This window comes from Mariniflexile sp. TRM1-10, assembly GCF_003425985.1.
In the GTDB taxonomy this organism is placed as follows: Bacteria; Bacteroidota; Bacteroidia; order Flavobacteriales; family Flavobacteriaceae; genus Mariniflexile.
The window spans coordinates 3688087-3745757 of sequence record NZ_CP022985.1 but is presented as its reverse complement, the minus strand read 5'-3'; the positions used below and the strand labels follow the sequence as shown (position 1 = coordinate 3745757).

Below are 57671 nucleotides of genomic sequence, written 5' to 3'. Positions count from 1 at the left end.
TCATGTTCTTCCCAGCAATGAATTTCACCTTCTATGGCCATGAAATCTAAAAGGGTGCCTTTTTCAAAGCTAGGAACGATGTAATGCAAATCGCCATTAGGTAATAAAATGGCACCTACCATACGTTCGCTAGCATGCCAATGTGTTCCTGTAAAGTAAAGTAAATTTGTTCCCGCATTTAAATACATAGCTTGGGCATTTTGCAGTTTCATAAGTTCGCATGCCTTTTGTATTCTGCTTTTGTATTCTGCTTCTTGAATAGGTTTTATTACATGTGCGACTGGTTTTATAGCATTTAATTCTGCTTCTATGGTTGAACCTCCTATTCCGAATTTACTCATATTTTTAAAATTTTATATTTATTTGAAACGCTCTGGGGCAAGCGGACCTAGATTTATTGAAGGTTTTTTGCCATCAACTAACTCTGCAACAAGCTGTCCTGTAATGGCGCCTAAGCTCCAACCCATCATAGCGTGCCCTGCTGCTATGGTTAGGTTGGTGTATTTACTTGTTTTGCCAATAAAAGGCAACCCATCTGGAGATACTGGTCTTAATCCAGAAGTCGCTTTTGCCTTCTCTTCGTTATTAATTTCAATATCTTTATAAAATGTTTTTACGGCATTTGCCAAAGCTTCAACGCGTTCTTTTCTAACGATGGTGTTATTCCCGGAAAACTCCATAGTTCCAGCAAATCGGGTAAAATTATCCATGGGTGTTATGGCAGTTTTAGCTTCAATCAATATCGTTGGTATGGTAATACCCGTTGGTCTGTGTACATCCATACTATAACCTTTTCCTGCTTGAATGGGAATGTTTAGCTTTAATTTTGATACCAATGCTGATGTCCAACTTCCAATAGCTAAAACAAATTCATCTGCTATAAAATTAATGTTTTCGGATTTTACAGCCACTATTTTATCATTTTTTATGGTAAAATCTTCAACTATTTGATTGGTATGAAACTTGACGCCATTATTTTCTAACCATGTTTTCATGGTAAGCATAAAATGATTCGGCGTCATATGCGAATCACATTTATAGTGAATAGCTCCAATGACATGATCTGAAAGCACCGGTTGGATTTTGTGTAATTCTTCTTTATTTAAACATGTTACATCTAAACCTTCTTTAATAGCTCGTTCTGCAATTTCATGCTCTTCTGCCTCATTTTTAGATGAGCTATACGCCATGAGAATTCCTTTTTTTTCGTAATGAAAATTAAAATCCAAAGATGCTAACATGCCCTCAAATAGATGCTGACTTTTTAAATTTAATTCCTTTAAAATAGGAATGGATTTTTCAACATTATTTTTAGTAGCTGATTTTTTAAAATATAATGCCCATTTAAAAAAATCAAAATCCAAACGTGGTTTTATATAAAAGGGGCTCGAGCTATTTAACATCCACTTTAAACCTTGGGTAATAATACCTGGTGCTGCTAGCGGAATAAAATGACTGGGTGTTAAATAACCCGCATTAATAAATGAAGCGCCAGCAGTTATATCGCTTTGATCTATAACGGTTACAGAGTGTCCTTCCTTAACTAAATAATAAGCACTACATAAACCTGAAATGCCACCACCAACTATAACTACTTTTTTCATGTGTCTTTTTTTGTTTATGAGGTTATGGGTTTAACTGTTATTATGACTATTTACTGAAGTTGTAAAGTTGCAAAGTTTCAAAGTTGCAAAGCTGCAAAGTTACAAAGCTTCAGAGTTGCAGAGCTTCAGAGTTTCTGAGTTTCAAAGTTGCAAAGCTACTAAGCTGCAAAGTCCATAACTCTTAACTCATAACTCTTAACTCTTGTGTCTTGTGTCTTGCATCTTACTTCTCTTTTAACTTTACAACCTTCTAACCTCATAACCTTTTAACCTCATAACCTTTTAACTTTATAACTTCTTAACTTTTTTATATTAAACAACTTGAAACCCGTATGCATAAGGATCGTCGTCGTCAATAATAATAGTATTGTAACCAGTCACTTGAGCCCAACCTTGAATACTTGGAATTATGGCATTTTTACCATCTAAAGTTGTTTCTGCTTCAACTTTACCAATGAATTTACTGCCTATAAAACTTTCATGAATAAAAGGTTCACCCAGTTTTAGTTTCCCTTGGGCATGTAATTGTGCCATTCTTGCAGAAGTTCCTGTTCCGCAAGGTGAACGGTCTATAGCTTTTTCACCATAAAACACGGCATTTCTTCCAGACGACGTTGGGTCTATAGAATCTCCTGTCCATAGCATATGGCTTACATCCCGAATGGTATCATTTTCTGGATGAATAAACATATCAGGGTATTTTTCGTTTATACGTGTTCTTACTATTTGCGAATATTGTACAATTTTGCCTGCTGTAAAATCCTGTATGCCACTGAAGTTTTTTTGTGGATCTACAATAGCATAGTAATTGCCTCCATAAGAGACATCAAAATATATTTCTCCAAGTTCTGGGCACTCAACTGATAATTTTTCGGCAGCTAAATAGGATTTTACGTTTACTAATTTAACCCAATCTACTTTTTTACCTGTTTGTTGGTATTCAATTTCTACCAATCCTGCAGGGGCTTCCATTTTTATTTTACCAGGTATTTTTGGTGAAATTAGACCTTCTTCAATAGCAATTGTAATAGTCCCTATGGTTCCATGCCCACACATAGGCAAACACCCCGATGTTTCTATGAATAGAATTGCAAAATCATTTTCAGGATGATGTGGTGGATATAAAATACTGCCACTCATCATGTCATGCCCACGCGGTTCGAACATCAATCCTTTACGAATCCAATCGAATTCTTTAAGGAAATGTTGGCGTTTTTCACTCATGGTATTTCCAATAAGGTTGGGACCACCACCAGCAATAACACGCACGGGATTTCCGCACGTGTGAGCATCTACACAAAAAAAAGTTTTTCTTGCCATGGGCTGTTTTGTGAGTTTATGAGTTTATGGGGTTATGGGTTTATTTGTTTATGAGTTTAACTGTTATTATGACTATTTACTAAAGTTTTAAAGTTGTAAAGTTTCAGAGTTACAGAGTTTCAAAGCTTCTAAGTTGCAGAGCTTCAAAGTTTCTGAATTTCTGAGTTTCTGAGCCTCTTATATTCTGTGTTTCAGAGTTTCTAAGTCCTTGCTTCTCTTGTCTATTGTCTATTGCCTCTTGTTTCTCTTTTTAACCTTTTAACTTTCTAACTTTATAACTTTATAACTTTATAACTATATAACTTTTTAACTATATAACTTTTTAACTTTTTAACGATTCAGGGAGTAATTCCTTAGGGAACGACTGATAACTTATTGGCCTAACCCATCTGTTTATGGCATGTGTTCCTACCGATGTGTACTTGGGGTTTGATGATGCAGGGTAAGGGCCTCCATGATGCATAGAAGGACAAACTTCTACACCTGTTGGCACACCATTAAAAATAACACGACCAACACGATTTGCTAAAGCATCGGCTATAGCTTCTAAATTAGAAATGTCACTTTCTTCCGCTATTATTGTTCCTGTTAATTGGCCTTCCAAAGCTTCAATTATTTCAATCAATTGTGCTTCATCCTTACTTTTTACAACTAAAGAAAACGGACCAAAAACTTCTTGGTGGATTTTAGGGTTTGCTAGAAAGTCTGCTCCCGAAACCGTCACAATTTGTGAGGCAGCAAAATTATCCTTTAATTCACCTCCAATTTTAGCCACAGTTTCTACGCCTTCTTGATTAGTTACACTAGCGCCATTTTTATCAAATCCTACCTTAATGTTAGGATGCAACATGCATTGGGCTTCAATAGCAATTGTTTTTTTAGCTAAATCTTCAACAAAAGCATCGGTTTTATGACTTGCAATGGTTAATAATAACCCCGGATTGGTACAAAATTGCCCCGTTCCTAAAGTAATGGAACCTGCATACCTACTAGCAATGGCTTCACCGCGGGTTTCAATAGCTTTTGGTGTAATAACCACGGGGTTTACACTACCCATTTCGGCATAAACAGGAATGGGTTCTTCGCGTTTTGAAGCCGCATCCATAATGGCCCTACCTGCTCCAAAGCTTCCCGTAAAGCCAACTGCTTTAATTTTCGGGTGGTTAATCAATGCTGAACCGACCACTGGCCCACGACCAAAAAGATGTGAAAACACACCATTTGGCATGCCTGTTTTTTCGGCAGCTTTAATAATGGCTGTAGCTACTAATTCAGATGTACCAGAATGCATTTCATGTGCTTTTACAATAACAGGACATCCTGCTGCTAAGGCACTAGCGGTATCACCACCAGCGGTAGAAAAAGCAAAGGGGAAATTACTTGCTCCAAATACTACCACGGGTCCTATGGGAATCACCGTTTTTCTTAAATCTTCTTTAGGTAACGGCGTTCTATCGGGTATGGCAGCGTCAAACGTATTAGCTTTCCAATCTTCGTTTGAGATCAAGTCGGCAAACGATTTTAATTGCATGATGGTTCTTCCTCGTTCACCTATGGCTCGTCCTTCAGGTAAGCCAGATTCTGTTGTATAGGCATCGATTAACTCTTGGTCCAAGGCTAAAATTTCATCTGCAATGGCATTTAGAAATTCAGCTCTTTGTTTTCCAGATGCTTTTCTAAATGTTTTAAAAGCCTGCGTAGCTAGTTGAACAGCTTCCTCAATTTCTTCTGGAAGTGCTTCAACAAAGGCTACTGAATTTTCAATATTTAGCATGGGATTTATAGTTTTGTGACTAATACTCCCTTTTGCACTGGGTTTGTTTCCAATATAATTTTTGCCTGTAATCATTTTTATTTTAAGTTTTTGTAATCTGGTAATATAGGTCTGTTTTTCATAGCTGTTTCAATTATATTTAAAACACGCGCTCTCTCCGCACCTTGTAAAGGTAATCTGGGTGCTCTTACGTTTTCAGTTCCTATGCCAGTAGCAACTTCTGCTAATTTAATATTTTGTACTAATTGTGGACTAATATCTAATTCCAATAATGGCATAAACCAACTATAGATCTCCATGGCCTCTTTAATTTTCCCCACCTTAACAAGTTCGTAAATAGCAACTGTTTCTGCGGGATACGCGCATACCAATCCTGCAACCCATCCATCGGCACCAATGACTAAACTTTCCAAACCAAGTGTATCAACTCCTGTAAAAATTTTATAGCGATTACCGAATTTATTTTTTAAACGAATGACATTGGTAATGTCTCTAGTTGATTCTTTTATTGCTTGAATGTTTTCACAAACCGCCATGTCTTCAAACATATCCAAAGTTACTTCAATTTTATAATCTATGGGATTATTGTAAATCATAATAGGCAACGACGTACTATTTGCTATGGCTTTAAAATAGGTTACAGTTTCAAAATCTGTTGCTTTATAACGCATAGGAGGCAAAATCATGAGGCCTTGGGCGCCAACAGATTCAGCATGTCTAGCAACAGCAATGGCATCTGCAGTACTTTGCTCAGCTATATTAATAATTACTGGAATTTTACCGTCTGTAATTAATAATGTCTCTTTAATTAAAATCTCCTTTTCATTTTGTGTAAGTGTACTTGCTTCACCCAGAGTACCTCCAAGAATAATTCCATGTACACCTGATTCCATTTGAGCTTTAATGTTTTTTTCAAACATAAAAAGGTCTAATTTATCGTCACTCGTAAACTTAGTGGTGACTGCTGGCATAACGCCTTCCCATTTTATCATTGTATATATAAATTTAGAAATGCAAATTTAAACCTTGCTATAACAAAATTTATTACAATTATTAGCCTATTGTAATACTATATTACCCTACAAATAGGTTTGTTTTTGTTTTTTTAGTAATATTAGCAAAAAAACTAGTCATGTCGTTATGAAACATCCATGCTAAAAACGCTTTTTACAGACAGGAACATGATTATGGATGTAACATCTGACGGAAGAGTTATTGAATTATGAGTTATGAGTTTTGAATTATGGGTTAAGAGTCTAACCAAGGGTTAAGATTAAAATAACAAAAAGAACCCTTAGAACTAGTATGAATTCCCCTTTCGGGGGTTAGGGGGCTAAATATAAACAGATGAAAGTACTTCCATTTAAAATTCCGAAGCCTGAAAATGAGGCATTAGTTTATCAAGAAGAACACTTAAGTGTACTATATGATCAGTTTCACCAACATAGTGAAATACAAATTAGTTATGTTGAACAAGGTGCAGGCACATTACTAGTTGGAGATACTATTAGTGATTTTATGCCGAACGATATTTTAGTGTTAGGTGGCTATGTACCCCATGTGTTTAGAAGCGATATTAATTTCTCTGAAATAACAGACGTATATACTTTATTTTTTGATAAAAATTCATTTGGCAAAGACTTTTTTGGACTCGCTGACTTTGAAAGCTTTCATGATTTCTTTAATCAGTCCGATTATGGCATAAGGGTTTTATCAAGAAAAAAGAAACTTATTAAGCAGTTTCATAAGTTAAAATATCAAAACAAAGTACAACGTATAGCTACACTTATAAAAATCATAGACCATATCATTAAGGCTGAAAAAATAGCACTTTCCTCATTTGTTTATAAAAAGAAATATACAGATGACGAGGGAAAGCGTATGAATGATGTGTTTAATTATGCCATGGAAAATTACTCCGAACCTATAACCTTAGAAGAGATTTCGGAAATAGCAAATATGAGTAAAAATGCTTTTTGCCGCTATTTTAAAAAACGTACAAACAAAACGTTTTTTCAGTTTTTAATAGAAATAAGAATTGAAAATGCCTGTAAACTCATTCATAATTACCCAGATTATTCTATTTCGTATATTTCAGAACAATGTGGTTTTCAAAATACGGCAAATTTCAACAGAAAATTTAAAGAGATTAAAGGTGTTACTCCATCGCATTATAGACTGGAAAGATTTTAAATAAAGTGAATTTTAATGTCAGTTTGATTTCGACTTTCCTCAAGACAAACTAAAGTCTAAAACCTTATTAATTAAATTGTCAAGGCTTTTCGACTACGCTAGCAATGATGTTTTTTAAAATTAGAGCTTCGACAAGTCTGTCTGACAAACTAAACGTCATTTTATATTGCTTTTTGATGATTATCGTTTATTCAATAGCTGTATTTGTAAACTTGACTTTATATGGAAAGTTCTGATCATTAGTTGAAACATCATCCCAAATGTGGTTTACATGTTCTGTAGGCGCTCCAGTTACAATTAGCCATAATGTTTTTATACTTGCTGGTATTATTATAGAAGCTACTCCTTCTTTAGTTTTTTCCATAGCGCCATACACGGGTGTGTTATCATCTTTTACAGCCACAAAACCATAACGCCATCCTTCTACATTAGCATAGCCCCCATCTAACCCTACAAAATCTACAGAAACAGTTGTTCCTACTACAGGAACACTCAGTTCTATGGCATTATAACCATAAGGTTGTGGACTTTGATTACTGGAAATTTGATAATACCCGTCAGCAATAGGTTCTAAAGTTGTTGCATGTTTATAATTTATATAGTCTGATGCAGATAAGTTTTTTATATAATCTCTGTTATAAATACCTAAGGGGTAATCCCAAGTCATATTTTTAGAAGCATATACAAAAACTTCATCATTAAATTTTTCTTGGGATATTTCGGTGATTCTTTTGTAGGCTTGAATGGGATGCTCTGGTGTTAATGCTCCTCTCCAAAGTTTTCCTAAAAAATCCGCTCCGTGTTTTTCTTTCCAATATTCCTGTAAATACATGGATTGATATCTAATATCTTCATGCGAAAAGTTTTTATGGATATTATCCAATAAATAAGGTAGTTCGCCTACATAATCTTCATTATTTTGTTGCCAAGACATGAATTGTGCACATTGCTCCCAAAATGATCCGACATATGGTTGATCTCTAAATCCATAATTTCCATCACAATGCACTTGGTATTGAAAAGAGTGTCCAAACTCGTGAGCTATAACTGCTCCCCCTTTTGTAGTTGCAGGACTAATCCATAAGGCTCCTATAATATTATCATAACCTGCTCCTGTGGCCAACCATTCTTCTTGATAAAATAATTGTATTATCATTCTATAATTATCTGTTTTGGAATTTCCTTTTACTACAAACTTCATGACATCACGATAATATACATAAAATTCCTCCGCCATTTTTAATAGATTATTGATATCAACACGAAGGTTGAGTCTTGAAGTCTTACTTGGATATTGACCAAATCCTTTCTCCCAAAAAACAATAACATTGTCAGACGAGGCACTTCTTTGATAACTCCATTTACTATCATTAGAATCGAAATCGTTGTCCTTTAACTCTATTGGTGTATAAACAGCTTTACCGTCAGTTGGTTTTTTTGCAAAAATATAGTCAAAATCATCCGGAGGCGTTATTCCTGTATCTGTTGGGTTTTCCGGGGTCTCTGGATTTTCTTCAATTTGTTCTTCTTGTGAAGGCCCATTGGAAGAACACGCTAACAATAAAAATAAACATAGTGCGAAAACAGTTTTTAATAACACTCGATTTTTCATGGCTGTATTTTTTATATTTACTTTAAGACAAGTTTGAACACGAATTGAACACCTTACGTTCTAAGTGTAGATATCTAGTTTAATTATAAATAAAACCAAAGAAGAAAAAATAGTCTTCTTTGGTTTTCCAAGAAAAACAAACTAATTCAAACTTAACATCATAAACTATCTAGTTTTTAATCTATATATTCAACTAAAACATATTGTACTTTATGAGATAAAGGTATCATCTTAAGATTTTAAGAACGATGTATTATTATCAAAAAACTATATTATATTATCCTGTTTTAATTGACATTGTGTTTTCTTCGCTATTTAATCCTCAATTTTTTAGCTAATTGTGAAAAGTTTAAACGGCTTCAATATTTTTGAACATTGTTATTTGCTGTCATTTAGTCTATGGTTCTGGGGTTTGGTGAATCGGTCAACCCTAATCAGGGAGATTCAAATCGTGAATCGTGAAAGGTGATTCGGAAATGGTATCTTGTCATCGTTTTAGAAACAGCTATCTAATCGTCTAGAAATCTAACCTTCTAACAATCTGACTTCGGTGCTATATTCTTTAGTCTATATTCTATTATCTTTTCGGACACTAATTATTTTTGAACAACCATCTTATAGGTTTTGTTATTTATTTTCAGAATATAAATTCCAGTAGTTAGTGATCTAGGAAGTTTCAAAATTGTTTTTCGGTTGGTTCTTAAGTAATTGCTAACCAACAATTTTATGTACCTGCCATTCATATCAAAAAGGTTGAAAGTGTCTGTATGGTTTGTATTTGTTACAGTTAATTCCTCACTAAACACCTTTATAGGATTCGGAAAAACAGAATGCTTTTGATTGATAGAATCAGTATTTTCATTAAAATAATCGACAGCATGATAAAATGCATTTTGACCAATTGTTTTCCCAATTACCCTTCCTGGAATATCATCTGCAGGTGGATGTATTCCGCCCCATATTCTAGAAAGGCTACATTGATCTGATGCATCACGGTAAGTCGCCCATTGTAATGTTACGTCTACCGAAGGCCCTTTTTCGAAAACCAAAAATTCATTCCTTTTTGCTTTAAACTCTCCTATGCCTCCAGGAAAATATTCGTCTCCTGTTAGCAGGGTCATCACCTCAGCGGCTGCCCTAGAGAACGTAGAATGTCCTGAAATATAACCCGCAAAAGGTGGGGTAACGAAAGAAGGGCGTTGATAGGGCCACCAGTTTTTTGCTAAAATCCAACCTACTCCAGATTCGTCTGTATTGGCATCTTGAATATAGTCATGTCCTTTCCATGCATACACTTTAATTTCACCTACATTTTCGTTGGAATTTCCAGCTAAAGGATCCCCTGTTTCTACTGTTTCAATAAATCCCTCTTTTAAAGGAATACCTGCTACATGATAATTAGATTTTGAAGGGTCTGAACTTTGACCTTTTTCTGCCATAAATCGAATGGCCGAAATAGGTCTTATATAATCATACCACCCTTTAATACTCCATGCAGCAATCGCACAATCGTGCATGGCGCCTCCTAAAACAAAATAGGATTTAACGTCCCATTCCAAATTATTTAAGGATGCTCCGGTACCGTTAAATTTTTTACTGAATAGTTCATGGTCACTAACATAATTCAATATAGTAAACCAATGTCCTGGTGGTGTTTCTGAATCTGGACCATCTGCCCAAAATTCGGCTAGAACTCTCGTATAATCACCTCTTGGTACTATTTGTTCTGTATATGCAGCATTTGTACGAGGATTAATATGGTGTCCTTTACTAATATCCCCTCCGTTTTCTAAATTATAAAAATCTTTATAGCTATCTACAGAATTTGGGAATAGATCAAAATCTATATTTCCAATAGACTTTGGGGATATATCCCACATAATAGTGTCATAAGGACTGAGATGTGAACTCCAAACAGACACTAAAGAAAAACTCCATTTATATGCATCGCTTGAAGGGGTGTTTTTTTCTAAATTGAGTTGAGGCGGTAATCCAGGATCGTCGTAAACAATATAATCATGTCCTGCCCTACTATAAACCGTTCTTTCGGAACTCTGTAAATTAAAAGGTTTTACACGACCCCACTCTGGGCCTAAAAAATTTGGTGTAGAACCTTCTATTAAATTTCCGCTTTGGTCTATAAACGTATTGAAACTTAAGGGCTGCCATCTGTTGGGGTACAACAAAGCATTTTCGTTTATATCTGGATTATTAAGTAGTATTGGTGGATTAACAGGTTCGTAATAACTATTTTTATATTGGTTCATTTCATTTGAACCATCTGTATACCCATAATCTATAATGGTTTTTGCTATATAATTCCCTAAAGCCATGGGGTCTCCAGATTTGTAATCTATTGATGTATAAGCGGTATCGTATCCTAACTCTAACATTAAACCATCAAAATACGCCATGGTTTCCTCAAGATTTGGTGAGTGTTGAAACCTATGCTTTAAAAGTCTATATACTGCGTAACTAATTGTTTTATCTCTTGCTGTCTCTATTGATTCTGTTGTCTCAAACCCTTCAAAATCATTTGTAAATTCATGAACAGTATTTCCTAAAAGATATGGCTTTGCATTATCATCATATATTGACCATGCATCATACATAGCTATACTTGTGTGAAAAAGATTTCTAGCGTGTACTGTTGGTCTTGCATAGTCTTTTCTTATGGCTTCTAGCAAAGCTTCATTCCATAATCTGGCAACAGATTTTTTATGTATAGTTGGTATGGGATCTGATGAATTTCTAATTAAAACATTGAGGCTCACACTTTGGCTAGAGCAATAATCATTTTTTTCAATAATACTTACGGTGCCTGCTGCATCCGTACCCCACTTTATTTTTATAGTGTTCGTGTTTTCTCCTTCTATGATGGTACCTCCTACAACACGCCATATAATGGTATTTCCAGATTGTGGTGGGTAAGAATAAGATTCTGTGCTAGATTGCAGTACGTGACTACTTCCATAGATAGTAGATTGAGTATTTAAATAAATACAGCCATCAGAATTTATCGTTGCATTTGGATTGTAGTTGCAGGAGTCAGGATCCATACAACCATACATTTTTATACTTGGTTCAACATTGGAAATTTCATAAAATGAATTTTCTTTAAAGTGAAACGTTTTGTCCATAGGAAGGTTGTTGTATGTTTCAACCAAACCAGAGGGCCATGTTATCTTTAGCGCTTCAATTTTTGTAGCGTTTGCTAAACCAAAATGAACTGGAACTGAGTTTTGAGATAAAAACCCTTTACCTGTAAAATATCTAATAAGGGTATTTTTATCTGTTTTTACTTGAATTTTTGTTCCAATGGCATCTCTATTTGAGATCGTACCTTCTAAAGAAATTTTAAGCCAATGTAAATTTTCATTTTTATTAGTAAAGTCGGTGGTTTTATTCTCATAAAAATAGGAAGGTCTATCACTATTTGTTACAAATACATCTAAGTCGCCATCATTATCAAAGTCAAAAACCCCTGCTCCAACACTTATGGTCAGGTCTCCTAAGTTTGAGGCTTCAGATTTATTAATGAATTTAGAACCTCCATTGGCATGTAAATTTTGAAAATAGATGTTTTTTTCTGCACCATTACTTTTATAATTAAAACCATTAACAACAAAGAGATCTTCGTCTGCGTCTAAATCAAAATCTGCAAAAACAGCATCCCATGCCCATTCGGTATATTTTACACCTTGAACAGTTGATGTTTCGTTGTAATAGGTGTTTTTGCCATTATTTTCAAAAAGAACATTTTTATCAATATTGGTTATGTATAAATCAAAATAACCATCAAGATTGTAATCACCTAAGGCAAGTCCCATGGCATTTTGATTAAAATGTAGTCCATATGATTCTGTTTCTTCCGTAAAACCTTTGCCATTTTGATTTATAAACAAATCACATGTTTGTCCTGGGACATCATTTGCTACATACAAATCTTGCCAGCCATCATTGTTAAAATCAAATGGCAAACTCATGAATGAATGTTTATTTCCTGTATCTGCAAATAACTCTATTTTGTTTGTGAAAGTTCCGTTACCATTGTTTACATAAAAACTATTTGAATTGCATCCCGCCCAGTCGGAGACATATAGATCTAATAATCCATCTTTATTATAGTCAAACCAAGTGGCGTCTGTGTAAACACATTCACTGGTTTCAAGTATTCCTGCTTGTTTTGTAACATCTTCAAAAGTGCCGTCACCTTTGTTATGAAAAAGGTATAGCTTGTATATATTAGTCAGAAACAAGTCAGGGAATCCATCATTGTCATAATCGCCCCAAAAAGCTCCAAATTTTGCTCCCTTTAGAGCTTCCTCTGGTGTAATACCTGGGTCTGTAACAGGAAAAAAGTCTTTTAATAATCCTGCACTTTCGGTAATATCTAAAAAGGTACCATCATTGTTGTTTTTATATAATCTACTATGACTTTTATCTACACCGTTTTCATCTTTAAGAGCCGCAACAACGAAAAGGTCTGGATAGCCATCTTTGTTGTAATCGGCAATAGCTACACCGTTATTTTCTTCTAATTTATTTAGATTAGCAAACGTTTCAATTCTACTAAAACTCTGTGCCTTTAAATGATTGTTTAAAGAGAACAAAAAACAAAATAATATGAATGCAATATATTTTTTCATTGATGCGAAAATTATTTGAAGCGTAGAATTATTAAAAAATCCATAGTTATAAAAATCCCCGATATAGCCATTAAATTTGGTTTGTATCGGGGACATTTAGTTTTCAATATAAAATTGAATTTTTAATTATGATAAACTTCAACGTCTCCATTCGTTTACACCATCCCTAATTCTATTTCGCCAAACCATTTCAGTTGAAACATTCGTTGTGTATTCTTCTAAAGCGTAATTTACTGTATAGTTTAAAATGAGGGTTCCTGTAGCCGGATCGTAAGTATTAGTACCATTTTCTGTTATACTAGCAATAGCCGCTGCTTCATACCCTACAGGCGCAGGAACTCCCCAAACTTTCCATTCCAAAATACCTGATGCATCCACCGCTTTAAAATTGATTCTAACTTTACTTGTTCTAATAGCATCAAAAGACGTCACATTATATTGATCTAAACTTGTCCCTGGAGCTGGATTATCTGAAGTATACGTTCCATCTAATATGGCATAATTTGCTTCGGATATAGGTGTGCCGTTAACAACATTATTATTATATAGAATTTTCCATGCTCCAGATTCAGAATCAAAATACTGAAGATAGGTATTGTATGGTTTTGAAACGCCACCATCATTAGGATTACTATCTGCAAACCAATAAACATCCGATTGAGTAATAAAATACTCCCCATCAAAAGTGTATTCAACATAATCCCAAGTATCGAATAAAGGCCAGTTACCGAAGGCCAATCCGCTAGCACCTCTATCATTTGATGAGGTAGGATCTCCGCCATCGTTTACACCATCAACGTTTTCCCAAGGGGATACATTTGGAGCGTTTGGAGTGGCATCCAACGCAATATTTTTTGGTGAATTGTCTGCATTTAAGTTTGGACTGTATTCCAGTGATACCGTATTATCTGGATTCACATGTAATTTCATTTTATAATCTGCGCCTATTAAATTCATAGAACCATTCATTTCAAGAGAATCTAAAAATATAGAGGTTCCACTAATTACATTGTTAATAGTACCACTATTTAAAGTTTCTCCATTTGGAGCAACGGTTTGAAAAGTCCCTTTTTGATTATAAAAACCCTCATACTTATTAATGTACTTTAAAACAAGTATTTGCGTATTTTGAGTACTCAAAATGCTATCTTCTGAAGTTTCAATTAATTTAAAAGGTATGGCATAATTCATTTTTGTTGTTAGTGGATCATTCAAAAATTTAATGGAATCTAAAACAATCGATATTTTACCAACAGTTTCTCCAGATGGAATTACAAATCTGCTTGAATTACTCAACGTATAATAATCTGAAGGAAGCATGGTATAATCAGTTCCTACAAGAAGGCTTGGATCCAATTCATAATCCGCCCATCTTTCTTTTGAATTATCTAAGATACCAGCTAAATAAATACCAGCATCAAGTTTAAGTCCTTCGCCTTTAACAACCGTTCTCCAAAGAACTCCCGGTTGATTAGAGCCACCATCTGCACTTGAAAAAGCTACCGAAGAAAACTCATTATCCAGTCTAAATTCGTCATAGCAGCTTGTTAAAACGCTAATGAATACTAAAAATATTAATACTTTTTTCATATGTTTATTTTTATTGTTTTAAGAATTACCATCCCGCATTTTGTTTAAGATTACTCATTATCAATGTTTGTGAGTAAGGCAGTGGTGCGTACCTCATATAATCTTGATAGGTATGGTTTTCTACATTAAAATAGTTATAGGTATCACCATTTACCAAGTCACGAGTAATCTGAACACCTTCTATAGTATGATTTAGTGCTTTATTCCATCTGCGGATATCCCAAAACCTGAAGCCTTCAAAACACAATTCGATACGTCTGTTATTTTGAATAAATTCCCTAAATGTTTCTGTACCAGCACTTGCTTGGTCTAGCATGTATTGATCATCATATTCAGGAGTAACCGTGTTTGAATCTATGCCTGCACGCATTCTTACTCTTGCCATAACATCTGCGGCAGAGTAACCTAATGCATTACCATCTGGACCATAAGCTTCGTTAGCTGCTTCGGCAAAATTAAGATACAGCTCAGTTTTACCAAGGTAAACATAAAATTTGATATCAGCAGTCGCGTTACTTGGATCTAATTTCACGTTTTTACTTAACAATTTTTTCATGTAATATCCCGTTCTCGTACCTTGCTGACTTAAACCACCTGGAGCATCTGCCCCCCCAATGTATGTTTTTATAGTAGTACCATTATATACATCACCATTAAAGAAAATAAATCTATAAAAGCGTTCATCGCGATTTAAATAGGGATCTTCTGGATCATATAAAGAACTTGATTCTACAGGATACCCGTCAGCTGCGGGAAATATACTCACTAAATTTTGAGATGGATTACAAGACCCACTGCCATATAAAGAAGGCGGATAGTATGTGCTTTCTAAACCAGTTCCTTGGTATGTTGGCTGTATCCAGATATTATCAAAACTCGTGGCATCGTTAAAGTTATTATAAGGCGCCAAATCTGTTAATCCACCAGAAGCATCAATAGCTTCAGCAGCAGCGGTTGCAGCGCGTTCCCATAATGCTTGGGTGGACGGACCATAAGCTGGACTTGCCGCATTTAAATACACTCTAGCTTTCAATGCCATGGCTGCCAGACCAGAAGCTCTTCCTCTATTACTTAAACCAGTAAAAACATCGGAACCGCCATTGTATTTTAATGGAAGCACCGCAATTGCAGCATCACAATCTTGTACAATTTGAGCAACACATTCCTCATAGGTGTTTCTTGGAAGATCTAAATCATCTCCTTGCTCCAAAACGGTTGTTACAATAGGGAATCCAAGGACTTCAGATCCGCCAGCTTCAGGTTTACCGGCATAGTTTTTTAATAATTCAGCTTGGTACCAAGCTCTTAAAAAATAGGCCTCTCCCATTCTGTTAGATTTCAATGTAGAGTCTCTAACTTTATCGGATACACTATAAATTAAATCTGCACCATTTTCGATGTATAAATTAAGGTATTTAATCTTATCATAAGTATAGGCCCAATTTCCTATAGGGCTGCTTTCTACATTCCAGCTTCCTAATGCCAGTGAATTAGTTCCTGGCTGTGATGGTACGGCATTGTCTGTATAATAATCCATGGTAACAGGATATACCGTATTCAAACCATCATAGGCATTTGCTAGAATACCTTCGCCATAGGTTGAGTGGCTCCAAAGATCTTCTGTTGTTTGATCCTGTATTGGAAGGGGATCAATTTGACAAGAGGTCAAGAAGATACCGAAAATTAAATAATAATATATTTTATGTTTCATATGTAAATATTATTCGTTTATTCGTTTATTCGTTTATTTGTTTATTCTGAATTCAGAATTCAGAATATGGTATCGCTTTATTTTCATTGGTGTTTATCTCACAAATTTTATTTTCATCGGTGATCAATGATTATCAATTGGGTTTCCAAATCATGGCGATTTCATAATCTTGTTGTTATTGATTAAAATTTGCATGACACCCCTAACGTAAAGGTTCTGTATATTGGAAAACTATTTACACCTGCGCTTAAATTCTCTGGATCTAAGTTGTATTTTGATAGTTTAGAGAAAGACGCTATGTTTTTACCTCTAACAAAGAATTTTAAATTAGGCAACATAAAGTTAGTATCTGCAGCCTTTGGCATGGTGTAACTAAGTTCTATATTCTTTATACTAAAGTAAGCCGCACTCTCTAACCAAAATGTTGAATTTTGGTAGTTGTTTTGAGATTGTGTGGTTAATCTTGGTATGTCGTTAGTAACAGGGTATCTGTTTAACATGACTTCTGAATAATTAGATCGTGGATTAGCTCCATTAAAATATCTTGTATTTAAAGATCTCACACCATCTGCGATACCTTGCCCAACAATATAAAGACCAAAACCTTTATATTTTAAATTTAGGTTAGCGGCATAATAGATTCGTGGTGCATGGTCTCCTGTAATGTGGATATCTTTTTCATCGACCACACCATCTTCATTATAATCTTGATATCTAATATCGCCTGGCTGCACATCGCCCCAACTTTGAGTAACACCTCTGGAGGTTATTTCACTTTCAGATTGGTATAAACCCTCAGAAACGTAGGCTCTAATTAAATCGGTATCTGTACCTGCTAATTTTCTATAATCATCAAGAGCTGCTGGTTCATCAACGTCTACATATTTAGATCTATTATACATCATATTTCCACCAAAACTATAGTTTAAGTCGCCAATATTATTTTTGTATTGTAGGTAACCTTCAAGACCCCATTGCTTTGTTTCACCATAATTCGTTAAGGGCAGGAAGCCTCCTGAGCCAAAAAGCGATGGTGTTAAAGAACTTCTCTGTGAAATCTGGTCATAATTTCTACGCATGTAGTAGTTAGCCTCGAACGATACGGTTTTATTTAGTAATTCTCCTTGTAAGCCTATATTTAAATTGCTCATTTTAGGAAGTTCATAGTTTGTGCTACCCTCTTGTTGAATGTTATAAATATTAACGACACTACCTCTTGAACCTTCAATACCAGACTGCCACGCACCAACATTTTGCCAAAGGGTTGTGCCCAGATAATATGGGTTATAGGTTGCTGAATCACCAAAAGAATCAGCAAAGAATGTGCTGAAGTTTTCGTTACCAACCATGCCATAAGAGCCATAAAGTTTTAAATAGTCCACAACCGTGCTATTTTTTAAGAAAGATTCGTTACTAGCAACCCAAGCAGCTCCTATTGTTGGATAAACATGGTATCTATCTCCATCAGGTAGTTTCATGCTTCCAGAATATGCTAAGTCAAGTTGTAATACATAGGTATCATCATACGCATAGTTTGCCCTGTAACTAAAATCTTGTTTTTTCACTGGTTGGTAATTTGCAAATCCGCGTGTTTCAACAAGGGCACTGTAATAGGATGCATTCATTGTTAATGCGTGTTTACCAAAAACCCTATCATAATTAAAACTCAAAAGGGCTGTAGTACTTCTAGTAAAATTATCATTAAGAGCACTTAGATTGGGAACAATGACTTCTTCTTGAGTTCTCTCTAACTCGTTGTTAGGTAATAATCTGTAAAGCTCAGCTGTACCTCCTTTACCATTACGAACGTTGCTATAAATATCGAAAGCTGCAGTTCCAGTAAACGTAAGCCCTTGTAGGAGCGATTCTAAATCTAGCAATAAAGTCGCTGTATTTTGTGAATTAAGATTAGCACCTTCTGCATAACCACTGGATAACATGCTATTTTCAATATTTGTAGGGAAATCGTTGCTTACAATATATTTTCCATCATAAGAAATGGCATGCGCATTAGAAGGTGTATTTGAAATGTAATTAAATAAATTAAAATTACCATTGGAACCTGGATAATCCAGTTCCTGATAGGTTCCAGATAAATTAACGTTAAACTGAATTTTATCCGTTAATTTAATATTGACACCACCTCTAACTTTAAAACGGTTTGATGCTGTTTCATCACCAATTTTTTCTAAACCTTTGGTTTGAACATAATCCAAAAGTGAAAAATAGTTAACCTTGTCGTCACCACCGCTAAAATTAAGATTAGCTCTTCTAAAGGTTGCAGATTTTTTAACATAATTATTATAATAATCTACATTAGGATAATATAATGGGTTTGAGCCATTTTGATAGGCCGCAAGTGCAGAAGAAGCATATAGCGGTGATAAACCATCATTTACTAATGCTTCGTTATATAAAGTAGCATAATTATAAGCATCTAAATATTCAGGTTGGGCTGTAGGTGAACTAAAGCCACTCTCTGTTGTTATAGATATATCTCTTTTATACTTTTTACCCGTTTTGGTAGTGATCCAAATTACTGGATTAATACCAGATAGCCCTAAAGCTGCCCTTCCAGCCAAGTCTTTAATAACTTGAACTGTTTCTACTTCATAAACCGTTAGATCTGATGGGTCTCTTAATATGCCATCAATATAAAAAGAGACGCCTTGATTTCGTAATGTAGCAAAAACGGATTCTCCTGTAGGATTATTGCCATAGGTGTTAATTTCTAAACCTGGAATTCTTCCAGATAATGTTTCTAGAAAGGTGCCTGCTGGGTAAGAGGCTAGCTCATCTCCCGTAACTGTAAAGGTTGAAGAAACACTTCTATTATTAGAAAACGTCTGGTAAGGTAATTTTACCATGCCTTTTTCCATATACCCAGAATTAATTAATATAATATTTGGATCTTCAAGTTTACCATCTATTATTTCACTTACGTTCAAAAAATAACCTTTCTCATCAATAATAAGTTGATCTTTTTCTGAAGAAACTTCTAATGAAAAAACACCATCCTTATTTGTGATACTTTTGTCTTTTGCTTCAAATGATTTTACTAGTACATTTGAAATAGGTAGCCCATCACTGTTCACAACCTTACCCGTAACAAGGGATAGCATAGTATCTTCTTGCGCTTGTAAAGATGTGGAACCGAATATCCCGATGGCTGCAAAAAACATCAACATATTTACGATTTTTCTATACATAATTGTTTTATTTTTTCGTGTTAATAATAATTTTACCATCCTGGGTTTTGTTTAAACGCTTCAAACATGAGAGCATCGCTTAAAGGAATAGGCCATTTGTAATGTTTTTGATCGAATGTTCTTGTAAAATAAGGTTCAGTAGCTCTTTCGATGGTATAGCCAGTAGGGGCAGCAGGATCTTCTGTGAAATTATCTGCAAAATATTGTTTGTATTCCATTTTGCTGGCATCTCCCCATCTAGAAAGATCAAAAAAGCGTTTTCCTTCTAAATAAAGTTCTACAGCTCTTTCATTTTTAATACGATTTCTGAAGGTCTCTTTGCTTGCTAGGTACATAGCATTTATTGGAGGCATTTTAACACGAGCTCTTACCACGTTAACCGCTTCAACGGCACTAATGGAAGCTCCCGGTAAGGTGTAGCTTGGTCCTCCAATCTCATTTGCAGCCTCGGCGTATTGTAAAAGAATATCTGCTAATCTAAAATAAATAACATGTGTAAATGGAGGCGCTGCTCCAGACCACTGGTCTACATTTTTACCCCAAAATTTTCTAGCCATATAACCTAAATGTGCATCACCTGGTTGACTGTTTCTTTCAGATCCTCCTTGGTATAATTCTAGATATTTACCAGATTGACTTGTCCATCGCTCTCCATTAAATAAAATAGAATGATAAAATCTAGGGTCCCGATTTACAAAAGGATTTTGAGGGTCGAAGCTAGGGTCGTCTTTTATAGATAACCCATTTAAAGTTTCAAATCTATCTACAAAGTTAGCAGACGGCGTAAATCCTTGGGTGACATTCTTGCCTTGAATACTAGTTGTTGTTAATACGGCATATGCATTGTTGGCACCATTCATTACAGCATAGTTTTCCCAAATAATCTCATCGTGATAGGGTTGGTACATAAAAATACTATCAAAACTAGCCGCATATTCAATGGTTTCAATACCTCCCGACGGTATTTTGTACGTTACTTTATCGTTTCCTTTAGATTGTATTAATTTATATCTATTATTACCAAATGGTCCCAATTTAGATAATAAGTCCCATGATGCTTCTGCTGCAAGTTCCCATTTAGCAACATCGTTTGTTGGGTTATTACTTGGGCTCGCACTAAATAAAAGTGCAGAGGCTTTAACAGCCAATGCAGCTCCTTTTTCTGGTCGACCTAGATTTTGTATATCCCATCTTTCAGGCAGCAATACGGCAGCAGAATCGCAGTCTGCAGCAATTTTTAATGCTGTCTCATGGTAAGAAAGGCGAGGCAGTTCAAAATTATCTGATGCATTGAAAGATTTTGTAATATATGGCATGCCACCTTGACGTTTGAGCATTTCGTAGTAATACCACGCTCTCATAAAATGGGCCTGACCTTTTAACTCATCTAATTCTGCCTGTGTGGCACCTTCTAATCGGGGAAGGTATTCAAGTGCTTTGTTCGCTATACGTATACTTGACCAAGCATTCCATACACCATAAAACTGTAGTGCTTGACCTGTATCATAAGATCTTAACCAATCGCCACTTTGTGCAATAGGCATGGTTTCCCAATTAATTGAATTCACATAGCCTTCATCGCTTAGTGCTGCTATATAGCTATAATCTCCAGCACTTAGATAGTTTAGTAAATGTCTATACATACCATCTTCATACTGTCTAAACTTAAAGTAGTCTTGCAGCAAGTCCTCTTCCGGGATTCCAGAAGATTCCTGAACTTTATCAAGGTATTCTTCACAACCAGTAAGACTCATTAATGCAGAAAAACCTATTATAATTGATAAATAATTTATTGCTCTTTTCATGTTTCTGATTTTTTTATTAGAATTTTGCACGAAGTTCTAAGGTGTATCTTTTCATTTGAGGATATGCGCCAAAATCAACTCCAAAATTTGACCCTTCTGGATCACCACCCCATTTACGTTTTCTCCAAGTCCATAGATTTGTTCCTATGACACCCAATTCTAAACTTTTAATGCCTGTTGCTTTTTTTATACTTTCAGATTGAATAGCATAACGAAGGTTAACACTTCTTAAGCGTATATACTGCCCTTCAACCATTGAAAAGTCGCTAATTTGATAATTGTATTGCTTACTAGCCTCAGCATGGACGGCTGGGAACTCAGGATTCGTGTTTGTAGGCGTCCAATGGTTTGCATGAGCGGTATAAGCATTATCCTTATTTTCTGTAAACGGATATAAGTAGAATAATCCGCCTTGTCTCATAGGCGTTTGCACACTGCTAATACCATAGAAATTTAACTCTACTGACAAATTTTTATAACCACCACCTAATGTACCGTTCCAAGTTACATTTGGAATTGAAGGACTTTCTGCAACCACACGATCTTGACCATCTACAGTACCATCACCGTTAAAATCAAGAAACTTAAAATCTCCAACAATTGGATTGCCTCCTCCTACTGTAGGATATAAAAACAAGTCATCGAAACTTTGATAAAAACCTTGTGTCACTATTCCTGTAGCCGGTGTATAAGATCCCATTCTTCTAGCAATATCTACCGGTTTTCCTTCAGCTTTTAAGTTAAAGGGGATATTGTCCGATTCATCGTAATAAACCATTCTGTTTTCTGATGCAGATACATTACCGGTAAATATGATGTAAGAACCATCTTTAAACGCTTTGTTAATACCCAATTCAATTTCAAAACCATGACTTTTAGAAGATCCTATGTTCGCTTGTATAGCTGGTACACCTGCCCAGGCAGGAACCCTTTGTCTTGCTTGCAGCATATCCTCCCTACGTTCATCAAATAAATCCACGTTAAGCGTTACTAGATTATGGAAAAAACCAAATTCAAAACCTAAATTTTGTTTATATGCTTTCTCCCAAGTAGCATTTAGTATTGGAAGACGACCTTCGTTAATATAACCATACCCTTGTTGTGGATATCCAAATGAAGTTCCTCCACTAGCAGTAAAATCAGAAAGATATAACCATCTGTCAATCCCAGCATCACTACCTACTACACCATAAGAATATTTAATTTTTAACATATTAATAGATTCCTTAAGGTTACCAAAAAACGTTTCGTTAGAGATAACCCAACCACCCGCAGCTGCTGGGAATGTGCCAAAACGAAGTCCTGGAGCAAATTTTTCCGATCCTGTATGTGCCACACTGGCTTCTAAGAAAAAGCGATTATCATAATTGTAATTAATATTACCTACCCAGTTTTCTTCGTAACTAGGAAAGAAGTATAATTGATCTCCAACTGATTTTCTACGGCTAAAAAGACCCAATCCAGACACTGTATGTTTATCAAAAGAACGATTGTAAGCTAGAGCATATTGAAGGTAATGGCTTCTCCAGCCTTTAAAAATGTTTTCAGAACCATTCACTTGCAGAGATGGTTGTGGCGTATCTAAATCTAACCCACCAAAATTGTCAAACCTAGACCATTCTTGGGTGTCTGGGTCTAAATAGTATCCAAAATATTGAGGTAACCAATAATTTTTTCGATAAATTACGTTGGAGTTATAAGAGTATAAAAAGTTTGTTGACAACCCTTCAGTAATAAAATCAAGCTTTTGGTCAAACTTAATATCAACATTAAGTTCATTTGCTTTAAATCTATTAAAACCTTGCGCTCCTAACCAGTTCATTTCAACCTCACCTTGTGCAGGGTTAATATATGGTCTGGGTCCTGTTTGGTTATAAGGAATTACATTATCTGGGTATTGAGCTAAAGCTTCAGCAGGATAAAAAGGCATTGATGTTACTGGCTCATACCATATGGGTTGGGTAAATGTATCTTCTGGTTTTCCCCAAGCTTTAACATTACCACCTAGATTAACGGATAACTTGGTGGTTTTAGAAATATTAAAATCAAGGTTGTTTTTAAAATTATATCGCGTACTTCCATAATGGGCATTTTGACTGTCGTAGTCATATGGGAATTGATCACCAACAGCCCAAATGTCTCCTTCTTTAAGAAAGCCAATAGAAGCATAGTATTGCACAAAATTACTGCCACCGCTGGCATTAAGATTGTAAGTTTGATCGAAACCAGGTTCAAAATAATAATCCATCCAGTCTGTATTAGAATACAAGTAAGGAAGATCTTGAGTTCTATAATGTTCTAAAATTTCATCTGATACTATTAAATCCCACTTACCATCATTTGCCCATGCCTCATTTCTTAACTTCATAGTTTCGTAGGCATTCATGTATTCTGGAAGAATGGCCGCCGTTTTCATAGAAAGACTGGTAGAAAAATCTAGTTCAAGAGAACCTCTTCGACCTCTTTTGGTTGTTACGATAATAACCCCATTTGCACCTTTTACACCATAAACAGCTGTAGCAGAAGCATCTTTAAGGATGGAAATGGATTCAATATCGTTAGGGTCTAAGTTTGAAAATGGTCTTTCCACACCATCAACAATAAATAAAGGTGTGTTATTACCCATAGATGAGTTACCACGAATGGACATTTGTATAGGTGAAGCGGCATAATAACCACCTAAGGCTTCTTCTCCAGGTGTAGGGTCTGTCATAATAACCGTTAAACCTGGCAGCCTGCCCTGTAAACTATTTTCAACACTACTCCCCATTCTAACAGACATAAGCTTATCGCCTGATATTTTGGATATAGCACCCACAACAGATTCTTGCTTTTGCACTTTACCAAAGGCGACTACCACAACATCTTCTAAAACTTCTTGATCGGGAACAAGTGTTACATTAATGACTGTTTTTTCCTTAACGGCAATTTCTTGGGTTTTAAATCCTATATAAGAAAAAACCAAGATTTCATTTGGAGCTGTTTTAATAGAATAATTCCCATCGAAATCTGTCGTTACTCCTCGACTGGTCCCCTTTACTACAATGGTAGCTCCAGATGCAGGTATTCCATCAGAATCAAGTATTTTTCCAGAAACGCTTTTTGTTTGGGCTTCCGCCTTTAAACTGAAAAGGAACATGAAAAGGAATGCTATCCCGTAACAAAGTAAATTGTTTTTACTTGGAACTCCTCTAAGAGGTATAAAGTTCATTTTTTTCATAAATTTTTGATTTTCAAGTTTTATGTCCTAAACCACTAGACAAAGCAGGTAGGATTTATTCATATTTAATTTTCATTTTAATAAGTTTTAATGCTTAGCATATTAATACGATTCTGCACTTAACACAATATCATACTAGCCCCACAAAAACTATTATGGACTTACTTGTTTATGTTGAATAAGAGTAAGAGGATTGTTGAATAAATTATAGAATAATAAATTCGATTTGATAAAATTTAAAGAATTACTATTGTTTTGTAGCTATAATAATTCTACACTGATTTTAGTAAAAGTTTTCTTCATAGTGATTGGTTTAGTTTTTAGTTTCTGTTAATTGCTTTTAAGCTTTTTTGATCAATTACTTCGTTTAGGCTTAATTATATTGTCATTTGGTAAAATTAAAATGTTAGTTTTTTTATAAAGTATAATAATTAGCAGAAAGTAATACTATATTAACTCCTTTAAGGATTTTTTATAAAAAGTGGAATAAAATATATACAATCTTAACTATTTCTTCTTTCTACTACTTGTATTTGAGCGTTTTATAACTGGACTTGCAATAAAAAATTTCTTGAAACAGACTATCCTTGAGGCAGAGCCATAGAGGTATACTTCGACTAGGCTCAGTACAGGTTTCGCCTATGTCATTTTGACCTCAGGGTCAAAAACCGAAATTTTGTATTTTACCTCACCCAGAACTGCCCGAAAAGGCAATTCTGACCTCTCCAAAGGAGAGATGAATTGGATACCCCAAGGCAAGCCTTCGGGGAATTATTTAGATTAATTACGATATCAAATCGGTCACATTGGTCATAAATTTCCATTTCAAATTCGTTAATAGTTTTGTACCTAAGCTAGAGTAGTCTCTATACTTAAGAATGGTTTTTAAATATTCGAATATGAAAATTATCTACTTGTTCTTGTTTTGCTGTTATTTGGTAAGTTTCCGAACAGTTGTAATTGTGAAGTGATTTTAAACTTAAGAGACTGTCTAAATGCCTAAAAACAAAAAACACTGCTAACATACAGTTAACAGTGTTTTGATATTTCCTATTCTTAGGTTCGTCGGGATGACAGAACTATTGAACTCTACACATCCAATTAATAGTCAGAAAGTTACTTTATTTTTTTTCAAAACAGGTAACCGAATAGGTAACTTTTGCTTTGATTATACTTACTTTATATTACACAAACATAAATAAAATTGAAAAACCAAGTTGAATCAAATTCATACAATTTTCATTTCATTTGGAATTTATTTAAAATAAAAAAGGGTCTTGAAAAAGACGTACCAAATAAAACAAAATATGAATAAGGAAAGAAACATTGGTTTCTTTCCTTATTATGAAACTTTACAAAACTAGTCTGCTTTTAAATTATTGTATAACTATGCTATTTTCATTTAATTACCTTATATAGCACAGGTTGTTTTTAAAATAACCTTGGGAATAGGCTTATTCTATTTCTTTATAAATTATTTCCCCTTTCACAATATTTAAACCTTTTGCTAGTGGTCCACTATTTTCACAAGCCTTTTCCCAACCGTCATTTGCTAATTTAATAATATAAGGCAAGGTTACGTTGGTTAAAGCTACGGTCGATGTGTAAGGAACTGCTCCAGGCATATTAGCAACACAGTAATGCACCACATCATCAATAATATAAGTTGGGTCTTGATGTGTTGTTGGTCTGGTGGTTTCAAAACATCCCCCTTGGTCTACAGCTACATCAACGATTACAGTTCCTGGACGCATGTCTTTAAGCATATCCTTTGTTATTAATTTTGGTGCTTTGGCTCCTTTTAATAAAACACCCCCAATAATTAAATCGGAATCCTTGATATGTTTTCTAATATTGTATTCGTTTGAAAACTCTGTGATTACATTCTTAGGCATTATATCACTAACATACCGTAATTGTTTCATGTTTACATCCATAATAATAACTATAGCTCCTAATCCTGCCGCCATTTTAGCAGCTTGCAAACCCACAACCCCAGCGCCTAAAATTAATACTTTGGCGGGTGGTACCCCAGGAACACCTCCTAATAAAATCCCTCTACCTTTAATTGGCTTTTCTAGATACTTAGCACCTTGTTGAATGGACATACGTCCTGCAACCTCTGACATGGGGATTAACAATGGCAGAGAACCATCTGAATCTTCGACGGTCTCGTAGGCTATACAAACGGCTCCACTTTTTATCATCGCTTTTGTAAGTGGTTCACTTGAAGCGAAATGAAAATAAGTAAATACCACGTGATGCGGTTTTATCAAATCATACTCCTGCTCAATAGGTTCTTTAACTTTAACTACCATTTCTGCTGTAGTGTAGACTTCCTCAATGGTATCAAGAAGAATGGCTCCAGCTTCCATATAATCCTTATCAAGGAAACCGCTTCCAAAACCTGCGCTTTTTTGGACATAAACCGTGTGATTTCTCTTGGTAAGTTCAAACACACCAGATGGTGTCATACCAACTCTGTTTTCATTGTTCTTTATTTCTATGGGAATACCAACTTTCATAATTATTATATTTTTTTAAAAGTTTCTTTTTGTAAATATTGAAATACAGAAAATCTGTATCTTAGTTTTTTATAATACCTATTTCAAAGAAAGCAACATACTGGTCTCCAAACATTAAAACCAACTTTTGGTAATTTCTTTTTCAACAGAAACATTACTTTTATGAATAAATTCATTCTTAATAACATTATAACTATAATCTTCTTCCCAATCTTTAAAATTTATTGCAACCTCTTTTATGGCATGGCAAATAAACTCGACTTCAGCGTTTGTCATGGTTGGGTGTATAGACATACGGATCCATCCCGGACGCTCCATTAAACAGCCTTCCAATATTTTCTTTTCGATAGATTTAGAAGTAGGCTCGTCTACATTCAACAGATAATGACCATAGGTTCCCGCACAGGAACAACCACCTCTGGTCTGGACACCAAAACGGTCGTTCAGCAATTTGACTATTAGGTTATAGTGTGCACCTTCTATGTAAAATGAAAAAACCCCTAACCTATCCGTATGGTCAGGTGCTAGGATTTTAAGGTTGTCGATTTTAGTTAAATGTTCAAAAATAATAGCATTTAGCTCATGTTCCCTATCCAAAATATTCTGAATGCCCATGTTTTCTTTTAGCTGAATGGAAAGTGCTATTCTAATTGCTTGTAAAAAACCAGGGGTACCTCCATCCTCACGGGTTTCTATATCATCAATATAGTCATGGTCGCCCCAAGGATTGGTGTAACTTACGGTACCTCCGCCCGGGTTGTCCGGTACCAGATTTTTATATAATTTTTTATTGAAAATCAAAACGCCCGAAGTGCCCGGCCCTCCCAAAAACTTATGTGGCGAAAACGTAATGGCATCCAAATACTGCTCTTCATCATCTGGGTGCATGTTAATTTCCACATAAGGTGCTGAGCAGGCAAAATCCACAAAGCACAACCCGTTATTTTGATGCATTACCTTTGCAATGTCATGGTAATTGGTTCTGATGCCCGTAACATTGGAACAGCCTGTTATGGCCGCTATTTTTATTGGTACATCTCCGTATTCTACCAATAGACTTTCCAGACTTTCCAGACATGGCAAACCATTGGTGTTTGATGGTATGACAACCACTTTGGCAATGGTTTCCAACCAAGAGGTTTGGTTGGAGTGGTGCTCCATGTGCGAAACAAAAATAATGGGACGCTTTTCTACTGGAACCTTTGTATGGTCCTTTAAATTTTCGTTAAGCTTGATACCAAGAATACGTTGAAACTTATTAATGGCTCCAGTCATACCTGTCCCAACGGTAATCAGCACATCGTCTTTTGATGCATTCACGTGTTTTTTAATGATGTTTCTTGCATCATGATAGGCATGTGTCATCACACTTCCTGTAATTGAGGTTTCGGTGTGCGTGTTGGCCACAAATGGCCCGATATCGTTTAGAAGTTTTTCCTCAATGGGCCTGTACAATCGGCCACTTGCTGTCCAATCGGCATAGATAATTTTCTTTCTGCCGTAAGGCGATTCAAACTCTTGATCTACACCAACGATTTCCTTTCTGAACTGTTGAAAGAATTCTTCCAACTTTTTATTCTTATTTTCTTTTTTGATAAAATTCATTTAAAATAGTGTAAAACAATCACTCCGGTAAATTAGCCGGAGTGATTCCAATCAATCAAAAACAACCGCTATTAAAATTCCTAATACTAACAAATTAATTAACGGTTGTGTGCTTTCTTAGCTACCACTTTATTTCCATTTGAAACAACAACCTATTAACAGCCATTTGAGTTTATTAATAAATTATATAATTTACTTTGTCAACTCCTGTATTTCCTGACAGACTATCATAGGCATAAATTATAACTTCATAGTCCCCCGGTTTTTCAATCATAAATTCTCCTTCAAATAAATTTGTAGAGACAAAACTTAATGGAACTTCCTCGAGCTTACTATCATTTAATTTAATTATTGCTCTTACTTCCATTTTTTCGGAATCCCAAATACCATTTTTGTTTATTGTACAGCCACACATCATCACCACATTTGCTTTAAGCTTAAAAGATTTGTTCTCTATTGATGCCAAAGGAATATATTGATGGGTTCTTGGTTCTAAAATATCCACAATAAATCCAGATATTTCAATTATAACACCATCGCCAAGAATATGTTTTCCAGGAATCAGCCACAACTCTGTACTCGCATGTATCCGAGCTTGTTTGTTACTTATAGGGGAGTCAACTTCAATTGAAATAAACACAGGCTCATCTATGTCTATAATAGCCACGAATTTGGCCGTCATCTGATCTGAAATATTACTCCCTCTTTCTCGTGGGGTTTTCATAATTAAGTCGGTATCTCCCGTTGATCCTTCTGTTTTTCCTTTAGCTAAAATTTCATTAGTTAGTTTATTTCTAATAACTACATACGCACCTCCTATTGATGAACCAATAAATTTTGCGTCTTTAGCCTTTACCCTAACAATAATTTGAGTTTCTGTGGCAAACGATAGCATACTCATAAAGAGTATCAAAAAAATTGTCAACTTGTATTTCATCTTTTCTATTTTTTGTTAACGAACTACTTACTAGGACTTTTGTTTAAAAATTTGACAATCCCTGTTTTAACCAAGCATGATATTCCTCTACATCAGGTGTATAGCCCACTGGGTCTATCAAATTTTCTTCATCATGATCCATCAAGACGTAAAAAGGTTGTGAATTTGCTTTATATTCCACTGTTTGCAATTCACTCCACTTTTGCCCAATGTATTTAAGTTTTTTGCCAGGGCGCAATTGGGATTCGACTATTTCGTGGTCTTCTAATGGGCGCTTATCGTCCACGTATAATGAAATCAACACCACTTCATTTTTCAGGATGTTTAGTATTTCCGGTTTTGGCCAAACGTTCTGTTCCATTTTTCTACAATTCACACAGGCCCAACCTGTAAAATCTATCATAACGGGTTTACCCACTTTTTTGGCGTACGCCAAACCTTTATCGTAATCGTTAAATGCCAAAATATCATGAGGAGCCAACAAATGCCCACCATCCGGCAAACCTTCATGGTTTTCCAGAACAGAGGCGGTGCCCATTTTGGAAAAGCCAACGCCATAAGGGGATTCACTATATTCAAGTGGTGGCGGGAAGGCACTTATTAAATTGAGGGGCGCCCCCCACAGACCGGGTATCATATACACCGTGAAAGATAGCACCACTAACCCCAAACTTAATCTTCCCACTGAAATATGGGTCAATGGGGAATCATGTGGGAGCTTTATTTTACCAAATAGATAAAAGGCCAAGGCTCCGAAGATTGCGATCCATATTGAAATAAAAACTTCACGTTCCAACAAATGGGCTTGCAGTACTAAATCAGCTTGTGATAAAAACTTAAACGCTAAGGCTAATTCTAAAAATCCGAGTACGACCTTAACGGTATTTAGCCAACCACCAGATTTCGGTAACGAGTTTAACCATCCAGGAAAAGCGGCAAACAAAGCAAACGGTAACGCAATGGCTAATGAGAAACCCAACATCCCTATAATAGGCGCTAGTCCGCCCTTGGAGGCTGCTTCCACCAATAAGGTACCAACAATGGGTCCTGTACAGGAAAATGACACGATGGCCAATGCCAATGCCATAAAAAAGATGCCTATGAGTCCGCCACGGTCTGCTTGTGAATCCACTTTATTTGCCCAAGAGTTGGGCAGCATAATTTCAAAAGCTCCTAAAAAGGATACTGCAAAAACAACCAATAACAAAAAGAATATGATATTAAACCATACATTGGTTGCTAGGGCATTCAGGGCATCGGCACCGAAGATGCCTGTGACGGCCGTTCCCAACAGGACATAGATTACAATAATACAGATGCCATAAATAATGGCGTTTTTTATTCCTGCTGCTTTGGTTTTGCTCTGCTTGGTAAAGAAGCTTACCGTCATGGGGATCATGGGGAACACGCATGGTGTCAACAAGGCTGCAAAGCCTGATAAAAAGGCTATAAAAAATATGGACCAAAGCCCTTTGTTTGACGCTGGATCCGTGCCTTTCCCTTCTTTTGAAACCTTGGTTTCTGTTGGTGTTCTTTCTGTTCCTGTGGGTGTTTTATCGGATAGGTTGAATACGAGGTCAATCTCTGTTGGCGGCAAACACCTAGTATCGTCGCAGACCATGAATTCCACAAATGCCGTAACCGTACTTACTTCTTTTAACAGTTCTATTTTTTGCTTGAAGACGGCCGTATTTTCGAAATACTTGATCTTCATTTCAAAAACGGGATCATCTACGGTATGCCCTGCTTCTTCTGTAGTATTTCCCATTGTTTTAAAATTCCCTTCGCTATCATCATACGTAAATGTTGTCGCTATGGGGCCATTTTCAGGTACGGCTTGCGAATATAAATGCCAACCAGGTTCTATGGTGGCCGTAGAGATCAGTTCATATTCCGTGTCTGATAATTTCACTACTGAAGTCGCCCATTTTACGGGATTAAGGATTTGTGAATTGCTTGTTATGGATAACAACAAAACACTTAGTGTCAATAAAAGTCTTTTCATTTTATGGTAATATTTATTTTATATTGAACACTAGATCTACTTCGGTAGGCGGCAAGCACCTACTGTCGTCACAAACCATAAACTCGACCGTTGCGTTTACCTTAAATGGGACTTTTTCCTTGAGCTTTATGCGTTGTTTAAAGGAAGCCTTGTTCTCAAAATATGTGATCTTCATATCAAATATGGGGTCGTCTATGGTATGCCCTTTCTCTTCAGTGGTATTTCCCTTTTTTAGGTAATTGCCACTGCCCTCAAAGGTGAAGTTTGTGGGTATGGGGCCATCATCCGGAACCGTTTGTGAATACAGGTGCCAATTTTTTTCTATGGTGGCCATGGCCACTAGTTCATACTCCGTATTCGAAATTTTGGTTACCGAGGTGGTCCATTTTACCGGCTCAAGGATTTGGGCGCTACCTGTGGCATAAATTAATAGTGTAATGAAGATGATTGCTTTTTTCATAATGGGTGCTTGGTTTGCGTTCTTGTTATTGATCTTATTAATCCCTTCTTTAAGGTTTATTAAAGATAGGGCCGTTAACGACCCTATCCAATAACCGCTTTGAATTGACTAATCCAAACAAAGTTATTAATTGACCAACATGGCATTTTATTCCAGTGGCTGGCCGTTTTCATCCAAGGAACCTGATTTTATTAGGATCAACTTATCCAGATCAATGTACTTTTTAATGGCATCATTCACTTGCTCTAAAGTGGCCGCTTCGATATCTTTAGGGTACTGGTCCATATAACTTGGTTCCAGCCCTCGCTCAACAAAACTCAATATGGTTCTTGATAATCCTGCCGTTGTTGCCATACCTACCTTAAAGCTTCCCGTTAGGTTTGTTTTTGTGATTGCCAATTCTTTTTCGGTAACTCCATCTTTTACCCATTTTTTTATCTCAATCATAGTGGCATCCAATCCTTTCTGGAACAGGGAAGGGTTAAACGTTGCTTCTACGTTCCAATAACCGCCTGCATTGGTATGGCCGGAATGGCTCGCATAGATTCCATAAGTGAGGCCATCCCTATCCCTTACGGTCTGCATTAATCTTCCCGAAAAACCGCCTCCTAAAATATTTGTCCCGATATAAAAGGGTATGAAATTCTTATGGTTTCTCTCAATGCCCGTATATTGGCCTATGTACATATTTGCACTGGGCTTTTGTGGTATTGTTATAACTTTTGTAACTGCATTTGCCTTACTGGGCTCTGTAACGACTGCTTTGGTTGTTACACCGCCTTTCCATCCTTTAAAGGCGTTGTTTATGGAGGCATAAAGCTGCTTTGTGTCCACATCGCCCACGGCTACCAAATGCATTCCCGCTGGTCCAAAATAGGTTTTATGGAACGTTTTTAAATCTTCCAAAGTAACGGCCTCTATATTTTTGATGGTTGTTTCCGTATCTGCTTGATAGTTGGGGTGTCCTTTTGGGTACATGGCCTGTAACAGCGCAATGTTCCCTTGAGTTTCTGGGTCTGTAAGGCTTTGTTTTAAACTGTTGATACGCTGTGTTTTTAATAAATCAAATTCCTTGGCATCGAACAATGGGTACCTGAGTTCTTCTGCCAATAATGTCATTACCGTGTGCACATCTTTTTTTAGGCTTTTAAAACTGATGTTAATGGTATATGTTGATGCGTTTACGTTTAGGGACACTCCCAGTTTTTCAAGTTTTTCAGAGAATTTAAACTTGTCATTCTTTAGTGTGCCCTTACTCAACATTTGGGCTGTTAGGCTCGGTATTTCTTCGTTTTTGCCTGTGTTTAGATAATTTCCTATTGGAAAACTGGCACTTACCGTTACAAAGTCTTTAGCGCCTGTTTTGGCTGAGATTACATCAATTCCAGCGACTTGTTCTCTTTCGAACTTATTTCCTTTATCTGAAACTTCCAGGGTTTCATAAGCAGGGCTTGTTTCCGCTAATGCCATATAAGGTGTTCCAGTTTTTTCTTCGTGGTTCTGTAAACTAGGGGCTCTGAAGAAATATTTACCTTCTTGTGGTGTAAACTGAACAGGCTGTGCATCGTTTTGGTTATTTGACCCTGGTATTTGGGGCACAAAATAGCCTGTGGTACTTTGGTCTTCTTTTAAATACGTATTGGCTACACGTTTTACATCTTCTGCGCTTACTTTACTTAACCTTTCAGTTCCCGTAATATAGTCTTTCCAATCGCCTCCTGCTATAGCTTCGGTAAGTTGGCCCGCAATGCTACCGGAACCGTCCCTGGACAGAATGGTCTGTGCACTTAACTTTGCTACGATACGGTCCACATCTTCTTGCAGCACTCCTTCTTTTTTGACTTTTTCTACCATGTCCAGCATGTCCGCATTGATATCTTCATGTTTTTTTTCTGGAGCAAACCCTAGTGATATGGTAAACAGACCAACTTCTTTAAATTGAGATGCACTTGCATAACCGTAAAGTGCGGTACCGTTGTCCACAAATGTTTTGTTTATTATGGATGACGTGCCGCTTCCTATTATTTGGCTTAAAACATTCAAAGCCGGTAAATCTTCATGTAACATTCCTGGAATTTTATAACCCATGGTAACAATGGCTTGTTGCCCCGGTTTTTTAACCGTGACTCTTCTTGGACCCAATTGCTCTGGCTCTTCTGTATATGGCTGAGGCATGTTATGTGGCGCTTTGGTAATGTTACCAAAATATTTATCTACAAGTTTGAATAGATTTTCCTTTTGAAAATCGCCGATAATTGTTAGGGTTGCATTGTCTGGCCAGTAATATGTATTGTAAAAATCCTGTAATACTTCTATGGGCATATTTTCAATATCTGAACGCCATCCAATAGTACTGTGGTGATATGGGTGTGCCATGTAGGCCGTTGCCCATATTTCTTTACTTAAAACTTGATTCGGATTATTTTCTCCACGTTCAAATTCATTCCTTACTACGGTCATTTCGGCATCCTTATCTTCTTTAAGTAATAAAGAATTACGCATTCTATCTGCTTCTATATGAAGTGCCGTTTCTATCTTGTCGCTCGGGATGGTTTCGTAGTAGTTTGTCCTATCGTTCCATGTTGTGGCATTCATTTGGGCACCAATGCCTTGCAATACATTAAATATCGAGTTACCATTCCGTTTATTAAAAGTTGGTGTGCCTTTAAACATGAGATGTTCCAACAGATGGGTAGAACCCGTATTACCCGTTACTTCGTGCTTCGAGCCAACACGATATACTATCTGTACCGTTACTACTGGTGCCGAATTGTCCTGAACCAATAATAGGTTCATGCCATTGGGGGCGTATAGGTATTCTTCTATGCCTCCCAACTCCTGGACTTTGCTGAACTTAGAAATGTGATCTTGGGCATTTGTCTTTCCTATGGCAAATGCCATTAGGGACAAAAACAAAAGGGCTTTTAAATAGGTATTTGATTTCATAAATTTATTGTTTGATTATATTATATAGACTTGTTTGATTATATTATATAGACGCTTATAGACAGGACTACACCTATTAAGGAAATGTTAAAATCTCAAATAATTCTTCGAGGCTATTGTTTATAAAATAGTTACTCTTATAGTGAGACTAAAATCATAGACTTAATGTTAGTGTTTTAGATTGTGGAGGCAAACATTGTTTTAAATCACAAGTTTGATAAAAAAGACCTGTATTTATTGCCACTCCTTTCATTTTTCTATGAACAGAAAAATATCTTGTAAATACAATATCACCCTTATACACATACATATTATTCTCCATTAAAAAAGTTGCCGGTTTTTGCCAATCAGATATTGGAATTACATTGTCAGGTATTTCAAGAACTAGTTTTGATTTTAAATAAGGGGCTGTTTTTGGCACAAATGCATATATATGCCATCCATATAGTATAGATGCCTTTACAACGACAGCAATTTTGTCCTTTGCTTTGTTCCAAACAACCACTGCATTTACTGTAACAGGATCTGACATATTTGGCTGACTTACCCCTAATTTATTAGATGCTTCATTTACTAATTGCTTAAAACCATCATCCATTTGGTTTTGTGAAAAAGTCAAAGTAGAAATTAGGCTGCAAACCAGAATGAAACTAATCTTAATAGTTTTTCTCATTTTGTAGTATCTATTAACCATTTATACCCACCTGCTTCTGTAAAAAACAATTTGTCCTGATTGTTGACATACCAATGGTTCCATTCCTTTTGGGTTTTCTCCATACCTGTATAGCGCTTAAGGATACGCTTGGACATTTCAGATTTACCAGCGTCTTTCAGTAGATCAATACACATAGGAAACATCGTTTTTTCGTCATTACCAACTCCTAACTTTTTTAGATCCTCATCAATTTGTAATGAATAAAAAGCATCGGGTTCAGAATACATATATTTTCTATTGTCGCTTAAGAATTGTTTCAATGCTTCAACATTATCAACATATTCTGGTTTAAAAAACTCTCTTGAAACTTGTTGTACATATTGCTCCCAATTGGGTATAGGCATTGGTTTTGACTGTGCTTTTATGATCATTTCATCCATTTCGGTAAGCTGTTCCCCTTTTTCCTTCTTTTTTTTAAGGGTTTCAACTGTTTGTGCCATTTGTTTATTCATATCTTCATAATATAATCTGGTGTCTTCAAAGGAATCTTTGTCTAACCTCTCTATCATATCATCAATATAATCTTTGGTAGCAATCCGGTCATTGTATTTTCTAGCAATCGGTTTTTGTCCTTTAAATTGTTTCATGTACACTACGGCATTGGCAAACACTTGTTTTGCTTCGTCTGTCATATAATCCGGGGAACCTGAAAACCCCCACATAAAGAAATTACCATGGCGACCTATAGCGACAGCTCCAACATCTTTAGTATTTACTCCACTAGAAATATACTCGGCATCAGGAGAATCAAAAAAACCATCGCCACGCGATACCATTCCTACTCGGTAACCTTTACCTTCTATATAACCTTCTTTTTGCACACGCCACATAGGGATTTCTTTTGGTACATGCTTTCCTGATGGATAATGAAAAATACCTTCTGGAGTAGGTTTGGTTTCAAAAGTCAATTCTACAGGAAAAGGCCCTTTAAATATGGGATGATCTGTCTTTAAATGGTGTGCATCTGCATCTAAGCATAAGCATAACCAATCTAGTTTCGTACCTACACTTTGACCCATAACTGGTGACGTGTGGCCTATAAAAATCGTTGCATGATCAAAATCTTCGGTTAAGTATTTAGCCGGTTCATACTTCATATTACCATCAACCATTTCGCTTACTTTAGGTTTCCATGGTTCTATAGTCTGATCAAAAATAGTGACATCATAATCTGCTGACATTTCCGTTTTATAGTTTCTGGCATCAATCGTTTTTACAACTTCAAAATAATCCTGAAGGTATTTTTTAAATTCAGGCAATCTGGTTTTATAATCTTCCCTAAACCGCTCTGGGGTCATACCTCCATTTTGTGTTACGCTATTTATCAATTCTTCAGGAAACGGTATACTTGGATCAAACCCAACATATAACACACTTACGTCTTGTTTTTGTTGACCATAAGTAAGCCCTAGGGCAAGCAATAATAAAAACAGTGTCATTTTTTCTCTTAAGTTTTTCATTGTAATATGTTTTAATTGAATTTTAATAACCGAACAATTCTTTCATTTTTTGATCCAACTCATCTGGTGATAAATTTTTGGCTAAAATCACACCATTTTTATCTAACAAATAGGTTGTTGGTAAAAAAGGAACCGCATAAAGCGTACCTGTGTCTGATGGAAATCCGGGACGGTTAAAAGTATCTACCACATGAATCCAAGTAGTTTGGTCTTCTTTAATGGCTTTTTTCCATGCTTCGTGATCACTGTCTGTAGATACCGCTAACACTTCAAACCCCTTGTCTTTATATTTTGAATACACTTTCTTTAAATGGGGATAAGATGCGCGACATGGCTTGCACCATGATGCCCAAAAATCGATCAATATGTATTTATCTTTAATATCAGACAAAGAAAAGTCTTCTCCATTAGGTGTTTTGAGCGTGAATTCAGGTGCTTTTTCTCCGGGACTTGTACGTTTAATAGCTTGGTATTCGTCATCAAAATAATGGTACATACTGGTATTCTTGGCATCTCCTGATAATTTACCCATAATATCATCCATTTGATTTCTGGATAAAGAACTTTCTGAAAACATATAACCCAGTACTTCAGGTGCAACAGGTGAATTTGGATGCTTGTCAATAAATTTGACTTTGGAGTTCATCAGTTCTTTGGAACGTTCACTGGATAGATCTTTAAACTTTTCTAAAGCTTCATAAATTTTCTTACCTTCTTCCCTGTCTCTCTCTTGTTGCGCCTTTTGATATGCTTTTTCCAGTTTTGATAGTTCAGCGTATTTTTCCTGTTCCACTATAGCTTTTTCCTTGGCCTGCTGCTCTTGATATAAATCATTTAACTTGGAACCTTTTATTGTAGCTTTTATTCCTTCATATCTTTCAACAGGTATCGTCACATCTGCAAAAATTTCAATTTCAGTATTCTCTAAAAAGAATCTTATATACTTATCGCCACTTACTAAAGTCACTTGATCTGGATGGTCTATAAATCCCGTAAAAGTAAATTTCCCATCTTTTATTGATGCACTGTCCAATACCTTTGAAGTTCTAGAAACAACATCGTTGTGATTTAGATAAATTTTTCCATCTTGTAGCCCTTTGATGGTTCCGTGAACACTATAGCCATCGTTTTGTTGGCGGTTTGTTTTATCTTGTTTACCGTTGCAGTTATACAAGAATGACATTGCCATTAACATTATGAATGTATGAATACGTATTTTTTTCATTTTAATCTTTTTAATTATTTTATATGATTTGGCTTTTTAAGGTAAGCGTATTTTCCATGCTAGTTCTTTTTGTCCACTAGGGGTCTATCATTTCTATTCGCCAATTCCCAAGCCGTATAAAATACAAGCTGGGTTCTTTTCTTTAACAATTCAAATTCAATTTTATCGACGGTATCGGTTGGTTTATGATAATCTGGATGAAATCCATTGGTATAGAAAATAACGGGAATGTTGTTTTTGGCAAAATTCCAATGATCGGATCTGTAATAAATACGATCTGGATGATTTTCGTCATTATAGGTATAATCCAAATCTAAATTGAAATAGGCGCTATTAACTGCTTCGCTGATGTTATGGAGTTGACCGGAAAGCTTGTCCGACCCCACCAAATACACATAATTGTCATTGTTGGGATGTGGATCATCTTTTCTACCAATCATGTCGATATTCAAATTCACAATAGTATTTTCCAAGGGTATAATAGGATGGTCCGCATAATGTTCTGAACCTAACAAACCCTTTTCCTCTCCTGTAAATGCTATAAACAACAAAGTTCTTCTTGGTCCGTTACCATCTTTGACGGCTTGTGCAAATGCTTCAGACATTTCCATAATGGCAGAAGTTCCTGAACCATCATCATCGGCTCCATTGTTGATTTCTCCATTTGTAATACCTATGTGGTCGTAATGGCAGGAAATGACTATTACCTCATCTTTTAGGTCGGTACCTTCGATCATTCCCAATACATTTTCGGATTCAATGGTTTTTACTTTCTTATTGATCTTATATTTAAAGGGTTTTGCTTTTATGCTTTTATAACTTTTTTTACTATCTATCCATGCCTGTAATTCACTTATGGATTTACCCAGAAGAAACTCGGTTAACTGTGGTGATAAATACACCGAACCAATAGTGGGTGTTTTAACTTGGGCCGGATCTGATAGTGTGATTTGAGTTTGTTCAAAAAAGCCCTTCACTCTTGTGGTTATATTTTGAAACTCACTTTCCGTTTGGGCTAAAGGCGTGAAAATAGCATTTATACTAAGGCTATCCGCCAAATGCAGTATACCCCTCATTTTTTGCATATCTTTGTTTAAAACAAACACGGATTTCCCTCTTAGGTCCTGTTTAAGAAAATCTTCCCTTTCCCCTGTTCCTAAGAAAACGAGCTTAGACTCCAATTCTTCCATATTTATAGGATTCCCTGAGTAAAAGAAATCGGTATTAGCCGTATAGGTCTTATCGTTTATTCTTATATAACCCTCTGCCGGCGATGATGCAAAGAGTTTAAAAGTCTGAAAATAAGAATCATTTATTTCTCTATCCACTGGGGCAAGTAAGCCATTGGATTCAAAATCGCTGCTTATAAAAGCAGCTGCCATTTTTTGGCCTCGTGTTCCTGTTTCACGTCCTTCCAAAGCATCTGACGCTAGAATATTTAGGTTATCCCTTAAATCATCAACCGTAATGGTTTCTGCATATTTTATGGCTATTTTACTTTTTTCAACCTGCTGGGCAAACAACATTGATGATATAAGCAAAGTTGCCAAACTGAAAAGTCTCATTGATTTGGTATAAAAGGTCATTTGATTTTGCTTTTTAGTTTGTCTCGAACAGTTCTGCTAACTTAGCGTCCATCGCAGCATCGTCTTCTCCACCGCCACCATAGCGTCCAACAATAATACCATCTGGACCAACAAGTATTTTTGTTGGTAACGTATGGATGTTATAGCTATCGCTGATATCTTTATCCATATTAATTCGCTCATAAGTGCCTTTTTTATATTCCAAACCACGTAGTACATGGTGCCATATACCTATACCATCTTTCTCAACAGCTTTTTTCCATTTATCGTGAGCGCGGTCGTCATCTGATACCCCAAGGATCTCCAATCCTTTTGGATGGTATTTATTATACAAGCTAATTAAGTGTGGATTGCCTTTTCTACAAGGCACACACCAAGAAGCCCAAAAATCTATTAACACATATTTTCCTTTAAAATCATCAAGCTTTAAAGAATCTCCATTAATATCAACCGTTTCAAAATTAGCTGCTTTGGCACCCGGTATACCTATTCGCAACTTTTCAATATCATTGATAATTCCCTTTCCCAATTCTGTTTTTAAGTAAGCTGGATTAAGTTGTTCCAATATAGCTTTAGCCTCATTATACTTCAAATCACTAATTTGATACCTTAATGATTGAAGGCTTACATACGATTTGGGGTTGTCTTTAATAAATTGCAAGGTGGCCTCTTTTTGTTTTTCCCACATGGGTTCCAGTTTGCCTCTTGCGTCATTGTCTTCATATTTAATCGCTTCCAACTCTTCTTCACTTGCACCTGCTTTTGCAGCCTCGCTATATTTTTCTCTAACAGAATCAAAATAATTTTGTTCCTCTTTATAATTATCAGCAATTTCGATTCTTATCTTATCTAATCTATATTGATCATCTTGCGAAATTGACCCTGTTAATTTAGATTTAGAAAAATCTTGATAGTTTAAATCCAGATCCATGATTTTAGGTTCAATTAATAAAGAGGCAACTTCCTCCCTTTTCATTTGTTGTAAATTGGGACTTTTGGCCATATATAAAGCCTGTACTTTTTCTTTAATATTATTCTCTATGGTAAATTTTCCATTTTTTACTATTACCGTATCTACATCAGGATAATTTATTAAGTAAACTTCACCATTCTCCAATCCGGTTACGGTGCCATTAATGCGATAGTTTCCATCCTCTAAAGGCTTCTCTTGTTTACACGCTAATACGGCAATGCAAACTGCTACAAGTGTTATGATTTTCTTCATTAGTAATTTTTTTTAGATTAATTAATTATATTTTTTCTATTTCAGATTTTAAATCTTTAGCTCGACTACTAATCTCTACATCTTGTTCTTCACATTTCCTTGCATAATCATTGATATTTATTAAAGCGCTCTCTTTATTTCCTGCTTTTTTATATAATGTAGCCAGACAATAATAAGAGGCTAGAAAATCTTTGTTATCAGCTTTTAATTTTTCGATTGCATGTATGGCTTTGTTGCATATCTCATTGTTTGGTTCAAAGATGGAGTCTGTAGCCACTCTATAACATGTATTAATAAGAATGCGTTGTTTTGTATTTTTGTCTGCTTCGGATTCGGCTTGTTTGATATTGGAATCAAACCATTTTTCAAATTGTTTATTTGCCAGATAAAACTCATGGATCCAATTATTTTCCATCATGTCCTGATACGGAGAAACAAAATCTTTTTTTGTGGTTTCAATAGCTGCTTTAACCTCTTCTAAAGTGCCTGTTTTAACAACTTCCATGACATAATCATTAATGGCATTGCTTACTAGATAATCTACGCTTTCCTGGCCTATTTTTTCATTAGCAATCAGTTTATCCTTGTTTTTTAGGACATACTTATAGGGTTCACTGTTATAGCCAACACCAGTATATGCCAAAATCGTAAAGCCTTCTTCTGTACTATATTGTTCTTTTGTTAACGAAGGAATAATATCCTTTCCAACCACTTTTGCGGCATCCATTTTAAAACCATCATAAAGTCCTTTAATATATTCCGATACTACTTTTAAATCCCTATTGCCGTCCAGATATTGTTTTTCTATGTATGCAAATTGCTTTGTGGGGTCGCTTGCTTTCTTTGCTTCTTCTATAAAAGCTTCTGTATCTAAACCACCAACTTTGGTATGTAATACTTTACCATTGGCATCCATAAATAATAAAGTAGGGAACGCTTTTACATTGTAATATTTTGTCAAATCAATACCTTCCCCTTTTTCCATATCCATTTTTATGCTTACAAAATTGGCATTGATATAATCACCAACCTCTTTTTGAGGAAACACTTCTTTTGACATTTTTTTGCAGGGCCCGCACCACGTAGTAAAGCAATCCATAAACAGCATTTTGTTTTCTGCTTTGGCTTTGGATAAGGCTTCTTTAAACGTAGTGTGTTCAAAATTGATACCTTGAGCATTTAATGTATTAGATATTACTAATACCAATAGTATTGATAGTATGTTTTTCATTTTTTAATTTTTTGTGTTTAATCCATTAATGTTGGTGATATCTGTTTTAATGTTCCAAAAACCAGGTTGATAAATTTCGAATTCAATAAATTCTGTTCCGAAGAAAACTTTAGCCTTAAATGGGTAAGTAACGTTTTGAATTTCTGTAAAAAGCCCAGATTGAATCAAGTTTGTGAAATTTCCATTGTGAACCACAACATTAATCTCTGGATTGTTTTCAACGTTTTGATCTTTTCTGAGATAAAACCTAATAGAATTGTTTTGGCTTTTAGCATCTTTATTAAGCGTATAAGATGATATGTTTGGTGATTTATCTAATTTTATAAAAGGATTTTTATGTATGCCTAAATAATCCCCTTTTTTCCAAAATCCCGTTTTTACTGTTCCATTACTTACTGTAAGTTTTCCTTCTCCATCCATCATACCTTTTTTCCACTCTCCTTCATAAACATCTCCATTTTTCCATGTATAAGTGCCTTGTCCTTCTGGGTATCCTTTTTTAAAGCTTCCTGAATACCTATCGGTTCCCGTTGCCTCTCCTTGCCCATGGGCTAATCCACTTTTACAATCTCCATGATAAGATGATGATATGGCTTGAATTTTAACTTTGCACGATTGGCCATTAGTAAAATTTAGGGTGCAAAAGACTATAATGAAAAAAATATGCTTCATTTTGAAAAAATTTAAAGATGATATAAACGATGATATAACCTAACACACACGTCCGTATGTGTTAGGCTATAAATACTAAAGATTAATTAGTGTATCCTGGGTTTTGTGCTACAACATTTCCACCTGCATCTATAGATTCGGTAGGTATTGGCAGTATAAATTTATCGGGGTCTGTAGCAGTCGGTTTGATATCCGACACCATGAAACCAGAATCAAATCCATCAGCATAATCATAACGGATTAAATCATACCAGCTCTCGCCTCCTTCTTGGTACAATTCTGCTAATTTTTCATAACGCACTGCAGTCAGAAATTGATCTAAACCAATAGTAGCCGGATAGGTTTCAAAACCATCACCTCCAGTAGTAGCTGCTCCCGCTCTCAATCGTACGGCGTTAAGAGCATTCAAAGCGTCTGTTGTTACAGCGTTATTAGCTCTAGCACTTGCTTCAGCCAGAATCAAATACACTTCTGCCATACGCATATGATAGATCATTTCATAATCTCCAGAAGTGAAATATGAGGTATATTTAGTTGAATAAAAACCTCCATACGAAAAATTCTCAAAAACAATAGCATCAGCTCTTTGAGTGCCATCAATATCAATTATTTGACCATTAATATCCATAGAGCCACCAACAGCATCCAGATACTTTTGAGTAATAGTTGCGGAAAAACCACTATAAAAGTTACCAATTCCAATGCCTGCATTTGGTTCTCCACTTGTTCCAAACAAAATTTCAGAACTATTGAAAATAGCCGTAGACTCATGTTCGTCAAAGATTGCTCCATAAGTAGGCTCTAACATAAAATTTGAACCTGAATTGTCAATGACATCTTTTGCCAAAGTAGCTGATTCTGGGTACTGCCCCATATACAATAACACTTTAGCTTTTAATGCTTTTGCAAAAACCTTATTTGTATATCGTTTAGATCTTAGCTCGGGACCTTCTAAAATTCCAGCATCCAAATCTGTTAAAATGGCATCATAAGTTTCGGCAACAGTATTTCTAGGGAAAGCCTCATCAGACCTAACTGGTTCTAATCTTAGGTTAATCCCATACTCTGAACTTGTATCATAAAACTGCCCAAAATTACGTAACAGATAGAAATGCCCTAAAGCTCTTAGTGTTTTTGCTTCTGCTATAATTTCCATGCGTCTAGATGCTGGCTCAAAAACATTATCATCCAGTTTATCAACAGCGTTTATCAACCAATTCGTTCTATTAATTAAATCGTATAGCCCTGTATAAATTCTCAAAGTTGTACTTGTTCCAGTTGCTAATGGGTTATTTGAGATGAACCCTGCATTTTCTGGTCTAGTCACATAAAAAGGACCTACTGTGCTATAGCCACTCAAAATATCTGGGGTTAATAGCATATCTGGAAAAGCCCCTCCTGAACTTTTTTGTCTGAAAGTAGCATACGCCCCCACAAGAGCCAATTCCGCTGTTTCTTGGGTATTGATTGCCGTTTCAGCTTCAAGAGCGTACAACGGTTTATAATCATCTAACTCTTCGGTTAACTGGCAAGAATGCAAGCTTGTAATTAAACAAGCTAACATGGTATATATATAAAATGAATTTTTCATGTTTTAAATTTTTTAGTTTTAATTCAACCTCTTTTATCCTGTTACTAAAAAGTAATATTTACAGAAAAAGTAAAAGACCTCGTATTTGGATAAGACCTGCCATTGTCTGCATTAAAATTTGTGCTTCTGTTGGCAAAACCAAAATTTATGACATCTTCAGGGTCTAATCCTGGATAATTGGTTATCGCTAATAGATTGTTTCCGCTAAGCGTTAATTTTGCATTTGTAACCCCTAAATTACCAAACCAGTCTTTAGGTAAGTTATAACCAATTGAGGCCGATCTTAACTTAATATAAGAAGCATCTACAACAGCGCGCGAGGTAGGCGTAAACCCATTGGTTGGAGAACCATGTCTTGCATAAGGTGCATCTGTATTATCTGTGGACCACGTATCAAGTGCCAGCGAAGTTATATTACTATTGGCATCAATATAATACAAGTCTGATATTGGTTGGAATACTCTTTCAGTACCCTTAACAAAATTCCAATTCATGGTAAAGTTCCAATTCTTATAAGTAAGTTGGTTGTTCCAACCTCCGAAGAAATCTGGATTTGGATTACCTATTGGCCCTCTATCATCTGTAGTAACAACACCATCACCTGTAATATCCCTAAATACATAATCACCAGGCTGGGTTAAAGTTGATTGATACATGCCACCAACTGCTGCGTTAAGATCATCTATTTCTTGTTGTGTTTGGGCAATTTTAATGACATCATAACCAACAATCACCCCTATAGGTTGCCCTTCCACAATGCCTGATTGTGTACCTGTATTTGCCCCATATAAATGTTCCACATTGTTTTTAACCGTTGAAATGTTAAAAGATGTATTCCAATTAAAGTTTTCATTTCGTATAACATCACTTCCAATGGTAAACTCCCAGCCGTTGTTGGACACATCTGCTATATTGGTATTCCATGATGTTACCCCTGTTTCGGAAGGTATTGGGGAAAAAAGAATAATACCAGAGGTGTTTTTTTCGTAGTAAATAATTTCACCGTTTATTCTGCTATTAAACAATCCAAATTCCAATCCCAAATCCAACTGGTCTGTTTCTTCCCATCTAATTCCTGTATTAGGCACGCCTGTAACCGCTATGCCGTTTTGTCCATCATAGAAGGAGTCATTATTTTCAAGCGACTGATAATAAGCCAAGTAAGTAAAAGACGGGAGATTATCTGATCCAACACGTCCCATAGAAGCTCTTAATTTTAATTGACTAATAAAGGCATTACCTTGTAGAAAATCTTCATTATGCATGTTCCAAGCAATTGCTCCAGAAGGAAAAAATCCATACTGATTATCTGGTCCAAATTTAGTAGAACCATCTCTACGCGCTGTAAACGTTGCTAGATACTTACCCTTATAATTATAGTTTATTCTTCCAAATAACGAATTTAAGCCTTGTTGTAAATGCTCACTGTCTGCCTCATCAAAAAAGCTCGCTGAATTAATATTAACTAAAATATCATCATCCGGAAAACCTCTATAGCTTTGAGATTCTGCATCATATCTGCTACGGTCCCAAGAAACCCCTAATACAGCATCAATTGTGTGACCATCGTTAATGGTTTTATTATAATTTAAAGTATTAGCAAACGTTGTAGACCATCCATTATTGGTTTGCACTCCTAAAGTTGCTCCTGGTCTAGCATAATATAAGCCCTGAAACAAAGCATTCTCTGACTTTGATGTTGAAAAATTATCTGTTCTATCCTCATTAACACTTATATTAATTTGTGATCTAAACTTTAAACCATCTAAAATTTCGACCTCACCATAGACCGTTCCAAAAAGGTTTTTTGAAATCGCTTTATTTCTTAGCTGTTTTCCATTTCCAAGTGCTGTATATTGTTCTCCATAAGGCCCTGTAAAAGTGGCATAAGAGCCATCTTCATTATAAGCAGGTAAATCTGGTCTAAAAGCGCCTTGGCTTAGTGAGTTAAAGCCTTTATTTTTATTTATAGAATAATTATAGTTAATAGAAGTTCCTACCTTGAAGTTCTTGGTCACCAAAGCATCTATATTAGCACTATAAGTATAGCGTTTAAAATTATTATCAATCATAACACCATCTTGATCTGAAATCCCAAAAGACGTAAAGTAGTTTACATTTTCAGTTCCTCCACTTACATTAAAGCTATATTGGGTCCACAGTGCATTTTTATTCGTAATTAAATCTTGCCAGTCGGTATCTGCTGTTCCAAAAAAGTTATCGGGATCATTTACCATGGCGTACTCTTGTGGAAAGAAAGGCCAATATATTGGCGGGTACTGATCTAAGACCTTTTGTGCATTAACTTGGGCCCAATCAATATACTCTGATGCGCTCAAGTAGTCATAAGTATCTACGGGGTTCTGGATTGTAGAACTTGTATTAAATGAAAATCGTGGGGTTTGTTTACGCTTTCCTCGTTTTGTAGTGACAATAACAACCCCATTGGCAGCACGTGAACCATATATAGCGGCTGCAGATGCATCTTTCAAAATATCGACTCTTTCTATATCTTCAGGATTAATAGCTAGTAAAGGATTTTCTCTTTCCCCGTAGTTAATTAATCCTAATGCTTCGGTATTAGGTGTGGTTGTAATAGGAACGCCATCAACCACATATAATGGTTGATTATCTCCTCTAATTTGACTTAAACCTCTAATCTGAACAAAAGCTCCTGCACCAGGTTGTCCGCCTCTACTCTGAACATAAACCCCAGCGATTTTACCCACTAAAGCCTGGTCGATAGTTTGTGTTTTAATTTGTTGTATATCTTCAGAATCTACAGAACCTACCGATCCTGTTAAATCTTTCTTTTTGGTGGTTCCATATCCTACCACTAATACTTCCTCTAAGGCGCTAACTTCTTCCTTAAGGACTATGTTATATACTGATTTATCCGCAGTTATTTGCTCACTATGAAATTGATACCCTATTCCGGATACGACTAGGTAATAGCCAACTTCTGCTTTTATTGAAAACTTTCCATCAAAATCTGTTGAGGTACCTCTGATTAAGAACTCTCTGTTCAAATAAGAGCTCGAAGGCTTATTATTAGTTACATAAACTGTAAAACCTGGCAACGGCAATCCTTTCTCATCAACAACGGTTCCTTTGATAACCACTTCTTGCATTGTGTTAACAATCTCCTGAATAATAATTGTTTTTTTATCCTTAGAGACACTAAAACTAAAATCGGATGTTGACAAACTCTCGCTCAACAATTGGTTAGCTTTAATTTTGCCCTTATATAATCTAATTTTCGGGAAATTTTTAAACATATCTACTTGATATATAAATATGTAATCGGTTTGACTCATGATGAGGTCAAAAACTTCGTCTACAGTTACGACCCTGTCAGAGTCAATTTTAATTTCAGCATTTTGAGAGATAATATCTATTGGGCTAAAACTAAATACTGCTGTACAGAAAAGGAGCATGAATGTTTTCATAATCAATTTCAATGACTTCTTTATAGTGTTAAAAAGTCTATCGGTTAATTTAATTTCCATAAATTTGTTCGTTGTTAGTTAGTTAAACATGTTTTAATTAATTAATAATCTAAATATTGAAGGGATAAGGTGTTTAACTTTGGCGAGCTGAATCTTTGTCCCTTTTTCTATTTTTTAATAACAATTTTGTTGTTGTTTATTTCATAGGCATTTATATAATTTGTGTTTTTAATTAGTATGAGTATTTCCTCTATATTTTGGTTTTTACTTAGTACTCCCTTAAACTCGACAGTCTCCAATGCCTCGTCTTCAAATGCAACCTCTATATCGTACCATCTTTCCAAGACTTTCATAATGTCTTTAAGCGATTTATTTTTAAATGCAAAGAAGCCTTTTTTCCAAGCAGTTTCGTAATACGTATTGACTTGTTTAATAGCTATAGCATTCGTCTTGGTGTTTAAAACAGACTGGTCGTTTGGTGTTAGAATTTTAGAGCTATTTAGTGTGTTTAATGCCACTTTACCCTCAACCAATGTAGTGTAAATAAATGTTTCATCCTGATAGGCTTTTACATTAAATTCGGTACCAAGGACTTCAATTTCTTGTCCCTTTGCTAACATTCTAAATTTACTACCGTAATGCTCGGTACTTGGAGATACTTCAAAATAGGCTTCACCATATACAAGTTCTACTTTCCTTGTTTCACCTTCAACAAAAGCAACCGGATATTTTAGCTGCGTTTCAGAATTTAACCAAACTTCTGTGCCATCGGATAATATTACATGAAACTGGCCACCTCTAGGAATGGTTAAGTAATTATACAAAACTTCAGAGGTGTTATTGGTGTTTGTAGATTTATAAACCAATGCTTCTCCCGTACTCTCTAAATTACTTGAAATATACTTTTGTCCTTTTTCTAAAGATATTACAGTACCATTCTCTAAAGTTAAAGTTGCTTTATCGGTGCCTATTTTAATATTGTTATTCACAATCACAGGTGTTATTATATTATTTCCTGTATCTCTTTTGTTAAAAAAGAAAACTACTGAAATAAGAATTACAACTGATGCTGCAGCATAAAACAGCCCCATATTAAGGTGTTTGCTTTTACTCTGTGTTGTTTTAACAAATTCCCTTAACGAATAGTTATGGTCAAACTTCCTTTGAGAATTTATTAAATGATTTAACTCTATAAATTCATTAAAGTACTTTAGGTTTTCTGGTTTTTCTAACCAAGTTGCCAATTTATCCGATTCTTCATCTGAAATGGAATTATCAATAAGCCTAATTATTAATCTATCGACCTCGTGTTTTTTCATCGATTATCTATCTTTTTACTATAATGATGTAAAAAAGATTAAAAACCCCCTAATAATTTAATTTTTTTTTCACATTTGCATAACACTCCTTAATAATAGCCTGTTAGTTTGAATAAAAATGAAGATTTAAATATTATTCTAAAAGCCTTAAATGAGGGGGATAGTGTCGTTTTTGAAAACTTATATTCAGAATATTATCAAAAATTATGCACCTTCCTTACTGGTTATACAAACGACACTGCTATCATAGAAGATGTTGTTCAAGATGTTTTTTTAAAAATTTGGACCAACAGAAAGAATCTTTCCATAAAAACGTCCTTAAGTGGCTACTTATATAAAACAGCATATACAACCCTTATGGAAAAATATAGACAAGTTAAAAAAAAGAACAATTTATTGGCTTCTTACTATTATACGGCTATGATTCAAGCTATGGAAACCAATCAAGATGAAAAAAACAAGCGCTTAAAAAAACTGAGGAAATGTATTGAAAACCTACCAGATAGATGCAGACTTGTATTTTATGAAAACAAAATGATGGGGCTTAAATACATTGAAGTTGCCGAAAAATTAAATATTTCGATAAAAACCGTTGAAGGACATATTTCAAGAGCCTTGAGCATTTTAAAAGATTGTATGAAATAGTAATCAATTTATAATAAACCATTATAAAAAGTTTAAATAAAAATTATGGCTTAATTTTATCAAATGGTTTTAATAGTGGTACAAGAACACTTGTAAAAAATGTTCTTGTACCGCATTATAATTGTTTTACCCTTTAAAAATTTCAGCTAATTTTTTTTGTAATTCCTCCCCTTTTAGATTTACTGCTAAAATTTTACCATCAGGAGATACCAAGAAATTTTGAGGTATGGCCTGTACCCCGTATAGCTGTGCTGCTTCATTTTTAAACCCTTTAAGATCCGAAACATGAGGCCATGTTAATCCATCTTTTTCAATGGCTTGAATCCATTTATCTTTTTTATCATCTAAAGACACACCAAAAACTTCAAAACCTTTATCCTTATAGTTGTTGTAGGCCATAACAACGTTTGGATTTTCTTTTCTGCACGGTCCACACCAACTAGCCCAAAAATCGATTAGAACGTATTTACCTTTAAAATCTGACAACTTCATTTCTTTGCCTTCAGGGGTTCCTTGTGAAAATTCTGGAGCAAAAACACCAACGGCTACTCTTTCGAAGGTTTCTAATGCAGATTTTACTTTTTTTCCGTAAAACGATTGCTTCACTTCTGGTGTTAATACTTCGTATAATTTTTTGGCAACTTCTGGATTAGGATATGTAATAAATCGTTCATTTATAACTAAAGCAGCCCCTAAATCATTTGAATGTTTAGCAACATATTCTGAAGTTAATTTAATAGAAAGTGTATCAAGTTTTTTCCATTTTTCATCCATTATGGCTTGATGCTTTTTTGAAAGTTTACCTTTTTCAATACGCGCATCTAAAACATCTATTTTATGCAATGAATCTGAAAACTGGTATACTGGAAATGCTACTTTTTGAATTTTTGAAAATTCATTTTTATAATACGATTTATATATAGAATCTTGTTTTGTACCTTTAACTTCAGCCAAATACAAAGAATCTTTCTTTCCCTGGAAAGTTATAATTTCATTGTCTAAAATAAACGTGGCTCCATATGGTTTACCCTTTTCTTTTATACTATATAAAAAGGGTTCTTGAACCTGCCCTTGAAATGAAAATTTACCTTGTGTAACTATTGCAGAATCGATAACTTGATTACCCTCTTCTGTGGTTTCAAGGTATACAATTCCTTCTGACATATTTTCTATTTGACCATTAATAGTATAACCGAAGAATGTTTTATTTGATGGTTTATCTAAACATGAAGTTAATAGTACTATAAAAATTAACACACTACTTTTTAATATTGGCTTTTTCATCTTAATGATTTTTTACTTAGGATTTTAATAGTTCTGATAATTTCTCTTCTAAAGCTGCACCTCTTAAATTATCCTCGACAACAACACCATTTTCATCAACTAAAAAAGTAGCGGGTATGGCTTTTACTTTAAACGAATTGCTCACTTTACCATCATCATATAGATTTGGCCAAGGCATATTTTCTTGCCCCAATGCTTTATGCCATGCTTTTTGATCTTTATCTATGGAGATGCTAAGAATTTCGAATCCTTTATCCGAATAATTCTTATAAGCCTCTTTTAAATTAGGAATTTCTTTACGGCATGGTGCGCACCATGATGCCCAAAAATCTATTAGAATATACTTTTTGCCAGAAATAATGTCTTTAGCTTTAAAAGATTTGCCATCTTTATCTTTTAAACTAAAATTGGCAACATTGGTCCCTATCAATGATTTAGGGTACAACTCCTCTCTTGCTACTTTCCCATAATAACTATTTTTGGCAGCTTCGGAAAACTGTTCGAAAACTGGTTTTTGCTCAGGCGTAAAATATGAATACTGAGTCAGCATAAAAAAAGGCCCCCACCAACTATCTTTATGTTTAGTTATAAGGTTTTCGGAAGTTAACTTTACCTTATCGAAAAATGCCTTTTCTTTTTGTTCAAATAATTTATACTCTGGCATATTTTCAATAGAGTCCATTATCTTTTTATTACCATCTACACGAGCTTTAGCGTAAATTTTAACCAACTCTTCTGTGCCTTTATGATAATCTTGGTAATCTTTATTTAATTCGTTTCTAAAGGCCGTTTCTTTTAGATAATAGTCATGAGATTCTGAACCTTCTACGACTTCGTCTTTAAAACTAATTCTCCCATTTTCTGAATCTGAAACCATTCCTGTTGCTGCTATTTTAATATTTGAATTTTCCAACATAGCAGGAATTGCCCCTTTATTGTTACCAAACATGATATAAAAAAAACGAGGTTCTTCGAGTTTACCCGAAAAGGAAAACTTTCCATCTTTAAGTGCTGTTTCTGCTACAGCTGAATCACTGGAATGCGTAGCTCCCGGAACTAGTTTTACAACCGTACCATCTACAAGACCTGCAATTTGTCCTTCTAGTTGATACGATTCATTTTTACTTTTGTTTGCTTCTTGTTTACAAGAAACTACTATTAGAATTAAGCACAGGCCTAAAACCTTATTTATAAGATTTTTCATTTTTTGAATGATTTTGTTTTAAACCAAGGCCTCATTAGGCTGAAGCCTTGATTATTTTTATTTTTCTACGTTTTGGGTAAGCGTTCCGTTTCCTGGATTATCGGTTGCGCCTTGTGGGAACGGCATCGTCCATAAATGGGAGTCTGATGCTAATGAATACGCTGTACCGTTAAAAGTTTTTGAAAAACTAACGGGATAAATCCCTTCAGCATTTAAACGTCTCGCATCACAAAAAGGAACAATGGTTAAAATAAGCTCGTTGTTTTTAGTTTTTAAAATAGCATTTATAGCTTCTGCTTTATTTGCTGCCGTTAAATCTTCATATTCATCGACTAGAATACGTGTTTTTCGAACTTGGTTTAAAACGTCCATAGCATCATTAATTGCACCATCACGAGCCAAACATTCGGCTTTTATTAAATAAGCTTCTACAGATGTAATGCCACCATAATTAAAATTGCCAGACAGGGTTGCTTTATAAAAGGTTTCGGCGCCTACGGTTCTGATTTTCCAACGCGATAAAAAACGTGCATCACCTGTTTCAAACCGTTCGGCACGCTCTATTGAAATATCATTCTCTGAGGCAAAACGAGCAACTGCACCATGGCGATAATTATAATTTTCAACATAATTGTATCCCATTGGTGATGGCAAGCTAGTATAAGAATCTGGGTTTTCTATAATTGTTTCATTGGCATTATAAAACGATGTCCAATCATAAAGCGCATCATTTTCAGCTAAAGCCATATCGGCATATCTTAAAGCCTCAGTATAATTATTCATTTGCAAATAAACACGGGCATAAAAAGCATAGCCTGTACCCAAATTTGGATGTAATACTGTTTGTGAAACGGCTGGTAAATACGGTAAAGCTTCTTCTACGTCTTTAAGAATAAAATCATACATCTCTTGAATGCTTACCTGAGTACTTGGTGCATTTATATTGGCACTTGTAATTAAAGGTATCGATAGTTTAGATGCTGCAGTTGAAGCTTCATAAGTATCTGCATAGTAATTAACTAAATTAAAATAACTCATGGCACGCAACACCTTGGCTTCTGCCCACAATTCTCTTTGTTCTCCTTCATCTGCTTCAGTTGTTACCAACGCATTCTCGATAATTAAATTAAATGTGGAGATTGCCGAATAACTGAAATAATAAGTCCCTTCATCTGACATATTTAGCTCTATTCGATTCGCAGACTCATCCCAAAGATAATTGGCATTGGTCAATCTGTCGAATGCCAATGTAGCTGCGGTAACATATTTATCATTTAACAGATTTAAAGCTTGATTTACATTAACGGTATGGTTAGTGTACTCGTTACGGATTAAAGCTTCGAAATCTGCCAATGTTTGTGGTATTTTAGACCCTTTTGGTACATCGTCCAAATAATCTTCACATGAGGTAAAAGTAATGCTCATTATCAAAGAGCAAATAATACTATAATATATATTTTTCATTGTGTTATCTTTTAATTTAATAATTTAAAAATTAACATTTAAGCCAAAAACGAAATTTGGTGTTTGGTAACCTCCAAGAAGGTATTTAGCATCTTTACTTTTTGCCATAGTAAATACATTTTCAACATTAAAATTCAAACGAATATTCTGCAAATGCAGTTTGTTGGTTAAGTTTGTAGGCAATTGATATGCTAAAGAGACATTGCTCAATCTTATATTGGAAGCATCAATAATATTTATATCAGCGTAAGAATAAATAGATTGCAAATCGTAGCTAAACTCAGGATCGTATTCATACACTACGCGAGGCACATTGGTAAAATTCTCATCACCTGGTTGTTGCCATCTATCAACAATACTCTTGTTAACCACACCAATATTGGCTATATAACCACGTGCCGCGCTAGAATAGCTATTTCCAAACATTGGTAAAAAAGAATTCCTCATTTTGTGTCCTAATTGGTAAATAAAAAGTGCGGAAAGCGAAAAGTTTTTATAAGCTACTGAAGTATGAAAAGAACCACTTTGTGTTGGTACTGTCGTTCCATAATCTTCAATCGCTTCCAAATCTCCTGGGTTATAAGATACCGCACTACCTGATGCATCGTTAACTTGTGGTAAGCCAGTACTGCTTAAACCAGCCCATTTATAACCATAAATAGAATTAAAATCGTTACCCACACGAGGGAAAGCCGAAGGGTAATCCAACTGTAAAAAATAAACAGGAGCTTCTACATTTACATAGTTTACTTTGTTTTTATTATGTGCATACAATATACCTGCATCCCAAGAAAAAGAAGGTGTTTTTATAATGGTTCCACTTAAACTAACTTCAATACCCTTATTGGTCATTTCTCCATTATTAAGAGTATAAGTCGAGTACCCCCAACCTTCGGTTGGAATACCTGTACTGCTAGCCAATAAATCTTCACCTTTTTTGTTATAAAAATCTATGGTTCCTTTTAATCTTTGTTTAAGCATTGAAAAATCAACCCCAATATTGGTAGTGGTGGTTTTCTCCCATGATAATTCAGGATTTGGTCTAGAATTAATGCCACCTTGCAACCCTCCAACATTAAAATTGGTAGAATAATAAGCTGTTAAATAAGGTGCAGAATTTTTGGCTACATTCCCTCCTATTCCATACGAAAAGCGCAGTTTTAACATATCAATCCAAGAAGGCTGAAAAAATGTTTCCTTATCAACATTCCAACTGGCACCAGCAGACCATGTTGGTTTGTTTTGGTATTTGTTATCGGTGCCCCATAAATTAGAACGATCCCAACGTAAACTCGCTGTTAAAGTATATTTTCTATCATATGTATAACCTCCATTTCCGTAAAAAGACACGTATCTATTAATCAGTTCTCGTTCTGCTGCAAAGCTATTTTGAGTTAAATATCCTCCAAAAATTGGCCCATAAACCTGCAATAAGCTGGCTTGATTTATTGGCGTAAAAGATAATGTTTGCTCGTCCCAACCGTAACGTGTATTATCGTTATACTCTAATTTTGAATGACGCATTTCGGTACCTAAAATAGCAGACACATCGTGTATATTATCGAATAACTTATTAAAATTCAACTGCTGACGAAAATTATAAGCATTCGAGAATTGATTGCTCTCTTTCAAAATATCTCCATAGGGAAGATTATATACAGCTGTGTTTGATGGTGAAATTGTAACCAATCCATTTACTGTACTTCTTACATCATAAGATTCCTTGTCTTTTAATTGGCTTGAACGATCTATACCATATTCGTACTGAAACATGGCGTTATAGGATAAAGATTCGCTAAACTTTACATTTAATTTTGCAAAAGTTCTATTTGAAAAGTTTTTACCTTTGTTTATGTTTCTGCCAAACTCGTCCATTGGCGTTATATCCATATTGTACAAACCATAATCGGTTATAGACTGAAGAACTGAATTGTTATAACGGGATTCAGCCGTCGATATAAAAGGCGTGCCATCTGCATTAAACAAACTATTGTACGGTTGATATTTAAACCCTGGACTCAATGCATTATATGATTGTTGTTCTCTTTTATTATAATAAACATAAGTTCCAAAATCTATAGATAGCCAGTTTGCTAGTTCGGTTGTGTTTTTTAAATTGATACCTACCGATTGATCATTCGAATAAATATCATCATACTTATTGCCTTTATAAGTTACCGATGCATTAAAGTTGTTATTGTTTGATGCTTTTCCAAAACTTATGTTATGCTGTTGAAAATACTGATCACGTTTTGCGTATTTCTCTATATCGTCATAGTATTTGTATCCTAAGTTTCCCAAACTATTTAAGGTACTGTTCATTTGAGATTCCGAAAGGTTTCCTGCATAATAATTCAAAAGGGTTTGCATCCCTTGGCTTGTGTAAACAGCATTATCTAACAATGAAGCAGCATAAGTTGCCGCACTCCCGTCTGTTGCCTGTAAATTAGGGTTGCCTTGCACCCACTCTTGTTCTAATTCAACAATATCTCCTGCATTGGTAAGGTTTCCTGTATAATACCTATATGGCGAAAAAGTTAAATTGCTCGAAAACGACACATTGGTTTGTCCTGCTTTAGCCTTTTTTGTTGTAATCACAATGACCCCATTAGCTGCACGCGCACCGTAGATTGATGCCGCAGCTGCGTCTTTAAGCACTGTAATACTTTCAATGTCTTCTAAATTTAAATCGGGTAAATTTTCTTCTAAACCAAAAAATTCAGTGTATCTGGTTTTTTCAATAGGAAAACCATCAACTACATACAAAGGTGTTGTTAAACCATTCATAGAAGTGGTGCCTCTTAACAGTCCATTTTGATACCCTACAATACGCCCCTCCAACAACGTGCTTAAACTGTTTGGACGTTGTTCTTTAATATCTTCAGAGTTTAATGATGAAAAAGATCCCGTGGCACGTTCGCTAGATATAGTTTGGTATCCCGTAACCAAAACTTCTCCTAACTCAAGAGCGCTCTCTTTAAGTGTTACATTAATTTCACTTTTAACTCCCACAAGAATTTCTTGCTTTTCATACCCTAAATACAAAAATACCAATACATTTTCTGGGTTTGGTACATTAATGGTATACGCTCCATTAAAATCTGTTACAGTGCCTTTTGTTGTTCCTTTAATTAAAACTGTGGCACCAGCAATAGGTAAACCTGCCGCATCTAAAACCTTACCAGATACCTGTTTTTGTGAAAGTTTATTTTGATTTCGCCTTATTAAGATAGTGTTGTTTACTGATAGAACTACATCTAAATCACTTTTTGATATGCTCATTTGTAAAAGTTTGTCTGTACTTATTATTCCTTTTTTTACTTCAACTCTAGGAAAGTTTTCGAATAAGCCTTCTTCATAAATAAACTTATAATCGGTTTGTTTCATTATAAGATCAAAAACTTCATCGACCGTTAATGTTTTATCTACTACTATT

General features: G+C 35.3%; 34 protein-coding genes (2 of these 34 only partly in view). 2 read left to right on the top strand and 32 right to left on the bottom strand.

What is annotated here, in order from left to right; genetic code table 11:
• The 5 genes from CJ739_RS15510 to CJ739_RS15490 all read right to left on the bottom strand — a co-directional run.
• Positions 1-341: the 5' end (the start) of a M24 family metallopeptidase gene (locus CJ739_RS15510; RefSeq protein ID WP_117176930.1), read on the bottom strand. The gene continues 871 nt to the left of window position 1, outside the view; only the first 341 of its 1212 coding nucleotides appear in the window; it begins with the start codon at positions 339-341; the stop codon falls past the left edge of the window.
• An 18-nt stretch (positions 342-359) separates the two neighbouring features.
• Positions 360-1604: an NAD(P)/FAD-dependent oxidoreductase gene (locus tag CJ739_RS15505; protein ID WP_117176928.1), complete on the bottom strand. Its 1245-nt coding sequence runs from the start codon at positions 1602-1604 to the stop codon at positions 360-362.
• Positions 1605-1916: 312 nt separating this feature from the next.
• Complete coding sequence (locus CJ739_RS15500) at positions 1917-2924, bottom strand: 4-hydroxyproline epimerase (protein ID WP_117176926.1); 1008 nt, start codon at positions 2922-2924, stop codon at positions 1917-1919.
• Positions 2925-3246: 322 nt separating this feature from the next.
• On the bottom strand, positions 3247-4773 hold the full coding sequence (locus CJ739_RS15495; protein WP_117176924.1) for an aldehyde dehydrogenase (NADP(+)): 1527 nt from the start codon (positions 4771-4773) through the stop codon (positions 3247-3249).
• Positions 4774-4775: 2 nt separating this feature from the next.
• Positions 4776-5690 carry a dihydrodipicolinate synthase family protein gene (locus CJ739_RS15490; RefSeq protein ID WP_117176922.1) on the bottom strand — a complete coding sequence of 305 codons (915 nt, stop codon included), beginning with the start codon at positions 5688-5690 and terminating at the stop codon, positions 4776-4778.
• A gap of 355 nt (positions 5691-6045) precedes the next feature.
• Here CJ739_RS15490 and CJ739_RS15485 point away from each other — a divergent pair, with 355 nt between their 5' ends.
• Positions 6046-6891 carry an AraC family transcriptional regulator gene (locus CJ739_RS15485; protein WP_117176920.1) on the top strand — a complete coding sequence of 282 codons (846 nt, stop codon included), beginning with the start codon at positions 6046-6048 and terminating at the stop codon, positions 6889-6891.
• A 187-nt stretch (positions 6892-7078) separates the two neighbouring features.
• Here CJ739_RS15485 and CJ739_RS15480 read toward each other — a convergent pair whose 3' ends face one another.
• The 23 genes from CJ739_RS15480 to CJ739_RS15370 form a co-directional block, all read right to left on the bottom strand.
• The gene (locus CJ739_RS15480) at positions 7079-8503 is read right to left on the bottom strand and encodes a DUF6055 domain-containing protein (protein ID WP_117176918.1); all 1425 of its coding nucleotides are present in this window, start codon (positions 8501-8503) and stop codon (positions 7079-7081) included.
• A 596-nt stretch (positions 8504-9099) separates the two neighbouring features.
• Entirely contained in the window at positions 9100-13152 is a 4053-nt protein-coding gene (locus CJ739_RS15475) for an FG-GAP-like repeat-containing protein (protein ID WP_117179052.1), read from the bottom strand.
• A 138-nt stretch (positions 13153-13290) separates the two neighbouring features.
• A complete protein-coding gene (locus CJ739_RS15470; RefSeq protein ID WP_117176916.1) occupies positions 13291-14742 on the bottom strand; it encodes a DUF1735 domain-containing protein in 1452 nt (483 codons plus the stop codon).
• A 25-nt stretch (positions 14743-14767) separates the two neighbouring features.
• Complete coding sequence (locus CJ739_RS15465) at positions 14768-16453, bottom strand: RagB/SusD family nutrient uptake outer membrane protein (RefSeq protein ID WP_117176914.1); 1686 nt, start codon at positions 16451-16453, stop codon at positions 14768-14770.
• 182 nt (positions 16454-16635) lie between these two features.
• A complete protein-coding gene (locus CJ739_RS15460) occupies positions 16636-19662 on the bottom strand; it encodes a SusC/RagA family TonB-linked outer membrane protein (protein WP_162880236.1) in 3027 nt (1008 codons plus the stop codon).
• A gap of 32 nt (positions 19663-19694) precedes the next feature.
• A complete protein-coding gene (locus CJ739_RS15455; RefSeq protein WP_117176910.1) occupies positions 19695-21467 on the bottom strand; it encodes a RagB/SusD family nutrient uptake outer membrane protein in 1773 nt (590 codons plus the stop codon).
• A 16-nt stretch (positions 21468-21483) separates the two neighbouring features.
• Positions 21484-24678, bottom strand: coding sequence for a SusC/RagA family TonB-linked outer membrane protein (locus tag CJ739_RS15450; protein WP_162880235.1), 3195 nt, complete (start codon positions 24676-24678; stop codon positions 21484-21486).
• 1463 nt (positions 24679-26141) lie between these two features.
• On the bottom strand, positions 26142-27212 hold the full coding sequence (gene ald, locus CJ739_RS15445) for an alanine dehydrogenase (RefSeq protein WP_117176906.1): 1071 nt from the start codon (positions 27210-27212) through the stop codon (positions 26142-26144).
• Between the two features lie 114 nt (positions 27213-27326).
• On the bottom strand, positions 27327-28817 hold the full coding sequence (locus CJ739_RS15440) for an aminotransferase class V-fold PLP-dependent enzyme (protein WP_117176904.1): 1491 nt from the start codon (positions 28815-28817) through the stop codon (positions 27327-27329).
• A 175-nt stretch (positions 28818-28992) separates the two neighbouring features.
• Positions 28993-29754 carry a hypothetical protein gene (locus tag CJ739_RS15435; protein WP_117176902.1) on the bottom strand — a complete coding sequence of 254 codons (762 nt, stop codon included), beginning with the start codon at positions 29752-29754 and terminating at the stop codon, positions 28993-28995.
• A 43-nt stretch (positions 29755-29797) separates the two neighbouring features.
• On the bottom strand, positions 29798-31759 hold the full coding sequence (locus CJ739_RS15430; protein ID WP_117176900.1) for a protein-disulfide reductase DsbD family protein: 1962 nt from the start codon (positions 31757-31759) through the stop codon (positions 29798-29800).
• Between the two features lie 13 nt (positions 31760-31772).
• Positions 31773-32219 carry a protein-disulfide reductase DsbD domain-containing protein gene (locus CJ739_RS15425; RefSeq protein WP_117176898.1) on the bottom strand — a complete coding sequence of 149 codons (447 nt, stop codon included), beginning with the start codon at positions 32217-32219 and terminating at the stop codon, positions 31773-31775.
• Positions 32220-32366: 147 nt separating this feature from the next.
• Positions 32367-35165: a M16 family metallopeptidase gene (locus tag CJ739_RS15420; RefSeq protein ID WP_117176896.1), complete on the bottom strand. Its 2799-nt coding sequence runs from the start codon at positions 35163-35165 to the stop codon at positions 32367-32369.
• Between the two features lie 154 nt (positions 35166-35319).
• A complete protein-coding gene (locus tag CJ739_RS15415) occupies positions 35320-35838 on the bottom strand; it encodes a protein-disulfide reductase DsbD domain-containing protein (RefSeq protein ID WP_162880234.1) in 519 nt (172 codons plus the stop codon).
• Positions 35835-37340 carry a hypothetical protein gene (locus CJ739_RS15410; RefSeq protein WP_117176892.1) on the bottom strand — a complete coding sequence of 502 codons (1506 nt, stop codon included), beginning with the start codon at positions 37338-37340 and terminating at the stop codon, positions 35835-35837. The genes CJ739_RS15415 and CJ739_RS15410 overlap by 4 nt, the downstream gene beginning before the upstream one ends.
• Before the next feature lie 22 nt (positions 37341-37362).
• Entirely contained in the window at positions 37363-38565 is a 1203-nt protein-coding gene (locus CJ739_RS15405; protein WP_117176890.1) for a TlpA disulfide reductase family protein, read from the bottom strand.
• Positions 38566-38624: 59 nt separating this feature from the next.
• Entirely contained in the window at positions 38625-40130 is a 1506-nt protein-coding gene (locus CJ739_RS15400; protein ID WP_117176888.1) for a M28 family peptidase, read from the bottom strand.
• A 34-nt stretch (positions 40131-40164) separates the two neighbouring features.
• Entirely contained in the window at positions 40165-41376 is a 1212-nt protein-coding gene (locus tag CJ739_RS15395) for a TlpA disulfide reductase family protein (protein WP_117176886.1), read from the bottom strand.
• 25 nt (positions 41377-41401) lie between these two features.
• On the bottom strand, positions 41402-42607 hold the full coding sequence (locus CJ739_RS15390; RefSeq protein WP_117176884.1) for a thioredoxin family protein: 1206 nt from the start codon (positions 42605-42607) through the stop codon (positions 41402-41404).
• 3 nt (positions 42608-42610) lie between these two features.
• Positions 42611-43279 carry an MORN repeat-containing protein gene (locus CJ739_RS15385; RefSeq protein WP_117176882.1) on the bottom strand — a complete coding sequence of 223 codons (669 nt, stop codon included), beginning with the start codon at positions 43277-43279 and terminating at the stop codon, positions 42611-42613.
• A gap of 82 nt (positions 43280-43361) precedes the next feature.
• Positions 43362-44870 (bottom strand): RagB/SusD family nutrient uptake outer membrane protein, encoded by a 1509-nt coding sequence (locus tag CJ739_RS15380; protein ID WP_117176880.1) that lies wholly within the window; start codon positions 44868-44870, stop codon positions 43362-43364.
• Positions 44871-44914: 44 nt separating this feature from the next.
• Complete coding sequence (locus CJ739_RS15375; RefSeq protein WP_117176878.1) at positions 44915-48379, bottom strand: SusC/RagA family TonB-linked outer membrane protein; 3465 nt, start codon at positions 48377-48379, stop codon at positions 44915-44917.
• A 107-nt stretch (positions 48380-48486) separates the two neighbouring features.
• Entirely contained in the window at positions 48487-49638 is a 1152-nt protein-coding gene (locus tag CJ739_RS15370) for a FecR family protein (RefSeq protein ID WP_117176876.1), read from the bottom strand.
• Between the two features lie 108 nt (positions 49639-49746).
• On the opposite strand from CJ739_RS15370, the gene CJ739_RS15365 reads away from it, so the two are divergent.
• Positions 49747-50283 carry an RNA polymerase sigma factor gene (locus CJ739_RS15365; protein WP_117176874.1) on the top strand — a complete coding sequence of 179 codons (537 nt, stop codon included), beginning with the start codon at positions 49747-49749 and terminating at the stop codon, positions 50281-50283.
• A gap of 126 nt (positions 50284-50409) precedes the next feature.
• Here the strand turns inward: CJ739_RS15365 and CJ739_RS15360 are convergent, their stop codons facing one another.
• The 4 genes in view from CJ739_RS15360 to CJ739_RS15345 are tightly spaced (at most 57 nt apart) and all read right to left on the bottom strand, a layout consistent with a single transcriptional unit that may run on beyond the window.
• Positions 50410-51567 (bottom strand): TlpA disulfide reductase family protein, encoded by a 1158-nt coding sequence (locus tag CJ739_RS15360; RefSeq protein ID WP_117176872.1) that lies wholly within the window; start codon positions 51565-51567, stop codon positions 50410-50412.
• Between the two features lie 16 nt (positions 51568-51583).
• Positions 51584-52771 carry a TlpA disulfide reductase family protein gene (locus CJ739_RS15355; RefSeq protein WP_117176870.1) on the bottom strand — a complete coding sequence of 396 codons (1188 nt, stop codon included), beginning with the start codon at positions 52769-52771 and terminating at the stop codon, positions 51584-51586.
• Positions 52772-52828: 57 nt separating this feature from the next.
• Positions 52829-54235, bottom strand: coding sequence for a RagB/SusD family nutrient uptake outer membrane protein (locus tag CJ739_RS15350; protein ID WP_117176868.1), 1407 nt, complete (start codon positions 54233-54235; stop codon positions 52829-52831).
• Positions 54236-54259: 24 nt separating this feature from the next.
• On the bottom strand, positions 54260-57671 hold the 3' portion of the coding sequence (locus tag CJ739_RS15345) for a SusC/RagA family TonB-linked outer membrane protein (RefSeq protein ID WP_236951523.1). It continues 83 nt past the right edge of the window; the window shows 3412 of its 3495 coding nt (coding positions 84-3495); its start codon lies beyond the right edge, outside the window; its stop codon occupies positions 54260-54262.

Bases quoted from the DNA above. Each gene is read 5' to 3' on its own strand.
- CJ739_RS15385 (WP_117176882.1), bottom strand. From the start codon at position 43,279: ATGAAGCATATTTTTTTCATTATAGTCTTTTGCACCCTAAATTTTACT.
- CJ739_RS15485 (WP_117176920.1), top strand. From the start codon at position 6,046: ATGAAAGTACTTCCATTTAAAATTCCGAAGCCTGAAAATGAGGCATTA.
- CJ739_RS15355 (WP_117176870.1), bottom strand. From the start codon at position 52,771: ATGAAAAATCTTATAAATAAGGTTTTAGGCCTGTGCTTAATTCTAATA.
- CJ739_RS15490 (WP_117176922.1), bottom strand. From the start codon at position 5,690: ATGATAAAATGGGAAGGCGTTATGCCAGCAGTCACCACTAAGTTTACG.
- CJ739_RS15430 (WP_117176900.1), bottom strand. From the start codon at position 31,759: ATGAAAAGACTTTTATTGACACTAAGTGTTTTGTTGTTATCCATAACA.
- CJ739_RS15380 (WP_117176880.1), bottom strand. From the start codon at position 44,870: ATGAAAAATTCATTTTATATATATACCATGTTAGCTTGTTTAATTACA.
- CJ739_RS15500 (WP_117176926.1), bottom strand. From the start codon at position 2,924: ATGGCAAGAAAAACTTTTTTTTGTGTAGATGCTCACACGTGCGGAAAT.
- CJ739_RS15455 (WP_117176910.1), bottom strand. From the start codon at position 21,467: ATGAAAAGAGCAATAAATTATTTATCAATTATAATAGGTTTTTCTGCA.
- CJ739_RS15410 (WP_117176892.1), bottom strand. From the start codon at position 37,340: ATGAAAAACTTAAGAGAAAAAATGACACTGTTTTTATTATTGCTTGCC.
- CJ739_RS15505 (WP_117176928.1), bottom strand. From the start codon at position 1,604: ATGAAAAAAGTAGTTATAGTTGGTGGTGGCATTTCAGGTTTATGTAGT.
- CJ739_RS15450 (WP_162880235.1), bottom strand. From the start codon at position 24,678: ATGAACTTTATACCTCTTAGAGGAGTTCCAAGTAAAAACAATTTACTT.
- CJ739_RS15350 (WP_117176868.1), bottom strand. From the start codon at position 54,235: ATGAAAAATATATATTATAGTATTATTTGCTCTTTGATAATGAGCATT.
- CJ739_RS15465 (WP_117176914.1), bottom strand. From the start codon at position 16,453: ATGAAACATAAAATATATTATTATTTAATTTTCGGTATCTTCTTGACC.
- CJ739_RS15420 (WP_117176896.1), bottom strand. From the start codon at position 35,165: ATGAAATCAAATACCTATTTAAAAGCCCTTTTGTTTTTGTCCCTAATG.
- CJ739_RS15370 (WP_117176876.1), bottom strand. From the start codon at position 49,638: ATGAAAAAACACGAGGTCGATAGATTAATAATTAGGCTTATTGATAAT.
- CJ739_RS15435 (WP_117176902.1), bottom strand. From the start codon at position 29,754: ATGAAATACAAGTTGACAATTTTTTTGATACTCTTTATGAGTATGCTA.
- CJ739_RS15400 (WP_117176888.1), bottom strand. From the start codon at position 40,130: ATGAGACTTTTCAGTTTGGCAACTTTGCTTATATCATCAATGTTGTTT.
- CJ739_RS15440 (WP_117176904.1), bottom strand. From the start codon at position 28,817: ATGAATTTTATCAAAAAAGAAAATAAGAATAAAAAGTTGGAAGAATTC.
- CJ739_RS15360 (WP_117176872.1), bottom strand. From the start codon at position 51,567: ATGAAAAAGCCAATATTAAAAAGTAGTGTGTTAATTTTTATAGTACTA.
- CJ739_RS15390 (WP_117176884.1), bottom strand. From the start codon at position 42,607: ATGAAAAACATACTATCAATACTATTGGTATTAGTAATATCTAATACA.
- CJ739_RS15460 (WP_162880236.1), bottom strand. From the start codon at position 19,662: ATGTATAGAAAAATCGTAAATATGTTGATGTTTTTTGCAGCCATCGGG.
- CJ739_RS15405 (WP_117176890.1), bottom strand. From the start codon at position 38,565: ATGAAAAAAATACGTATTCATACATTCATAATGTTAATGGCAATGTCA.
- ald (WP_117176906.1), bottom strand. From the start codon at position 27,212: ATGAAAGTTGGTATTCCCATAGAAATAAAGAACAATGAAAACAGAGTT.
- CJ739_RS15425 (WP_117176898.1), bottom strand. From the start codon at position 32,219: ATGAAAAAAGCAATCATCTTCATTACACTATTAATTTATGCCACAGGT.
- CJ739_RS15415 (WP_162880234.1), bottom strand. From the start codon at position 35,838: ATGAGAAAAACTATTAAGATTAGTTTCATTCTGGTTTGCAGCCTAATT.
- CJ739_RS15470 (WP_117176916.1), bottom strand. From the start codon at position 14,742: ATGAAAAAAGTATTAATATTTTTAGTATTCATTAGCGTTTTAACAAGC.
- CJ739_RS15375 (WP_117176878.1), bottom strand. From the start codon at position 48,379: ATGGAAATTAAATTAACCGATAGACTTTTTAACACTATAAAGAAGTCA.
- CJ739_RS15480 (WP_117176918.1), bottom strand. From the start codon at position 8,503: ATGAAAAATCGAGTGTTATTAAAAACTGTTTTCGCACTATGTTTATTT.
- CJ739_RS15475 (WP_117179052.1), bottom strand. From the start codon at position 13,152: ATGAAAAAATATATTGCATTCATATTATTTTGTTTTTTGTTCTCTTTA.
- CJ739_RS15495 (WP_117176924.1), bottom strand. From the start codon at position 4,773: ATGATTACAGGCAAAAATTATATTGGAAACAAACCCAGTGCAAAAGGG.
- CJ739_RS15395 (WP_117176886.1), bottom strand. From the start codon at position 41,376: ATGAAGAAAATCATAACACTTGTAGCAGTTTGCATTGCCGTATTAGCG.